The sequence below is a fragment of the Aurantimonas sp. DM33-3 genome (genome assembly GCF_014334315.1).
Classification (GTDB): Bacteria; Pseudomonadota; Alphaproteobacteria; order Rhizobiales; family Rhizobiaceae; genus Aurantimonas; species Aurantimonas coralicida.
The window spans coordinates 277,446-317,972 of record NZ_JACSGS010000004.1 but is presented as its reverse complement, the minus strand read 5'-3'; the positions used below and the strand labels follow the sequence as shown (position 1 = coordinate 317,972).

Here is a 40,527-nt window from a genome sequence, read left to right as displayed (position 1 = left end):
CAGCCGACAGGTCCTCGTTGATTCTTACGGCCATCGCTCTTTCCCTCCCTTCGCCAGACAGGGAATCACGAACGCCCAGGACAGGAAAATCACAGCTGAGTCAGATCAAGCGCAGGCGGGTATGAGGCTGACGGCCCAGGAACATGCTGCCCTCGACAAGCTGATCCGTGCCGGCGACCGCGTGACGCCGAAGCGGATGCTGGGCGAGCATCTTTATGCGCTTCACCAGGACTGGTCGGACAACGCGGTCGAGACGCTGGTTCATCGACTTCGCAGGAAGCTTTCGGAGGCCGGGGCGACTGTCGAACTCAAGGCGCTGCGCGGCCTCGGCTACATCCTGTGCGAGACCCGATCATGAGACGGGCCTATCGCCTCGACGTGAGGCTCGCGGTGGTCGTGACGGTGATATCCGTTCTGACCCTTATTGGTGCCGGTACGATCCTGTCCCTGGAATTCACGCGCGGCCAATTCGCAATAGAAGAACGCGGGCTATCCACTCAAGTCGAGGAATGGGCGGGGTTGCTTCGGCGCAATCCTGGCGGCACGGTCGTACTCGACCGCCCGGCGGAGCCATCATCAGAGGTTGATCCACCCTATACCGGGCTTCTGTCAGGTACACGGCCAGTCTACGGCTACACCGTCACCGATGAAACCGGGGCGGTACTAGATCGCTCCGATGCCAACGCTCCAGCCGGACGCCCTCAATCAGCAGACGCAGAACCGGTTCTTTCAAGTGGACCGACGCTTGACGGTACCGGACCAGTCCTGATCGCCGAACTTTACGTCCCGGAGTTTGGGGTTTGGCTCCGGCTGGCGCGATCGCGCTCGGATGTCACCGCCCTAACCAACACTTTCTTTGCCCAATCTCTCGAAGAGCTGGGTTGGGCGGCGCTGGCAATGCTTGTCGTCATGGTGATCACTGCAGTGAGCATCGTTCGCTTCAGTCTGCTGGGACTGCGGCGAGTGGCTGCGCAGGCCGAACGGATCACCTTTGACAATTTGGGGCATCAGCGGCTTGCCGGCTCATCGGCACCTGCGGAGGTGCAGCCATTGATCGCTGCCGTCAACCACGCCTTGGACAGCATAAGGGCCGGTGCAGTTGCTCAACGCGATTTCTCGATCCATGCCGCTCATGAGCTTCGGACGCCGCTAGCCGACCTCAAGCTACGGCTGGAAGGCCTAGCATCTGACCCGGACCGGGATGCGGCCATGCAGGACATCGATGCAATGGCCCGTCTAATCGAGCAGTTGCTGCAAATCGCTCGGTTAGATGGGAGTACGGCTTTCTCCCTCCAATCGCTCCGCCTCGGTGAGACAGTCGCCCAGATCCTGCAGGATGCGGCCCCGCGCCTGGTGTCCGCGGGATGGTCGCTCGAGGCGGACGGCCTGGACTTGCCCGTTCGGGTCATCGGCGATTCGACACTGATCGGTATGATCGTGCGAAATCTCTTGGATAACGTCCGTAAACACACACCAAGTGGCACGTGTGTAAAAGTTTCCATATCCAACGACGGAACGCTTCTATTTGCCGATACGGGTCCGGGATTGCCGCGGGAGTTTCCCTGTTCAGGCTTCGCACGGTTCGTCCGGGGCAATGACGATGCTCGGTCCGGAAGCGGACTGGGACTTTCGATATGTGAAACTGCCATGCGGCGCATGAGGGGAACATTCAGCCGAGAACCCGCAGTGGGCGGCGCTACCTTTCGAATGACCTTCAGCCTGGACCATGGTGCAGTTTAGGACAGCCCCAGCAACCCATCGTCCTCAAGTCCCGAACCGGGTCCGACCCTGAACGACCACAATGCGCCGGAAACGGGTTGCGTGGCAGCGGCCGTAGAACGATCGCCTTCCGCCCGCCCAATCCATTTGCAGGCGGCAACAATGGGCCGAAAGCCGACAGGCAGCTTCCCGCACTGTCGCCATGAAAGCCGTCGTACCACTCACGACCCTTCCACGACACGCGCGTCGGCATGGCGAGGCGTTCGTAGCTGCCGTTGATGTCAGGCATTGATGATGTCTTTGGCCCGCTGGGTGCCTGTACGGCCGCGCAAACGGGCGGCCGAGCTTGGGGTACGTGGCACCGACGCTTGACCTGAGATAAACAAGCGGCAAGCACTCGACGCGTCCTCGAGCCGAGATATCATAAGCGAGAACCCGATGCCCCTGCATGACCTCCTGATACCAACCTACGTGCAGATGCTGACGGCGCTTTCTGCTTGGCTCGGTAAAGCGGAGACACAGAGGCTAGGGGGCGCGGCCGAGCTTTTGCTAGCCGCGCGTCTCGCTCCAGACATGTTCCCGTTGTCCACGCAGATCCGCTTCGCCTGCGTGCAGGCGCAGGAGGGTTTGTTCCGGCTCCGAGGGGAGACCTTCCCTGTCTCCGTGGGGGTCCTTCTGGACGAGGGGCGGAACGCAGCCGAGCATCCTGGTACCATCGCGGACGCGCGTGCGCGCATCGCCGAGACCATCGCCGTGGTAGATGCCGCCATGGCAGACATCCACCCTGTAGATCCTTCCACCCAGATCGCTCATGCGCTGCCTCAGGGCATGGTGTTTGATCTCACTGCCGAGCAGTATGCCCGTGACTGGGCGCTGCCGCAGTTCTTTTTTCATGTAATGATCGCGTATTCGATCCTGCGTAGCCAAGGCGTCGAACTGGGCAAGGCCGACTATGTCGCTCACATGTTCGCCTACCTGCGTCCCGGCACCTTGCCGTCGCAGTAGGGAGCGAGGAGCGTACAGCAGCTGGGGTCAAGAGCGCTGGCTGTCGCGAGGCGACGTAACTAGGCAAGAGCACCGAATCATCTTCCTTGTTACGCAGTTCGGGCTCTGCCGAGTCCGAATTCACGCAAAGTGGCAAGCGATTGCAACCACTTAGGTAGATTTTGGTGGGCCCGGCAGGACTCGAACCTGCAACCAAGCGGTTATGAGCCGCCGGCTCTGACCAATTGAGCTACAGGCCCGCCGGGGATGGGCGTAGCGCAAAGGCTGGCGCCACTCAAGCGGGAGCGCGGCGGGCGGGTGATGTCGTGCGGGTTCTGCGGGCGCCTGCAGATGATTTCGTGTTGACGCCGCAATGCGACCATAGAAGAGCGGTCCCTGTCACCTTCCATCAACGGAGAGTCAGCGTCCATGAACCGCCGCTTCAGTCCCCTGATCGCCACCCTGATTCTCGTCGTTTCGCCGGCCGCTGCGCTGGCGCAGACCGGCGCGCCGCAGCCCGCCGCCGAAACGGCCGCGCGCACCCTCGTCGTCACCGGAACCGGCGAGGCCCGGGCGACGCCCGACGTCGCCATGACCAGCTTCACCGTGCTGCGCTCGGCCGAGACCGCACGCGCGGCCCTCGACGCGGCCAATGCCGCGATGCGGGAAGTGACGTCCGGCATGCGGGCGCTCGGCGTCGCGGACCGCGACCTGCAGACCTCCGGCTTCTCGATCAATCCGCAATATCGCTACGACAATCAGAATGACGGCACCCAGAAGCCGCCGGAGATCGTCGCCTACGAGGTGCGCAACAGCCTGACCGTGCGGGTGCGCGACATCGGCAAGCTCGGCGAGATCCTCGACCGGGCGGTCACGCTCGGGGTCAATCAGGGCGGCGAGATCAGTTTCGACGTTGCCGAGCCGCAGGAGGCGCGCAATGCGGCGCGGCAGGAGGCGGTGAGCGACGCCATGGCCACGGCGAAGGTGCTGGCCGAGGCGGCGGGCGTGACGCTCGGCCCGGTGCGCGAGATCAGCGAAAGCGGCAGCCAGATGCCGCCGCAGCCCATGGGCCGGTCGATGAAGATGATGGCGGCGGAAGCGGCGCCCAGCGTTCCGGTCGAAACCGGCGAGAACAGTTTCAATGCCAGCGTGCGCATGGTCTTTTCCATCGCCGACTGACACGCCGCGGTCCGCGCTGCGGACAGGACAGCGGCCCCCGCCCCGGCATCTTCCGGGCGCGGGGGCCGATAGGGTCAGCGACGGCGGAAGCTGATCACCGGGCAGCCGCGCTCGCGGGCAAAGCGGACCACGGCGCGGTGGCCGCGCGAGTGACCGGCGACGACGACGGCGCGACGGTTGGCCCGGCGAACATGGGCCCGGTGGACGCCCATGTTGCGTGCCTTGCGCACGGCGCGGCGCGGCGAACAGGCGACACGGCCGTGGTGGCCGCGGCGGACATGGCGCACGGGCTGGGCTGCATGGCCAGAGCCGATGGTGACGCCGAAGCGCAGGCCATCGGCGGCGGCCGGGGCGGTGGCGGTCGCGACACCGCCGGTGGCGAGCGCGGCAACGACACAGATCGAGCGGGCGAAAGACTGGAACATCGGGGCGTCTCCTCTTTGGGGTCCGGCGGGCAGACACGCCGCCCGGACCGCATTGGCCGAAGTCCGATCGCAAGGCCGCCGGACAGCGTGCGGCGGAAGGAGCGATCGCCTCCCCGCCCGTTCGGCAAGGAGTGCCCCGAGATTAGGAGAGCGGGACTGAACGCTGCCGGAACCGGCCGTTCATCGACGGTTCAGCCGGCATCCGCCGGGACGGCGCGCATCCAGAACTGCATGGTCTTGTCGGTCTCGGCCGCCTCGCCGAGATCGCGCCACGCCATGGTCGCCGTCAGGCCAGGCACCGGCCGATAGCCGCGCTTGTGCCAGAAGTCGTCCAGAGGCCGGTAGTCCGCGGGCCGCGCCGGATGGTCGACGGGCCGCTCGACGGCGCAGAAGGCAGTGACGGCAAAGCCCTGTTCGGCCGCGGCCGCCTCACGGCCGTCGAAGAAAAGGTGGCCGATGCCTCTGCCCCGCCATTGCGGATCGAGGACCGATTCGCCGAGATAGAAGACGCCGGCCGGGTCGATGCCGTGGGCGGCGAAACTCGCGGCGAGCTGCGGCTGGTGATCGCCCAGCGGCGCCGCCGTCGCGGCACCGACGAGCCGGCCGTCCCCTGCCCGTGCGGCGACGATCACCGCCCCCGGCGAGGCGGCATAGGTGGCGAGGTAGCGCCGCTCGTAGTCCCGGTCGCCCTCATAGAGATAGGGAAAGGCGCTGAAGACCGAGATCCGCAGGCCCGCCAGCTCGTCCAGCACGGCCTCGGCGGCCGCGCCTCGCAGCGTTGCGACCGACAGGCCGCCGGTGTCGTCTCGCGTCATCGCGCCGAGACAGCCGCAATCCAGGCCTTGAGATTGTAGTAGGTGGTCACCCGCGTGATCTTGCCGTCGTCGATCTCGAAGAACTGGCCGGCGGGCACCGCATAGCGCTGGCCGTTCGCTTCGGGCAGGCCCGGGGCGGTCGCCAGATATTCGCCATGGACAGTGTATTCGGCGGCCGCGCGGCCGGAGTTCGCGGCGGTCATGACGACGATGTCGCTCAGCGTCTCGCGGTAATGGCGGGCCATCATGGCAAGGAAGTCGCGGAAGGCGGCGTGGCCGATCTCGCGGCCTCCCTCGTTCAAATCATGGGCGACGTCCTCGTGCAGGCAGTCGAGCATGGCGCTCCAGTCGCTGGCATTGAAGGCCGCGAGATAGCGCTCGATCAGCGCCGCATTGTCGTTCATCGGAAGGCTCCGTCGGTTGGGCTGGGTGGGTTGCTGCCGGCTCGGGTTCAGCCGAGCAGGCGCTGCAGCTTGGTCGGCAGGGATTCGATCACCGCGTCGGGCACGAAGAAATCCGCAACCGGATCGCCGACGCCCTCAGGTCCGTAAACCGAGAAATCGGTGACGCCCGTCTCGCGCAACAGCACCTCGTCGATGAAGAAATTGCCGGTGCATTCGCGCGACGGCCGGGTGAGGATCGCATGGGCGGCATCGGCGACGATCTGGGGCGAGCGGCTCATCCGCGCCATCTGGTCGCCGCCCAGAACGTTGCGGATCGCCGCGGTGTCGATGGCGGTCAGCGGCCAGAGCGAGTTGACCGCGATGCCGTCGCGGCGGAACTCCCCGGCCATGCCGAGGGTGCACATGGACATGCCGAACTTCGCCATGGTGTAGGCGACGTTGTTGCTGAACCATTTCGGGTCCATGTCGAGCGGCGGCGACAGGTTGAGGATATGCGGGTTCGCAGCTGCCTTCAGATGCGGGATGCAGGTCTTGGAGACGAGGAAGGTGCCGCGCGCATTGACGCCGTTCATCAGGTCGTAGCGCTTCATCGGCGTGTCGAGCGTGCCGGTGAGCTGGATCGCCGAGGCGTTGTTAATGCAGATGTCGATGCCGCCGAAGCGGGCGACCGCCTGGTCGACCGCGGCCTGCACCTGGTCCTCGTCGCGGATGTCGCAGACGACGGCGAGGCCCTTGCCGCCGGCCGCCTCGATTTCCTCGACCGCGGTGTGAATGGTGCCCGGCAGCTTGGGATGCGGCGTGTCGGTCTTGGCCGCCACCACGACATTGGCACCGTCCGCCGCCGCCTTCAGCGCGATCGCGAGGCCGATGCCGCGCGAGCCGCCGGACATGAAGATGGTCTTGTTTCGAAGTGTCACGGTTTGCCTCCCCGTTCGCCTGACCGGCGGGACATCATCATACTCACCGGCACGTGTCGACCGCCGCCCCAGGGCCGCGTCGGGACTTGGCGATCGCTCCACGGCAGCGTGCAATCACCCTGCCGATGCCCGGCATCAGCCGGCGAAGATCGCCTCGCCCTGTTCGTCGATCACCTGCCGGCCCTTCATCAGCGCGAAGCGGGCAGCTTCCTCCTCGCTCTGAAACAGGTCGGCGCGCACCAGCCGGTGCGTGCGGGTCTCGCCGTCGATGGTCCGGGTGATGGTGGCGCAGAGCCGGAACTGGCCACCCTCGGCGATCGGCGTCGCGGCAATGTGGAACCCGTCATAGGTCTCTTCGGCCGCAACCCGCGCCGGCTTCGGCGCGGACGGTGCGGAACCTCCGCCGAACAGCTTCTTGAGAAAGGACATGGCTCTCCTTCGCGCGCTGGTGGCACCTGGCGCAGACGCGCCGTCGACAGGAGGAGATAGCGGCCCTGCCGGTTCGGCAAGTCCGCACGGGCGTCGGCCGTGTCATTGGGGGGATCGTGCGGGACGCGAAGGGATCGCGCGGCGGCGGCAGGGAGCGGGCGCAGGGCTGCCGGAAGCAGCAGGCGGGCGTCAGCGCCGCCAAGGAAAACGGCGCGCCGGCCCGGATGTCCGGAACCGACGCGCCGCCGATGATCGTTCAGCTGTCGAGGAAGGAGCGCAGCTTGCGCGAACGGCTCGGATGCTTGAGCTTGCGCAGCGCCTTGGCCTCGATCTGGCGAATGCGCTCGCGGGTGACCGAGAACTGCTGGCCGACCTCTTCGAGCGTGTGATCGGTGTTCATGCCGATGCCGAAGCGCATGCGCAGCACCCGCTCCTCGCGCGGAGTGAGCGAGGCGAGGACGCGCGTGGTGGTCTCGCGCAGATTGCCCTGGATCGCCGCGTCGATCGGCAGGATGGCGTTCTTGTCCTCGATGAAGTCGCCGAGATGCGAATCCTCCTCGTCGCCGACCGGCGTTTCGAGCGAGATCGGCTCCTTGGCGATCTTCAGGACCTTGCGCACCTTCTCCAGCGGCATCGCCAGCTTCTCGGCCAGCTCTTCCGGGGTCGGCTCGCGGCCGATCTCGTGCAGCATCTGGCGCGAGGTGCGGACGATCTTGTTAATCGTCTCGATCATGTGCACCGGAATACGGATGGTGCGGGCCTGATCTGCGATCGAACGGGTGATCGCCTGCCGGATCCACCAGGTGGCGTAGGTCGAGAACTTGTAGCCGCGGCGGTACTCGAACTTGTCCACCGCCTTCATCAGGCCGATGTTGCCCTCCTGGATCAGATCCAGGAACTGCAGTCCGCGATTGGTGTACTTCTTGGCGATCGAGATGACGAGCCGGAGATTGGCCTCGACCATCTCCTTCTTGGCCTGCCGGGCCTCGCGCTCGCCCTTCTGCACCATGTGGACGATGCGGCGGAACTCGGTGATCTCGAGACCGGTCTCGGTCGCCAGATTCTGGATCTCCTGGCGCAGACGCTTGATCTGCTCCTTCTCGGCCTGGACAAACTTGAGCCAGCCCTTGCCGGACAGATTGGCGATGTGCCGCGTCCAGTTGGGATCGAGCTCGGTGCCCTGGTACTCGTTCAGGAACTCGTCGCGCTTGACGCCGTGGGATTCGGCGAGCCGCAGCAGACGGCCCTCATTGCCGACCAGCCGCTTGTTGATGTCGTAGAGTTGGGCGACCAGCGCATCGATGCGGTTCTGGTTCAGCGACAGGCTCTTGACCGCCGTGATCAGCTCTTCCTTGAGCTTCTTGTAGGACCGCTCCTGGCTCGGCGACAGGGTGCCCTGCGCGGCCAGACGGTTCTCGACCTGCTGGTCCTGCAGCTTGCGCAGCCGGCGATAGGCGTCGGCGATCTGGTCGAAGGTCTCCATGACCTGCGGCCGGATCTCGGCCTCCATGGCGGCCAGCGAGAGGTTGTTCTCGAGGTCGTCGTCCTCCTCGTCCTCCTCTTCGCCGGGCGCGCGGGCACCGGTCGAATGGGGCGGGCCGTTGGGAACGCCGCTCACCGAGCCGTTGGAGCCCTCGACGGCGGGCGGCGTCGGGGTCTTGGCCTCGGGGCCGGCATATGTCGCCTCGAGATCGACGATCTCGCGCAACATGATGTTGCCTTCGTTGAGCTCGTCGCGCCAGATGATGATGGCCTGGAAGGACAGCGGGCTCTCGCAGAGGCCCGCGATCATCGTCTCGCGCCCGGCCTCGATGCGCTTGGCGATGGCGATCTCGCCCTCGCGGGACAGAAGCTCGACCGAGCCCATCTCGCGCAGATACATGCGCACGGGATCGTCCGTGCGGTCGCCGGCTTCCTTCTTGGTGGTGGTGGCGACCTGGGTGCGACCGGTCTCGGCGACCTCGGTCGATTCGGAGGACTCGGACTGCTCCTCGTTCTCGCCCTCTTCGTCGCTCTCCACGACATTGATGCCCATATCGTTGAGATTGGTCATCATGTCCTCGATCTGCTCGGAGGTGACATCCTCCGCCGACAGCATCGAGTTGAGCTTGTCCATGGTCACGAAGCCGCGCTTCTTGGCGGCCTTGATCATCTTCTTGACAGCGTCATCCGACAGGTCGAGCAAGGGTCCATCGGGAGCACCCTCGTTCCGCTCCTCGATCGGTGCCTCGCTTTCCTTGGCCTTGATCGCCATGCGTGTCATTCTCCAATTCGCGCGTACCGCGCTGTCCGCCGTCGCGGACCGCGGACGCTGCGGTCATCTCGCCCGCCACCATGCGGCACGAGCCGTAAACTTTCGCTTAACCATAAAGCGCCGTGCCACACGGCGCTGATCAAGCAGGACGACGCCCCCAAGAAGGGGCATGTAGCGGCAATTTCAAGCGCGGAGACCGGACGATTGCCCACGACCTCATCCATATGATGAGTCAAGTGCTTGAAAGCAATGGTCTACCTGCACGCAGCGGCAGTGCTCCAGGCTGCGGGCCGTCCGTCAGAATGGTTATATGGCCTTCGCAGGCCGCCCCGACAAGGTGCCGAAGCCCTCGATCAGGGCTTCCGTGCCGTCGACGCGCTCGAGTTCGCGCTTGACCTCCATCAGGTGGGCGAAGGCCGCTTCGGAGGATTCGCGGCCGAGCGCCTCCTCGGCAAGTTTCAGCTCCGAGGCCAGCGCCCGCGACCGATGATGCAGGTGCAACGCCTGGCGAACCGCCTCGCGCGCGTCCTCGGGCGCGGCGTCCGACAGGAACGGCCAGAGGCGCACCATGCGGGCCTTGTTCTCGTAGCTCTCGAAGATGTCGCGGGCGCCGCGGGCCTGCAGCTCGGCCAGAAGCGCGTCGCGATCGGCGGGCGGGCTTTCGGCATAGGCGTCGAGGACGCAGGAGCGCAGCCGGTCGAGATCGCCCGTCGGCAGGTCGAGATCGGCGAAATAATCGAACTCCTCGTGGATCAGCGCCGGATGATTGACGAAGCCGAGGACGATGGCGATTTCGCGCAGCGAGGGTTGCGGCCCCTGCTGCGGACGCATCAGGCTGGAGCGCGCGAGGCGGTCCGAGATCGCCGAGCGCCGGCCGCCGGCCGCGCCGCCGCGGCGCTGCCCGCCGCCGCGATCGTCCCTGTCCCGGCCCCCGCCCCGGTTGTCGCGGCCGTCGCGGCGATTGCCGTAGCCGGCCGTCTTGGCCGAACCGCCGAAGAAGGAGCGCAGTCGCTCCTCGACGTCCTGCAGATAGTGCCGGCGCACGCTTTCGTCGCCGACCTGGCGCAGCAGCGCCTTGACCCGGTGTTCTAGATCGGCGCGACGCTCCGGCGTGTCGAAATCGCCGCCGGCGGTCTCGCGCATCCACAGGAGATCGGCGAGCGGCCGGGCCGCGCCCTGGATCTCGCGGAACGCGTCCGGCCCGCCCTCGCGCACCAGATCGTCGGGGTCCTTGCCCGGCGGCATCAGGGCAAAGCGCAGCGACCGCCCCGGTTTGAGGGCCGGCAATGCCAGTTCGGCGGAGCGATGGGCGGCCTTCAGCCCCGCGGCGTCGCCGTCGAAACACAGGATCGGCTCGCCGGTCGAGCGCCACAGAAGGTCGAGCTGGCGCTCGGTCAGCGCCGTGCCGAGGGGCGCCACGACATTTTCGAAGCCGGCCTGCGCCAGGGCGATCACGTCCATGTAGCCCTCGACGACGACCAGCGTGCCGGCCGCCTTCGCCGCGCGCCGGGCCTGGCCGAGATTGTAGAGCACCTGCCCCTTGTGGAAGATCTCGGTCTCCGGCGAGTTCAGATATTTCGCCTGGGCCTCGGCCGACATGGCGCGGCCGCCGAAGGCGATCGGCTTGTCGTGCAGGTCGACGATGGGGAACATGATGCGGTCGCGGAAGCGGTCGTAGGAGACGGCGATCCCCTCGCCATGGACGACCAGCCCGGCCGCCTCGATCTCGCTGCGGCCGACGCCCTTGGAGGCCAGATATTCCTTCAGCCGGTTGCGCGAATTGGGCGCATAGCCGAGGCCGAATTTCTTCTGGGTGTGCGGGGTCAGGCCGCGGTCGCGCAGATAGGCGCGGGCCTTGGCGCCCTCCGGCTCCTGCAGCATGGCCTGGAAGAAGCTGCTGGCATGGCGCATGGCGTCGACGATGGTCGCCTTGGCCGCCTCGCGCTGCTCGGCCTGGGCGTCGCGCGCCGGCATCGGCACGCCGGCCTCGGCCGCCAGCCGCTCCACCGCCTCCGGAAAGGACAGGCCTTCCAGCTCGGTCAGGAAGCGGAAATGGTCGCCGGACACGCCGCAGCCGAAACAGTGATAGCGCCCCTTGGCATCCTCGCAGTGGAAGGACGGCGTCTTCTCGCCATGGAACGGGCAACAGGCCCAGTGGTCGCCGCGACCCGGCTGCGACTTGCGCCGGTCCCAGGTCACACGCCGGCCGATCACGTCCGAGATCGGGATCCGGTCGCGGATGTCGTCGAGAAAGGCGGGAGAGAAGCGCATGAGGTGCCTGATACAGCCTTTGACGACCGCTTGTCATCGACTCTTGACGCGGGGGTGGACGGATCGCCCTCGCCGGTCGTCGCGAGGGGGCGCCAAAGCCTTGCGAAGCGTGCCTGGGGCGATGATAGCTGATCCGTGTCGCGACGAAGAGGTGCCCCCTTGCTGCAAGCCCTGACCGCCATCTTCCTGTGCCAGCTCGCCGGCGAAGCGATCACGGTCGCCACCGGCCTGCCCCTGCCCGGCCCGGTCATCGGCATGGCGCTGCTGTTCGCCCTCCTTCTCATCAAGCGCAAGGTGCCGGACGATCTGGGCAAGGTCGGCGACGGCCTGCTGTCGCATCTGTCGCTGCTGTTCGTGCCGGCCGGCGCCGGGATCATGATGCATGTCGGGCGGCTGGAGGGGGAGATCCTGTCGGTCGGGGTGACGCTCGTCGTCTCGACGCTGGCGACCATCGCCGTCACCGCCTTCCTGATGAACCGTTTCGGCCCCGGCCGGAAGGCGGCGCGCCGTGGGTGAGACACTCGTCGACGTCTGGGTCTATCTGGCCGCCAGCCCGCTCCTGTTCCTGACCATGACGCTGGTCGCCTATCAGGCCGCGACCTGGCTCTATCGCAAGGCCGGTTCGACCGCGCTGCTGAACCCGGTGTTCCTGACCGTGGCGGCCATCGTCGCGGTGCTGACGCTGACCGGCACCAGCTACCCGACCTATTTCGAGGGCGCGCAGTTCATCCATTTCCTGCTGGGGCCGGCCACCGTGTCGCTGGCGATTCCGCTCTATCGCCAGTTCGACCGGGTGCGCGAGAGCGGGCTGGCGGTCGCGGCGAGCCTGTTTGCCGGATCGCTGACGGCCCTCGCCTCGGCGATCGGGCTCGGCTTTCTCCTGCGGGCGGATGCGGTGAGTCTGGTCTCGATGGCGCCCAAATCGGTCACCGCGCCGGTCGCCATGGGCATCGCGGAGAAGCTCGGCGGCCTGCCCTCGCTGACCGCGGTCTTCGTCATCGCAACGGGGATTCTCGGCGCCTCGCTGGGGCCGGTGCTGCTGGATTTGATGGGGATTCGCGATCCGGCGGCGCGGGGCTTTGCCATGGGCACCGCCTCGCATGGCATCGGCACGGCCCGGGCCCTGCAGGAGAGCGAGATCGCCGGGGCCTTCTCGGGCCTCGCCATGGGCCTCAACGCCCTGGCGACGGCGATCATCCTGCCGCTGCTGTGGACGTTTCTGTTCTAGCTTGGGGAGATCGTCGTTCGGTCGCCGCGCCTAGCGCAGCAGGCCCTTCACCACGGTGGAGGCCTTGCCCATGTCCATCTTGCCCGGATAGCGCTCCTTGAGCGCGTTCATGCAGCGCCCGACGTCGCGCAATCCGCGCGACTCGGTGTCTTCCACCACTTCGCGGCAGGCCTGTTCCATCTCGCCGGAATCGAGCTGCGGCGGCAGCAATTCGCGAATCACCGCGATTTCGCGGCGCTCCTGGTCGGCCAGCGCCGGCTGGCCGGTCTCGTCGAAGCCCTTGGCCGATTCGATCCGCTGCTTGATCATCTTCGACAGGATCTGCAGCACCTCTTCGTCGCTGACCGGATCACGCCCGGCCGTGCGATTGGCGACGTCGCGATCCTTGATGGCGGCGTGGATCAGCCGCAGCGTGGAGCAGCGGGTCTTGTCCTGGCCATTGGTCGCGGATTTGAGGGCGTCCGCAAGATGCTCGCGCATGGGATCTTTGTCTTTCAGGTTTCGTGAACAGTCTGCATGACCGACGAATGCCACCAGTCCGATACTAATCCATACCTAACGGATGAAAAGGTAAAGCCGGGTCCGGGCGGCGATTCCAGCCTCGGCACAGGAGAGCGCCGCTGGTCCATGTCTGATCGGGCCGTCAAGGCCGCCGTTTTGCAATCCTGTCATCGTGACGATCTGCGCGAATGCCGGTCCGGCACCCGCCGGCTTCCTGCCGTGCAGCGTGGCGCGCATGTAGAAAATCGCGGAAGACTCCGCAAGGTCCCTTGCAACGACCGCCGTCTCGGCAGATATCGCGGGGACTTGCCGGCGCCGATTGAAGGCCTGCCGATGCGACGCTGCGGCCGCGATGGCTGGCCCGGCACGGACCCACAGACGAAAGAGGCGCCCCATGACCGAAGGCTGGACAATCCGCAAGCCGACCGCAGTTCTGGTGCTGGCAGACGGGACGGTCATTGACGGTTTCGGGCTCGGCGCCACCGGCGCGATCGAGGGCGAGGTGTGCTTCAACACCGCCCTCACCGGCTACCAGGAGATCCTCACCGATCCCTCCTATGCGCGGCAGATCGTCACTTTCACCTTCCCGCATATCGGCAATGTCGGCGCCAATGACGAGGACCAGGAGGATCTGGTCCCGGCCAATGCGACCGGCGCGGTCGGCGCGATCTTCCGGGCCGACGTGTCCGAGCCATCGAACTATCGCTCCTCCGGCCACCTCAATGCCTGGCTCAAGGACCGCGGCGTCATTGCCCTGTCCGGCGTCGACACCCGCGCCCTCACCGCGCTGATTCGCGAAAAGGGCGCCGTGAACGCCGTGATCGCGCACGAGCCGGACGGCCAGTTCGACCTCGACGCCCTGAAGGCGCGCGCCGCCGCCTGGAGCGGCCTTGTTGGCCTCGATCTCGCCAAGGAAGCGGCGGGCTCCGAAGCGGTGATCTGGGACGAGAAGCCCTGGGTCTGGAATGCCGGCTACGCCTCCGAGGCCGAGCCGCGCTACACCATCGTCGCCATCGACTACGGCACCAAGCGCAACATCCTGCGGCGCATGGCCGGCGAAGGCGCGCGGGTGATCCTGGTGCCGCCGACGACCAGCGCCGAGGACATCCTCGCCCACAATCCGGATGGCGTGTTCCTGTCGAACGGCCCGGGCGATCCGGCGGCGACCGGCGACTACGCCGTGCCGACCATCAAGACGCTGATCGAGAAGGACGTGCCGGTCTTCGGCATCTGCCTCGGCCACCAGATGCTGGCGCTGGCGCTCGGCGCCCAGACCGAGAAGATGCATCAGGGCCACCACGGCGCCAACCATCCGGTGAAGGACTTCACCACCGGCAAGGTCGAGATCGTGTCGATGAACCACGGTTTCGCCGTGGCGGCCGATTCGCTGCCCGAGGGTGTTGAGGAGACCCATCGCTCGCTGTTCGACGGCTCCAATTGTGGCCTGCGCCTCACCGGCAAGCCGGTCTTCTCGGTCCAGCACCATCCCGAGGCATCGCCCGGCCCGCAGGACTCGCATTATCTCTTCGACCGGTTCTTCCGGATGATCGACGAGCACAAGGGCCGCAAGGCCGCCGCCTGAGCGCGGCAACGGGCGATGGCGACAAACACCGCAACCCGGCTGACCGACCGCCGTCCCAACTCGCGGACGGGATGGCGGGTCAGGCGGGCGGCGACGCACCGCCGCACCGTCGGCACGCCCGTCGGTTTTCTCGCCCTGGCCGACGCGATAGCATGGGCCCGGACCCCGTACTGCGGGCCGACCGGCAGCCGCCGGCCGCAGATGCGCCGGTCCGGTCACGGGAGGGCCCATGAACGCTGATGACTTCAGGGCCTGGCGCAAGGCGCTCGGCCTCAAACAGAAAGACGCGGCCGAGAAACTCGGCCTGAAGAAGCGGGTCATCCAGTATTACGAAAAGGGAGCTCGCGACGGAAAGAGCGTCGAGATCCCGAAGACCGTGGAGCTGTCGTGCCTGGCGCTGGCGCTCGGCATCGAGACCTATGACGGCCGCGGCCTGCCGCGCAGTGCCTCCGAACTGATTTCGGCCAAACCGCCCCGCCCGGACGCGTGAGCGCCGTGCCGGCCAGACAGGCATGGGATGCCGTCTTCCCGCCCCTGCCGACCGGCCGATCGCGTCGCGCACAAGATTCCGGACGATCCACCCTTTCGCCATCCACGCCGGTTGCCTATAAGCCGGCCTCAGCCTCGACAGAACCTGAAGCGACCGGCCGTCACATCGTGCAGCCGGGCTTTTGGCGCGCAACATAACCGGACGAAGCCTCGCCATGCCAAAGCGTACCGATATCAAGTCCATTCTCATCATCGGCGCAGGCCCGATCATCATCGGGCAGGCCTGCGAGTTCGACTATTCCGGCACGCAGGCCTGCAAGGCGCTGAAGGCGGAGGGCTACCGGATCATCCTGGTCAACTCCAATCCGGCGACGATCATGACCGACCCGGATCTGGCCCACGCGACCTATATCGAGCCGATCACCCCGGAAGTCGTCGCCAAGATCATCGCCAGGGAGCGGCCGGACGCGCTGCTGCCGACGATGGGCGGCCAGACCGCGCTCAACACGGCCCTGTCGCTGCGCCGCATGGGCGTCCTGGAGAAATACGGGGTTGAGATGATCGGCGCCGATGCCGACGCCATCGACAAGGCCGAGGACCGCGCGCTGTTCCGCGAGGCCATGGCCAAGATCGGCCTGGAGACCCCGCGCTCGCTGCTGGCCAACGCCACCGACGCCAAGTCGGCCGACCGCAAGGTCCACGACACCCGCCGCGCCGAGATCATCGCGACCATCACCGACGAGGCCGAGCAGGACGCGGCGCTCGCCGCGCTGGAGCACGAGTGGCTGATCGGCGAGCCCGACCGCAAGCAGCGCTACATGACGCGGGCGCTGGCCGCGGCGGCAGAAGCGCTCGAGGAAGTCGGCCTGCCGGCGATCATCCGGCCGTCCTTCACGCTCGGCGGTACCGGTGGCGGCATCGCCTACAACCGTTCGGAATTCTTCGAGATCGTCGAGGGCGGCCTCGACGCCTCCCCGACGACCGAGGTGCTGATCGAGGAAAGCGTCCTCGGCTGGAAGGAGTATGAGATGGAGGTCGTCCGCGACAAGGCGGACAATTGCATCATCGTCTGCTCCATCGAGAACATCGACCCGATGGGCGTCCATACGGGCGATTCGATCACCGTCGCGCCGGCGCTGACGCTGACCGACAAGGAATACCAGATCATGCGCAACGCCTCGATCGCGGTGCTGCGCGAGATCGGGGTCGAGACCGGCGGTTCGAACGTGCAGTTCGCCGTCGATCCGCAGACCGGCCGCCTCGTCGTCATCGAGATGAACCCGCGCGTGTCGCGCTCCTCCGCGCTTGCCTCCAAGGCGACCGGCTTCCCGATCGCCAAGGTCGCGGCCAAGCTCGCCGTCGGCTACACGCTCGACGAGCTGGAGAACGACATCACCGACGGCGCGACGCCGGCCTCCTTCGAGCCGTCGATCGACTATGTCGTCACCAAGATCCCGCGCTTCGCCTTCGAGAAGTTCCCCGGCTCCGAGCCGATCCTGACCACGGCGATGAAATCCGTCGGCGAGGTCATGGCGATCGGGCGGACCTTCGAGGAATCGCTGCAGAAGGCGCTGCGCGGCCTCGAGACGGGCCTCGACGGCCTCGACGAGATCGAGATTCCGGGCATCGGCGAAGGCGACGACAAGAACGCCATCCGCGCCGCGCTCGGCACGCCGACGCCGGACCGGCTGCTGATGGTCGCCCAGGCGCTGCGCATGGGCACCTCGCCGGAGCAGGTTCACCAGTCGTGCAAGATCGATCCGTGGTTCATCGCCCGGATCAAGGCGATCATCGACCTGGAAGAGAAGATCCGCACCCACGGCCTGCCCGACGACGCCGACAATCTGCGCTTCCTGAAGTCGGTGGGCTTCTCCGACGCGCGGCTGGCCAAGCTGATCGGCGGCGAGACGGCCGATATCTCGGCCCTGCGCGACCGGCTCGACGTGCACCCGGTCTACAAGCGGATCGACACCTGCGCGGCCGAGTTCGCCTCGCCGACGCCCTACATGTACTCGACCTACGAGCGGGCCTTTGCCGGCGAGATGCGCTCCGAGGCCGCGGTCACCGACGCCAAGAAGGTGGTCATCCTCGGTGGCGGCCCGAACCGGATCGGCCAGGGCATCGAGTTCGACTATTGCTGCTGCCACGCGGCCTTCGCGCTACAGGATGCCGGCTACGAAGCCATCATGATCAACTGCAACCCGGAGACCGTGTCGACCGACTACGACACGTCGGACCGGCTGTATTTCGAGCCGCTGACCGCCGAGGACGTGCTCGAGGTCCTCAAGGCCGAGCAGACCGCCGGCACGCTGCATGGCGTGATCGTGCAGTTCGGCGGCCAGACCCCGCTGAAGCTCGCCGAAGCCTTGGAGAAGGCCGGTATCCCAATCCTCGGCACCTCGCCGGACGCCATCGATCTCGCCGAGGACCGCGACCGCTTCCAGCGGCTCCTGAACGAGCTCGGCCTGCGCCAGCCGCGCAACGGCATCGCGCGCTCGGTGGACGAGGCCCGCGAGATCGTCGCCCGCATCGGCTATCCGGTCGTCGTGCGCCCGTCCTACGTGCTGGGTGGCCGGGCCATGGAGATCGTCCGCAACGAGGCGCAGTTCGAGCGCTACATGCACACGGCCGTGGTCGTCTCCGGCAAGTCGCCGGTGCTGATCGACTCCTATCTGTCGGATGCCATCGAAGTGGATGTCGATTGCCTCAGCGACGGCACCTCGACCTATGTCGCCGGCATCATGGAGCATATCGAGGAGGCCGGCATCCATTCGGGCGACTCGGCCTGTTCGCTGCCGGTCCATTCGCTGTCGACGGAGATGACCGACGAACTGGTCCGCCAGACCCGCGAGATGGCGCTGGCGCTGAAGGTCGGCGGCCTGATGAACGTCCAGTTCGCCATCAAGGACGACGTGGTCTACGTCCTCGAAGTGAACCCGCGCGCCTCGCGCACTGTGCCCTTCGTCGCCAAGACCATCGGCGCGCCGATCGCCAAAGTCGCCGCCCGGATCATGGCCGGCGAGACGCTGGACGCGGCCTTCGCGGCCTATGGCGGCGCACCGGACCCGCGCGCCCTGAGGCACATCGCCGTCAAGGAAGCGGTCTTCCCCTTCGCCCGCTTCCCGGGCGTCGACACGCTGCTCGGCCCCGAGATGCGGTCGACCGGCGAGGTCATGGGTCTCGACTACGATTACGCCGTGGCCTTCGCCAAGTCGCAGCTCGGCGCCGGCGTCGACCTGCCCCAGGAGGGCACGGTGTTCATCTCGGTGAAGGAAGCCGACAAGGAGCGCAGCCTCGCGCCGGTCCGCCGGCTCTACGAGATGGGCTTCAAGATCATCGCGACCGGCGGCACCCATCGCTTCCTCGCCGATCGCGGCATCGCGGCCGAGAAGATCAACAAGGTGCTGGAAGGCCGTCCGCATATCGAGGACGCCATCCGCAACCGGCAGGTGCAGCTCGTCCTCAACACGACGGAGGGCGCCAAGGCGCTGTCGGATTCGCGCTCGCTGCGCCGCGCCGCGCTGATCCACAAGGTGCCCTACTACACCACGCTCGCCGGCATGGTGGCGGCCGCGGAGGCCATCGCGGCCCTGCGGAAGGGCAATCTTGAAGTTCGGCCGTTGCAATCGTACTTTAATGCTGCCTGATTGAAACGGCGCCCGACGCCTTGGCGCCCGGGCGTACTTCAATCCGGATAACCAAGCTGGTTCCAGCGACCCCGGTCGTATGGGACCGGTTTGTTATTGTGCTCCGGCCTGGCGCGTTCGCCGTCCGGCAATCAAAGAATAATGCAGATGCCGCGGCAGGGCCGCGCATCGGAAAGGTGGAGGCCATGGAAAAGGTCCCGATGACGAACCACGGTTACGACGCTCTGCGCGAGGAGCTCCGTCGTCGCCAGCAGGAGGAGCGTCCGCGGATCATCGCGGCGATTTCCGAGGCGCGCGCCCATGGCGACCTGTCGGAGAACGCCGAGTACCATGCCGCCAAGGAATCTCAGAGCCTGAACGAGGGCCGGATCTCCGAACTGGAAGACCTGACGGCCCGCGCCGAGGTCATCGACGTGACCAAGATGTCCGGCGCGACGATCAAGTTCGGCGCCACGGTCAAGCTGATCGACGAGGACACCGAGGAAGAGAAGACCTACCAGATCGTCGGCGATCAGGAAGCCGACGTGAAGAAGGGCCGCATCTCGATCTCCTCGCCCATCGCCCGTGCGCTGATCGGCAAGACCGACGGCGACACGATCGAGGTCGCCGCCCCCGGCGGTGCCCGCTCCTACGAGATCATCGAGGTCCGCTGGGCCTGATCGCTTCTGTCTCCGCCCGCCTGTCGGCGCCGCGCCCAGGCGCGCACTGACACGGACGGGCGCTTCCAAGACCGGCAGGCGGACGCGTTGCGCGCCCGCCGCCCCTGCCCGGCAATCGCAGAAGAACGGCCGCCATGGACATCCGGGACGTCGAGGTCATCGCCCCGAACTTCAAGCGCCGGCTGTCGGGCGTCACCTCCACCATCGTCCAGCTGCTGCCACTGCAGGCCCGCACCCTCGGCATCGCCACAATGGGTCCGGACATGCTGCCGTCCGGCGTTCCCCGCCTGCCCTGCTCGGCGCTGCCGAAGCTGTGGACCCGGCCGCGCCATCGCCGCCACCGCATCTGGCATGCCCGCCGCAATATCGAGATGATCGCCGGCATCGTCCTGCGCGACATTCTCCGCATGCCCCTGAAGCTGGTCTTCACCTCGGCCGCCCAGCGCCATCACAAGGGCTTGACCCGCTTCCTCATCCGCCGGATGAATGCGGTGATCGCCACCAGCGCACGCAGCGCCGCCTTCCTGCAGGTGCCGGCGCGAATCGTCATGCACGGCATCGATCTCGAGCGTTTCACCCCGCACGGTCCGCTCCCAAAGGGCCCGCATGGGCAGGCGCTCGAAGGCCGCAGGATCGTCGGATGCTCCGGACGCATCCGGCACCAGAAGGGCACCGACCTCTTCGTCGAGGCGATGATCGCGCTCCTGCCCGCGCGCCCGGACTGGACCGCCGTCATCACCGGTCGCACCACCGCCGAACACGCCGCCTACGAAGCAGGTCTTCGCCAACGCATCGCCGATGCCGGGCTTGCCGACCGCATCCTCCTTCTCGGGGAAGTCGCGGATGTGACTGCGTGGTTCCGGCGGTTCGACCTCTATGTGGCCCCGCCGCGCAACGAGGGGTTCGGCCTGACGCCGCTGGAGGCGATGGCGAGTGGCACGCCGGTGGTCGCCAGCGACGCCGGCGCCTTTGCCGAGCAGATCGTGGAGGGCGTGACCGGCCGCGTGGTGCCGGTGGGCGACGCCGGCGCACTGGCGGATGCCATCGCCCCCTATCTGGACGACGCCGCGCTTCGCCAAAGCGCCGCGGAGGCGGGCCTCGTGCGGGTCAGGGACGCCTTTCCGCTGACGCGGGAAGCGGCGGAAATCCGCGAGGTCTACGAGACGCTCTGGTCGTCGTAGCGGCCAAGGCGCGCAGCCATTGCGTCGCGCGATACCGGCAGGACGGCCGTGAACGCCGCCGCGTCGAAACCTGCCGGGCGAAACTCGACATCGGCGAGACGGCGCGCCTGCACCAGCGCCAGCCGTAGCTGCGTGCCGATCCGCCGGCCGGTATAGGGCAGATTGGCCCAGCTCAGCGGCAGGCGCTGACGAGGCTGATGGATCGACGTCTGGGTCGACAGGCCGACATCGAAGCCGCGCTCTTCCAGGAGATGAACCTGCATGGTCGCCGCCGGCTCGACCTGCGCCGTCCGCAGCCGGCACACGCCGAACATGAAGGCGTCCACCGGGGCGGCCTGCGTCTCGGCCTTCGCCAGCAGCGCGCGGGCGCCGTTCTGCGAGACGAAATAGGCGCCCGCTCCCGACTTCTCGCGCACCAGTTCGGTGAAACGGACCCCGCCGACCGTCCTGCCGCCGCCCCTGCGAAAGAACTTGCGGCGACCGACCGTCTCGAAATTGACGAGGTCGAAACCGCTGGCCGCAGCGTTTGCGGCGGCCTGCGGGACATGCGTGCCGAAGACCGTGTCGTCCTCCAGGACGATCAGGCCGTCCTCGCTGTCAGCCGCCCGCTCCCACAGCCTGCGATGCGAGAGGAAAGCCGCCAGCTCCGGCCGGGTCATCGGCCGCTCCCAGCTTGTGGAGAGACGCCGATAGGTCGCGTCGTCGATATCGGCGACCGTGCAGGCCTCCTGGCGATGCACGTCCAGCCCGAGAGCTTCGGCCTGCACCTCGATGAGCGCCCGGCGCTCGCGGGCGCCGGCGAGATTGATGAACCAGATGTCGGGCATGGCGCGCACCGTTGTTGTCTCAGTCCGTCCAGACCGACGGGAAGAGCAGGATCAGCACCGTCACCAGTTCGAGGCGGCCGAGCAGCATCACGACCGACAGGGTCCACAGGGCCGGGTCCGGCAAGGTAGCGAAATTGCCGGCCGGGCCGATGATCTGCCCGAAGCCCGGACCGACATTGGCGATGGCGGTCAGCGTGCCCGAAAAGGCGGTGATCAGGTCGAGCCCGAACATGGTCAAGAGGACGGTGCCCAGCAGCAGCGTTCCGAAGAACAGGAAGAAGAAGATCGTCACCGTCTGGATCGTCTCGGACGAGATGTCGTCATTGCCGTATTTCAGCCGGATGATGGCATGCGGGCGCACCAGCCGGCGGAAGCTGGAGCGCACGAGGCGATAGAGGATGACGAGACGGTTGGCCTTGATGCCGCCCGAGGTCGAGCCGGCGCAGCCGCCGAGGAAGGTGGCGAGGAAGAACAGGCCGATCGCGGCGTTCGACCACAGCGTATAATCCTCCGAAGCAAAGCCCGTGGTGGTGATCACCGAGACGAGGTTGAAGGCCGACGAAATCAGCGCCTCGCCGAAGGGCGTGTCGTTGACCACCCGCCGGGTCACCGCGATGGCGAAGCTCAGGACGAGGCAGATCATCAGGAAGACGGCGATCTGCGGGTCGCGCCAGAGCTGGAAGCGGCGCGGCAGGAAGGCGCGGATATAGATGACGAAGGGCAGTGCGGCGAGGATCATGAAGAGCGTCGCGGCGACGAGGATACCGTTGCTCTCGAAATAGCCCATCGACGCGTCGTGGGTGGAATAGCCGCCCGTCGCCATGGTGGTCATGGCGTGGTTGACCGCATCGAAGAAGCTCATGCCGAGCGAGGTATAGGCGGCGGTGCACAGGATGGTGAGCACCGTATAGGCCGCGATCAGGCCGCCGGTCAGCTGGTTCACCCGCGGCAGCACCTTGTCCGACTTGTCGGAGCTTTCCATGTGGAACAGCGCCAGGCCGCCGGCCCGCAGCGACGGCAGGACCAGGAGCACCATGCCGATGATGCCGATGCCGCCGAGCCATTGCAGCAGCGAGCGCCACAACAGGAGGCCACGCGGCAGGGCGTCGAGGCCGGAGATCACCGTCGAGCCGGTCGTCGTCAGGCCGGACATGGATTCGAAGATCGCCCCGGCGAAGGTCACGTTGACGGAGGCGATATAGATCGGCAGCGCGCCGATCAGCGTGGCGAAGAGCCAGACGCTGGTGACAAGTTGGAAGCCCAGCCGCTGGGTGAATTTCGGCCGATCGCCGCGGGTGGCTGTGGCCAGAAGGATGCAGATCATCCCGACCAGCAGGCTGCAGCCGACGAAGACGCGCCAGTCCTCGTTCTCGTCGGCGAGGTCGACGAGTGCCGGAATGAGCATCGCGGCCGCGAGTCCCAGCCCGAAATTCGAGGTGACGTACGCGATGGTCCTGAAAATGGAAGGGCTCCGGGACGTGGCATCTTCGGGAGGCGAAGGCCTCGCGTAAAGCGGTCTCTTACCCCCTCGGCGCGCGCTCGGCAATCGAGCGGGGGATGACCGACGCTACGGCAGGCGATCATGTTGCAGCCCAGCATCCCCTCGTCTATTGAACGGGCGGGCGGCCGTCGCCATCTGCCGGACGCCAATCCAGCGAGGCCCATATGACCGAACGCCATGCGGAAATCCTGATCGTCGGCTCCGGCCCGGCAGGCTACACTGCCGCCATCTACGCTGCGCGCGCGATGATGAAACCGCTGCTCGTCGCCGGCCTCCAGGAAGGCGGCCAGCTGACGATCACGACCGATGTCGAGAACTATCCGGGCTATGCCGATCCCGTCCAGGGTCCCTGGATGATGGAGCAGATGAAGGCGCAGGCGCTCAATGTCGGTGCCGAGATGGCCAGCGACCTAATCGTGTCGGCCGATCTCGACCGGCGGCCGTTCCGCCTGACCGGCGATTCCGGCACGGTCTACACCTGCGACGCGCTGATCATCGCGACCGGGGCCCAGGCCAAATGGCTCGGCCTGCCCAGCGAGGACCTGTTCCAGGGCTTCGGCGTCTCGGCCTGCGCCACCTGCGACGGCTTCTTCTATCGCGGCAAGGACGTGGTCGTGGTCGGCGGCGGCAACACCGCCATCGAGGAAGCGCTGTATCTGTCGCACATCGCCAAGTCGGTGACGCTGGTGCATCGCCGCGACGAGTTCCGCGCCGAGCGGATCCTGCAGGAGCGCGTCTTCAAGGCCGACAATATCGAGATCGTCTGGAACAGCGAAATCGACGAGATCCTCGGCGAGACCAAGCCGATGAAGTCGGTCACCGGCGTGCGGCTGCGCGATCGCGTCACCGGCGAGACCAGCGAGCGGGCCACCCATGGCGTCTTCGTCGCCATCGGCCATGCGCCGGCGGTCGAATTGTTCACCGGCAAGCTCAAGCAGAAGCCGTCCGGCTATCTGTGGGTCGAGCCGGGCACGACGCAGACCTCGGTTCCGGGGGTCTTCGCGGCGGGCGACGTCGCCGACGACGTGTACCGTCAGGCGGTGACGGCTGCGGGTATGGGCTGCATGGCGGCGCTCGAAGCAGAGAAATGGCTGGCCGTTCAGGCCGTGGAAGACAAGCGGCAGGCTGCCGAGTAGCTGATGCGGGCAGGCATCGTGCCTGCCGGTCCTCAGGCCGTCCGGGGATAACGACCTATGGCTCTCGACTGGGATAAACTGCGGATCTTTCACGCCGCCGCCGAAGCGGGATCGTTCACCCATGCGGCGGACGTCCTGAATCTCAGCCAGTCGGCGATCAGCCGGCAGGTCGCGGCGCTGGAGCAGGAAGTCGGGACGCCCCTCTTCCACCGCCATGCCCGGGGCCTGGTCCTGTCGGAACAGGGCGAACTGCTGTTCCACACCGCCAGCGACGTCCTGAAGCGGCTCGAGCAGGTGCGCATGCAGCTCACCGAGACGCGCGAGAAGCCGACCGGCAAGCTGCGCGTGACGACCACCGTGGGCCTCGGCTCCGGCTGGCTCACCGAGCGCGCCAAGGAGTTTCTCGAGCTCTATCCCGATCTCGAGCTGCAGCTGGTCTTCGACAACGAGGAAATCGACCTCACCATGCGCAAGGCCGACGCTGCGATCCGCCTGCGCCAGCCGCAGCAGCCGGACCTGATCCAGCGCCGGCTGTTCACGGTGCATCTGCATGTCTATGCGTCGCCGGCCTATCTGAACCGCTTCGGCACGCCGGAGACGGTCGAGGATCTCGACAACCACCGGATCATCACCTTCGGCGAACCGGCCCCGAACTATCTGCGCAACCTGAACACGCTGGAGACGGTGGGCCTGCCCGACGGCAAGAGCCGCAGCCCGATCCTGCAGATCAACAATCTGATGGCGATCCGGTCGGCGATCGAAAGCGGCATCGGCCTGGCGCTTCTGCCGGACTACATGATCGACAAGCGGGTGAAGCTGGTGCAGGTGCTGCCGGAGATGGAGATGCCGACCTTCGACACCTATCTCTGCTATCCCGAGCAGATGCGGAACGCCGCCAAGCTCAAGGTGTTTCGCGACTTCCTGATTTCCAAGGCGCGTACCTGGGCCTTCTGAAGGACGGTCTGCGCTGCCTTCTCCCGCAGTAGGGAGGCGCGACGTGCGTTGCTGGAAACCCGGCGATCGGCACGGTGCGAGCGAGCGCCCCGTGCCGCGCGGCGATCACCGCCGCGAAGGGAACCGACCGGGTGGTCCCCGCCGATTGCTACATTCCGGCCTTTTCGGTGATGCCCTTCAGCCCGGCGTCGTAGATGCCGAGCATGACCTCTTCCGCCTCGGCATCGGTCGCGCCCTTGGCATCGAAGCTGCCGGTCCAGCTGATCTGCGAGCCCTCGCCCGCTTCCGTCACCGTGATGGTCGATTCGTAATTGTCGACCGGCAGCGGGCCCTCCACGGCGGTGTAGGTGTAGCTCATGGCATCTTCGTCCCAGGCCACGAGTTCCTCGACGATCATGGCGCCGTCGCCGAGCGTCAGCGTGCGGCGGGTCTTGCCGTCGGCCTCGGCCTCCTCGCATTTGGCCACCGCCGGATGCCACGCGCCGATCCCGCAGAAATCACCGATCGCAGCCCAGACCGCGGCCGGCTTGGCGTCGACCTCGACCGTCCGGCCGATATCGAGCGCGTAGGCCGGCGCCGCCAGCATCATCGTCGCCGCGGCCACTCCCAAGGTCAGTTTGCGCATATGTCGTCTCCTCCGCACGCACGGCACGGCCGCGCGTCATTGCAGTGCCCGTGATCCAAGCTAGTTCGAACCACTGGAACTGGAAGGGCGAGACAGGTGATCGCCGCGGCGGATGAGGCGCAGGCCGCCCCTCCCCGACAAGATCCGGCGAGCAGGCAAAAAAATGGGCGGCACTGAGGCCGCCCGAAATTTGGCTGGAGTATCAGGCCATGAAAACCTGATGCCGTTCAAACGTGGCCGATACCGGATGGTTGCATCCGGGCCGTCGATTCCGTGAATCATGCGGTTTCCGGCCAAAGCGAGGGCGGAACTGTTCGCACCCGCAACCAATGCAGCACGGTGGCGTTAGGGGAGCGGGGCGCGATCTTACGACCGCAGGCGGGCAGTCGCCCGCCCAGTGGCAAGACGGCGCAGTCAAATTTCGACCTCAGGAGTCACATTCATGTTTCGCGACAAGCCTACCGCCTACGATCGCCTGTCCGACGCACTCAGCGACATCGGCGAGCGTCTCGCGGAGATCGAGGAGCGTGCGGTCGAGACGGTCCGCCCGCGCCCGACGCGCACCGAGCGCCTTCGCCGTTCGTTCGATCGTGCCAACCCGTTCCATTCCGAGCCGACGGGCCTTGCCCGCTACTTGCCGGATTTCGCCACGGGCTGGAGCCTGCCGAGCACGGACGAAGCCCGTCGCCATGCGCGCTCGCTGCGCGACAGCGCCGAGCACGGCGCCCATGACGCCCGCGGCTATTTCGACGACGCGCGCAACTATCTCTCCAGCGTCCGCCTGCCGCGCTCCATCCGCCGCAGCGAGCCGGAGCGGGTTCTCGACAGCCTGCGCGCCCGGCCAGAACTGACCGGCCTCCTCGTCGTCGGCGGCGCGATCGCCGTCGTCGGTGCGGCGTATTTCGTCACCAAGAAGGTGCAGGAGCACACCGAGGAGCCCGATTACGACGTCGTGCGTGACGATGGCGAGATCCAGATCCGCGACTATGACGGCATGGTCGTCGCCGAGACGGTCAAGAGCGGCTACCACGAGAAGGCGCGCCGCAGCGGCTTCGAGACGCTGTACGACTACATCGCGGCGAAGAGCCGGTCGGGCAAGAAGATCGCCATGACCAGCCCGGTGCTGCAGCAGCTCGCCGAGGGCGACGGCCACACCAAGGGCTGGGCAGTCCGCTTCATCATGCCGAAGAAGTACACGCGGGCCAGCCTGCCGGAACCGACCAATACCGGCGTCGCGCTGAAAGAAGTGCCGGCGCGCCGCATGGTGTCGATCTCCTTCTCCGGCAATTTCAACGCCACGCTGGCCAGCAAGCAGCTGATGAAGCTCTACAATTATCTGGCAGACAACAACCTGACCCAGAAGGGCGATCCGGAATACGCCTTCTACAACCCGCCCTGGACGCCGGGCTTCATGAAGCGCAATGAGATCCTCATCGAGATCATGCGCTAACAGTCATCGCAGCAGTGACCGGAACCCTACGGAAACCCGGCCGTCGTGCCGATCCCGAACAAGACCGGAAAGCCCGCCGCGCGCGGGCTTTCTGCTGTCCCGCAGGAAATCCGTACAATTCGACACATTAACTAGGGATCGGCTTTCCGCTCAGGCCGCCACTGAACATGTTGCAATTTCTTCTGCGCTCGTCTTGACTGTTCTCATCTGAACAATCGCTGGAGTGTATGAGTATGAAGCGACTTGTTGCTTTGCTGACCGCGGGGAGCAGCCTGCTGTTCGCCGTCTCGCCATCCATGGCGGGCGGAAGCCGGGCCATCTCCTGCTACCAACCGGTGCATGAGCCGGCGGAATACGCATCGGTCGCGGAAACCGTGATGGTGCGGCCCGCCGAGACCGTCTACGAGACGGTGCCGCCGGTCTATGGCACCGAGAAGCGCCACGTCCTCGTCGAGCCGGAGCGCGTTGTGCGCAGCGTCGTGCCTGCCCGCTACGAGACCGTCGCCCGCAAGGTGCTCATCCATCCGGCCCGGACCGTCCACCGCTCTTCCCCGCCCGTCTATCGCAAGGTCGCCGAAACGGTGATGGTGCATCCGGCGACCGAGCGCTGGGAATGGCGGGTGATCAACGGCCACCGGGTCTATTGCCGCGTCGCCGTGCCGGCGCGCTATGCCACCCGGTATCGCAATGTCGTCGTGGATCCCGGCGACAGCTGGACCGAGACGATCCCGGCCGAATACGGCGTCGAGCATGTCCGGGTGGAGGTCGAGCCGGCCCGCACCCGCGAGCATGTCATTCCCGCGCGCTACGAGACGGTCCGCGAGACGGTGGTGCTGGAACCGGCGCGTTCGGTCGCACGGACCATTCCGGCCGAATACGACACCCGCCATCGCCGGGTGAAGGTGCGGGAAGGCCGCTCCGGCTGGCAACAGGTGCATCTGCGCAACTCCTGCTGAGGCAGGCCGGCCGCACGCATACCATCGACATGAGAACTGGCCGGGCGCATCGTCCGGCCAGTTTGCGTTTGCGGCAGACGCCATGCGGGGCGGCCGCGATCCACGGACATTCGCGAGTCCGGCCAAAGGGCTGGCCGGCGGTCTTCACGGATCGATTCAACGCGGGCGACGGTGCGCGCCCCTACCCCGCCGGCCGATCGGCCTGCCGGAAACCGCTCAGACCTTGATGACGTAGTGCTTCTTGGTCGGCTCCACGACCTTCCAGCGCCCCTTGAAGCCGGGGCGGATGACGAAGCTGTCGCCGGCGACGAGCTTGACCGGCTCGCACCCGTCCTCGGTCAGGACGGAGACACCTTCCAGTATGTGGAAGAACTCCCACTCGTCATAGTCGATGTCCCATTCGCCGGCGGAGGATTCCCAGATGCCGGCGTAGAGACCGTCGCCGGTCTCCTCCATGTTCCAGGTCTTGTTGCTCGGGCGGCCGCTGCGGATCTTGTCCTTGTCGGGCGCGCCGGTCTCGACGGGCACCAGCGCCTTGTCGAACCGGACGAAATGTTCGGTCATGTCGGTCTCCTTCGTCGATCAGCGACGGCCAGAAAGCGCGGCGCGCGCGAGGCGTTCCCGCCACGGCAGAGAAAAGGGCCGGCCGCACGCAGCGACCGGCCCTTTCCGGATGGTTCGAGTGCGGCGATCAGACCTTGGCGAGCGCCTGGTCGAGATCGGCGATGATGTCGTCGACATTCTCGATGCCGATCGACAGGCGCACCACGTCCGGCCCGGCGCCCGCGGCAATCCGCTGCTCGTCGGCGAGCTGCTTGTGGGTGGTCGATGCCGGGTGGATCACCAGCGAGCGGGTGTCGCCGATATTGGCGAGATGCGAAAACAGCTCCAGCGCTTCCACGAAGGTGACGCCGGCCTCGAAGCCGCCCTTCAGGCCGAAGGTGAAGACGGCGCCGGCGCCCTTGGGCGAATATTTCTGCATCATCGCGTGGTTCGGATGGTCCGGCAGCCCCGAATAGGACACCCAGCTGACCTTCTCGTGGCCCTGCAGATGCGCTGCGACGGCCTTGGCGTTGTCGCAGTGGCGCTGCATGCGCAGCGGCAGCGTCTCGATGCCGGTCAGCAGCATGAAGGCGTTGAAGGGCGAGATCGCCGGTCCGAGATCGCGCAGGCCGAGGACACGACAGGCGATGGCGAAGGCGAAATTGCCGAAGGTCTCGTGCAGCACGACGCCGTTATATTCGGGCCGCGGCTGCGACAGCATCGGGTAGCGATCGTTCGCCGACCAGTCGAAGGTGCCGGCATCGACGATCGCGCCGCCCATGGAATTGCCGTGGCCGCCCATGAACTTGGTCAGCGAATGCACGACGATGTCGGCCCCGTACTCGATCGGCCGGCACAGATACGGCGTCGCCATGGTGTTGTCGACGATCAGCGGGATGCCGTGCTTCTGGGCGATCGCCGAGATGCCGGCGATGTCCACGACGATGCCGCCGGGATTGGCGATCGACTCGATGAAGATCGCCTTGGTCTTGGGGGTGACCGCCGCCTCGAAGCTGGCGAGGTCGTCCGGGTCGGCCCAGTTGACGGTCCAGCCGAACGACTTGAAGGCGTGGCCGAACTGGTTGATCGAACCGCCATAGAGCTTGCGCGAGGCGACGAACTCGTCGCCCGGCTGCATCATCGCCTGGAAGATGATGAGCTGCGCGGCATGGCCCGAGGCCACGGCCAGCGCCGCGGTGCCGCCCTCGAGCGCGGCGACGCGCTCTTCCAGCACCGCCTGGGTCGGGTTCATGATGCGGGTGTAGATGTTGCCGAACTGCTGGAGGCCGAACAGCGAAGCGGCGTGGTCGACATCCTCGAAGACGAAGGACGTGGTCTGGTAGATCGGCGTCGCCCGGGCGCCCGTCGCCGGGTCCGGCTGCGCGCCGGCGTGGATCGCCAGGGTCTCGAAATTCGGTCCGCTCATCTGTCTCTCTCCCCTTCCATGATGGCGTTCCGGACAGCCCTTGCGGGCCCTCCGGTGCTCGGCACGCTCTAGCATGCCGCGCCCGGGGCGGCGAGTTGCCGACACGGATTTTCCAAATGTCGCAGGACCGGGGATGCAACCGCCGCGCATGCCAGCCATTCTGCGAGGATCGAACGAACCACCAGGGGACATCACGCATGCCGAATTCCAACGGACAGATCCGCTACGCCGTCGTCGGCGGCGGCTGGATCTCCCAGGGCGCCTTCATGCCGGGCGTCGGCCAGACATCGAACTCGGTCATGACGGCGATCGTCACCGGCGACCCTGAGAAGGCTGGCGCGCTCGGCGAGCGCTACGACATCAAGCCCTATGGCTATGACGAATACGACGCGCTCCTGGCCAGCGGCGACATCGACGCGGTCTATGTGGCGACGCCGAACTTCCGCCACCGGGAGTTCGCCGAGCCGGCGCTGAAGGCCGGCATTCACGTGCTCCTAGAAAAACCGATGGCCGGCAGCCTTTCCGACGCCGAGGCGATCGAAGCCGCAGCCCGCGCCTCCGGCGCCCGGCTGATGCTGGCCTATCGCCTGCATTCCGAGCCCGGCACCCAGGCGATCCTGGCGGCGATCCGCGCCGGCGAGATCGGCACGCCGCGCTTCTTCACCGCGACCTTCGCGCAGAATGTCGATGCTGCGAACCACCGGGCGCAGAACGGCTTCTGGGCCGGGCCGATCCCCGACATGGGCGCCTATCCGATCAACGCCGTGCGCAATTTCTTCGAGGCCGAGCCGATCTCGGTGACGGCCGTCGCATCGAAGGTGCCCGAGCGCGGCCTCGGCTGCGCCGACACGGTCAGCGTCATCCTCTCCTTCACCGAGGGCCGCGCGGCGAGCTTCACCGTCAGCTATTCCGGCGACAGCGTCGACCGGCTGCATGTGGTCGGCAGCGAGGGGATCATCGAGGCCAACCCGGCCTTCGGCTTCGGCGAGGGCGTCTCCATCGACTTCCGGCTGACGCGGGGTGGCAAGACCGAGGAGCGGACCCATCCGGTGGTCGACCAGTTCGCCGGCGAGACGGCCTATTTCTCCGACTGCATCTTGGAAGACCGCGAGCCCGAGCCGAACGGCGAGGAAGGCGTTCTCGACATGATCGTCATCGAGGCAATCGAGCGGGCGCTGGAGACGGGTCAGCCGCAGGCGCTGGAGCCGCGCAATCGCCAGCGCCGGATGGGCAAGGACCAGGTCCGCGACTTCCCGCTCGCCGACGTGCCAGACTTCGTCAACGCGGCGACGCCCACCGGATAAGGCCATCGGGGCATCACATCGTGTGGTGCCCCGCTTCGCCGCCGCTATACTCCCCCGATGACCTACGACATCCGCCCGGAACGACCGGACGACGCCGCCGAGATCCGGCAGGTCGTCACCGCAGCCTTTGCCGATGCGCCGCACAGCGACGGCACCGAGGGTGCCATCGTCGATGCGCTGCGCGCCGATGACGCGCTGACATTGTCGCTCGTCGCGGTCGCGGACGGGAAGATCACCGGCCATGTCGCCTTCTCGCCGGTGACGATCGAGGGCCGCGATGTCGGCTGGTTCGGGCTCGGACCGGTGGCGGTTTCGCCCGATCGCCAGCGGCAGGGGATCGGCGGCGCGCTCGTGCGGGCAGGTCTCGACCGCCTGCGCAACCAAGCCGCCAGGGGCTGCGTGGTGCTTGGCGATCCCGGCTATTATCGCCGCTTCGGTTTTGCGGCCGATCCGCAGCTTCGCTACCCGGATGCGCCGGCGCCGTATTTCATGCGCCTTGCCTTCGGTCCCGAGATCCCGGCGGGCCGCGTCGCCTATCATGCCGGCTTTGCGGCGCGATGATCGGGCCGGCGCCCAGATCGCAGGGCCGGGCGCCCCTCGCCTATTTCGTCCGGTTCAGCCCGTAGCTCTGGAAGCCCTTGCCCATGGCCGGCTTCTTCGACGACAGGACGCGGGAATTGACGCCGTTCCAGCCGATCTCGCCCGACAGGCGCGCATATTCGATCTTCGGGCAGCGATCCATGACGACGGTCAGGCCGGCAGCCTCGGCCATTCGCGCGGCGGCATCGTTGCGGATGCCGAGCTGCATCCAGATGATTGAGGGCCGCGGATCCATCGCCAGCGCCTCTTCGACGATCCCCGGCACGGCATCGGCGGAGCGGAAGATGTCGACCATGTCGACCGGCTCAGGAATGCTGGCGAGGTCGGCATGGCAGCGCTGGCCGAGAAGGTCCTGACCGGCGAGGCCCGGATTGACCGGAATGACGCGGTAGCCCTTGGCCAAGAGGTATTTCAGGACGAAATAGGACGGGCGCACCGGCTTGGCGCTGGCGCCGACGAGGGCGATGGTCTGCACCCGGTCGAGCAGGCCACGCATGGCGGCATCGTCATAGACCAGCGGCGCCGGCGCAGCGGCACCCGGGGCGCTCTCCGCCGGGCTCATTCGTGCGTCCATTCCGGCTTGCGCTTCTCCAGGAAGGCGCCGATGCCCTCTTCCGCGTCCTTCGCCAGCATGTTCTCGGTCATCACCGAGGCGGCATATTCATAGGCGTCCGAGAGCCCCATCTCGGCCTGCCGGTAGAACGCCTCCTTGCCGGTCTTCACCGTCATCGCCGACTTGGAGGCGATGGTCGTGGCGTATTTGCCGACGATGGTGCCGAGATATTCCGGCGGCACGACCCGGTTGACCAGGCCGAACTCGCGGGCCGAACGGGCATCGATGGTCTCGCCCGTCAGCAGCATCTCCATGGCGTGCTTGCGGCTGAGATTGCGCGACAACGCCACCATCGGCGTCGAGCAGAACAGGCCGATATTGACGCCCGGCGTGCAGAACTGCGCTTCCTCGGAGGCGATGGCGAGATCGCAGGAGGCGACGAGCTGGCAGCCGGCGGCCGTCGCCAGCCCGTTGACCTCGGCGATCACCGGCACGGGGTGGCGCACGATCGCCTGCATCACCTCGGAGCATTTGCGCATCGTCGCCTCGAAGAAGGCGCGGCCGCGATCGGCGTCGGCGCGATGAGCGGTCAGTTCCTTCAGGTCATGGCCGGCCGAGAAGATCTTGCCCGCCCCCGCGATGACCACCACGCGGTTGTCGGTATCGGCCGCCGCATCGGCGAGCGCGGCGAGGATCGCGTCCATCATCGCCATCGACAGGGCGTTCGCCGGCGGGCTGGACAGGACGATCCGGGTCAGGCCCGTCGCACGCTGGATTTCGACGGGATGCTGGCCCGCATCGGCGATTTCGAAGATGTCTGCCATGGATCGGTTCCGGTCGACTGAAGGAAGGCGTTACCGCCACCTTCAACAGAATCGCCCCGCCTTCCGCAAGATCGTCGCCGCGCTCCGGCAGATGCTCCCCGCCGATATCCTCAGTCCGACTGGCCATTGCAGGGCCCCGAAGCTAGGACGGTGCAGGTCGGGAGGCGGCATCTGCCCGGCCCGGACAGGAGCGGGAGGAACGCGCATGCAGCCGATCATGACGAAAGCCGAACTCGAAGCCTTTCTCGACAGCGATTTTCCGCAGATCGGCGGACGCGAGGGTGGCTATTCGATCACCGATGTCAGTCCGGGCGCGGCGACCATGCGGCTCGACGCCAGCGACCGGCATCTGCGGCCCGGCGGCACCGTTTCCGGACCCAGCCTCTTCGCGCTAGCCGATCTTGCCGCCTATGTCGCGATCCTCGCCCATATCGGGCCGGTGGCGCTCGCCGTCACCACCAATCTGTCGATCAACTTCCTGCGCAAGCCCGAGCCCGGCGGCATCCTCGGCGAAGCCCGGCTCCTGAAGCTCGGCAAGCGGCTGGCGGTCGTCGACATCGCCCTGACCAATGCGGCGGACGAGGCGCTGGTCGCCCATGCGGTGGCGACCTATTCGATCCCGCCCCGATGAGACGCGCCCGGCGTTGCGGTATCATGATACCTTGATGCCGCGATCCCCTGCATGACAGGGGCTCGCGAAGGGTGCCGATGCGCCTTTTGACGTTGACAGACGCGGTGCGGCCCCGTATGTCCCGCTCCACGAAGAGCCGGCTCGCGCCGCCTTCCCAAGATCGACGGCCACAGCGGTCGGCAACGATGCTCACGAACACCCAAGGGCAGAACATGAAAACCTTCTCGCAGAAGACCGAGACGGTGGAGAAGAAGTGGATCCTGATCGACGCCGAAGGGCTCGTCGTCGGCCGCCTCGCTTCCATCGTCGCGCTTCGCCTCCGCGGCAAGCACAAGCCGACCTTCACGCCGCATGTCGATGATGGCGACAACATCATCATCATCAATGCGGACAAGATCGTCCTGACCGGCAAGAAGTACGAGAACAAGACGTACTACTGGCACACCGGTTATGCCGGCGGCATCAAGGAGCGCAAGGCGCGCCACATCCTCGAGGGCCGCTTCCCGGAGCGCGTCGTCGAGAAGGCCATCGAGCGCATGCTGCCGCGCGGCCCGCTCGGCCGTCGCCAGCTCAAGAACCTCCGCGTCTATGCCGGTGCCGAGCACCCGCATGAGGCGCAGTCCCCCGAGACGCTCGACGTCCGGGCCATGAACTCCAAGAACTCGAGGGCCGCATAATGTCCCAGCTCTCTTCGCTCGAAGAACTCGGCACGGCCGAAGTCACCGCACAGCCGGAAGCCCCGGTGCATGTGCAGAAGCTCGACCAGTACGGTCGCGCCTATGCCACCGGCAAGCGCAAGGATGCGGTTGCCCGCGTCTGGGTGAAGCCGGGCACCGGCAAGATCACCGTCAACGACCGCGACTTCACGGCCTATTTCGCCCGTCCGGTCCTGCAGATGGTGCTGCGTCAGCCGATCGTCGCCGCGGCCCGTGACGGCCAGTTCGACGTCGTCGCCACGGTGGCCGGCGGTGGTCTGTCCGGCCAGGCCGGTGCGGTTCGCCACGGCATCTCCAAGGCGCTGACCTATTACGAGCCGGGCCTGCGCGCGGTTCTCAAGAAGGGCGGCTTCCTGACGCGCGACTCGCGTACGGTCGAGCGCAAGAAGTACGGCAAGGCGAAGGCCCGCCGGTCCTTCCAGTTCTCCAAGCGCTGATCGGCGCGGCGGCGTCTGCCGCTGCCCTTTCTCCCGCGAAGTTCAAAGCCGCCGGGTGGTCGCCCGGCGGCTTTTTGCTTATGTGGGCCCGACAGGCTGGTCTGGCGCATCGGAGCTGCGCCCGGCCCCGGCCACCTCCGGCCCGCCGCCTTCCCGACGCTCCCTGGCGGAAGTGACCATGCCCAGCACGTCCATCGACCATGCCTTCACCGCCGACAGCGCCCACGGCGCGGCGGGCGACCCGACCTATGCCGGCGCCCTCTCCTTCATGCGGCGGCGCCAGACGAAGGCGGTCGACGGCACCGACGTGACGGTCTGGGGCATTCCCTTCGACGCCTCGGTCTCCAACCGTCCGGGCACGCGCTTCGGCCCGCAGGCGCTGCGCCGCGCCTCGGCGATCTTCGACAATGATCCGCAGTTCCCCTTCGACACGGATCTCTTCGAGCCCCTGAGCGTCGTCGATTACGGCGACTGCCTGCTCGACTACCGGCTGCCCGAGACGGCGCACGAGACCATCCGCGCCGAGGCGGCGGCCCTGATCGCCAAGACTGGCTTCCTGATGACGCTGGGCGGCGACCATTCGATCACCTTCCCGCTCCTGCAGGCGCATGTGGCGCGGCACGGCAAGCTGTCGCTGGTCCAGTTCGACGCCCATCAGGACACCTGGCCCGTCGCCACCGGCGGCGACGGCCAGCCGCGCGTCGATCACGGCTCCTTCGTCAAGGCGGCCGTGGATGCGGGCCTGATCGACCCGACGACCTCGATCCAGGTCGGCATCCGCACCCATGCGCCGGAGGATTGCGGCCTGGCGATCCTCGACGGCGAGGCGGTGGAGGAGATGACCAGCGCGGCGATCGCCGAGGCGATCCTGTCGCGCACCGGCGGCGCGCCGACCTATCTCAGCTTCGACATCGACTGCCTCGACGTCGCCTTCGCGCCGGGCACCGGCACGCCGGTCGCAGGCGGCCCATCGAGCGCCAAGATGCTGGCGGTGCTGCGCCGGCTCGGCGATCTCCGGCTGGTCGGCGCGGACGTGGTCGAAGTCTCGCCGCCTTATGACCATAGCGACATGACGGCGATCGCCGGCGCAACGGTCGCCATGTATGTGCTCGGCCTGCTGGCGCAGAAGCAGCCGGGATGATGCGGCCCGGCGCGCTGACAAAGTGATTCAACACGCTGCCATCCTGAATCAGGACACGCGCCTAACCCGTTGAAACGACGCTCCGTAAGCGACTGATACGAATCTTGAGTAGCCGGACGCCGGCTTTTCGATCACCACGGCATCGCGCCTTTGCGGCGGCGATTCACCCGACCCAGACGAGCCCCATGACCCAGAACATCCCTTTCATCGACCTCGCCACCCAGCGTGACCGGATCCGCCACAAGGTGGATCATCGCATCGCGACCGTGCTGGACCATGGCGCCTTCGTCATGGGCCCGGAGATCCGCGAGCTGGAAGCGGCGCTCGGCGCCTTCGGCCAGATGCCCTACACCCTCTCCTGCGCCTCGGGCACCGACGCGCTGGCGCTGCCCTTGATGGCCTGGGGCATCAAGCCCGGCGACGTGGTGTTCTGCCCGAGCTTCACCTTCGCCTCGACCGCGGAAGTCGTCGCCTGGCTCGGCGCGACGCCGTATTTCGTCGATGTCGACGCCGATACCTTCAACATGGACCCGGCGCATCTGGAGGCGGCGATCGCCGAGGTCGCTGGCAAGGACGGGCTGACGCCGCGGGCGATCATCGCCGTCGACCTGTTCGGCCAGCCGGCGGACTACCCGGCTCTGCGCCGCATCGCCGACGCGCACGGGCTGAAGCTCATCTCCGACGCCGCCCAAGGCTATGGCGGTACCATCGACGGCGAACTGTCCAGTAAGTGGTCGCATGTCGTCTCGACGAGCTTCTTCCCGGCCAAGCCGCTCGGCTGCTACGGCGATGGCGGCGCGGTCCAGACTGACGATGCCGAACTCAACGAGATCATGGCGTCGCTGCGCGTTCACGGCCAGAATGTCGAGGACAAGTACGACAACATCCGCATCGGCATGAACGGCCGCATGGACACGCTGCAGGCCGCCATCCTAATGGAGAAGCTGGCGATCTTCCCGGACGAGATCGCCGCGCGCGGCCGCGTCGCCGCCCGCTATTCGGAGATGCTGGCCGGGATCGTCACGCCGCAGAAGCTCCTGCGCGACGCCGTCTCGACCTGGGCGCAATATACGATCCGCCTGCCCGAGGGCACCGACCGCAACGCCTTCGCGGCCAGCCTGCGCGAGGCCGGCGTGCCGACGGCGATCTATTATCCCAAGCCCCTGCACCGGCAGACCGCCTATCGCCATTTCCCGGTGACGGGCGGCGAACTGCCGGTCTCCGACGCCCTGTCCCGCGACGTCATCAGCCTGCCGATGCACGCCTATCTGGACGAGGCGACGCAGGACCGCATCGTGGCCGCCGTCAAGGCCGCACTGCAGGCCTGACATCGGCCCCGGCGCGACGCCCCGGTCTGGACGTCGCGCCAGATTTCGATAAACCCCGGCAATGACAGGGGCGCCGCGCGAGGTCGCTGCGGGCCCGAAACCCATGCGAGGAGATGGCTGATGGCCGACAAGATCAGGATTGGTGTGCTCGGAGCCAGTGGCTATACCGGCGCGGATCTCGTCCGTCTCGCCGCCCGCCACCCGAACATGAAAATCGCCGTCCTTACGGCGAACAGCCACGCCGGCAAGCCCATGCGGCAGGTCTTCCGCCACCTGTCCCATATCGACCTGCCGGATCTGGTGACCATCGAGGAAGCGCCCTGGAGCGAGGTCGACGCGGTGTTCTGCGGGCTGCCCCACGGTACGACGCAGGCGATCACCAAGGAAATCTTCGAGACCTATCCTAAGACGAAGATCATCGACATGTCGGCCGATTTCCGCCTGCGGGACCCGGCCGCCTACAAGGAATGGTACGGGCTCGACCACGTCGCCACCGAGCTGCAGGGCGAGGCGGTCTACGGCCTGACCGAGCTCAACCGCGAGGCCATCCGCGACGCGCGGCTGATCGCCTGCCCCGGCTGCTATCCGACCGCGGCGCTCCTGTCGCTGGTCCCGCTGACCAGTGCATCGCTGATCGACGCCACCGACATCATCATCGACGCCAAGTCGGGCGTGTCGGGCGCTGGGCGCGGGCTGAAGGAGAACACCCTGTTCTGCGAGGCCGGCGAAGGCCTGTCGCCCTATGCGGTCGGCAAGCACCGGCATTCGGCCGAGATCGAGCAGGAAATCGGCAAGGCCGCCGGTATCGACGATCTGAGGGTCAACTTCACCCCGCATCTCATTCCGATGAGCCGCGGCGAACTCTGCACCAGTTATGTGCGGCTGGCCACCGGCAAGACCGCCGCGGATCTGCGCCAGCACCTGATCGAGACCTATCGGGACGACCCGTTCATCACGATTCCGGACGAAGACGTCCTGCCCCAGACGCAGATGGTCCGCGGCTCGAACTATGTGGTGATCAACGTCGTGCCCGACCGCATTCCCGGTCGGGCCATCGTCATCTCGACGCTCGACAATCTGGTGAAGGGATCGGCCGGCCAGGCCATCCAGAACTTCAACGTCGCCTATGGCCTCGAGGAAACCACCGGCATCGCCCAGCTGCCGCTGTTCCCCTGAGCTGAGGCGAGCGACCGCGCGGCGTCAGGCGGCGGCGCGGTCGATGCTCTCGAGCGCCGCTTCCAGGGCTGCGAAGCAGCGCCCGTCGATCGCCGTTCCCACATCGGCCCGCATGATCGCCAGCGCCTTCGACACCGGCATTGCCGCGCGATAGGGCCGCTCTGCTGTCAGCGCATCGAAGATGTCGGCCGTAGTGATGATGCGGGTGTCGAGGCAGATCTCGTCACCCGCCAGACCGTTCGGATAGCCGCGACCATCCAGCCGCTCGTGATGGGCGCCGGCGATCCGCGCCAGGTCGGCGAAGATGCTGATGCGCGACAGGATCGCCTCGCTGAAGCCGGGATGTCCCTTGATCACCGCCCATTCGTCGGAATCCAGCTTGCCCGGCTTGTCGAGGATCTGGTTGGAGACGCTGAGCTTGCCGATGTCGTGGAGCAGCGCGACGCGCTTCAGGAAACGGCGGCGCTGGTCGCCCAGGCCCAGATTCTCGGCGATCAGGTCGGTGAACAGCGCCACCCGCTCGCTGTGGCCGCCCGTATAGGGGCTCTTGGAATCGACGACCTGCGCGAAGGCCTCGGCGAGGCTGTCGAGGAATTCCTCGTCGGCGAGCTCGGCATTGTTGTCGGGGGCAAGGCCGATCACTGTCGCGGCCAGGGTGGGTGCCCTGAGCGTCGTCCAGAAGGCCGGGTCGACGGCCACCGTCTTGAAGGCGTCGATCAGGGCCGGGTCGAACCAGTTGCCGCTGCGCGCCGTCACTTCGCGCAGGGCGAAGTCCGCGTCGGCGCTCGTGTGGAAGACATCGACCACCTGGGCGAGCAGCGCGATGCGGCCGAACAGGGCGATCGCCTCCCCCTTCAGACCCTGGGGCTGGCCCTTGCCGTTCCAGTGCTCGTCGAGATCGAGAATGCCGGCGGCCACGGTTTCGGGAAAGCGCATCTGGCGGACGATGTCGGCGCCGCGATGGCAGCGCGTCTCGATCAGCTCGCGGGAGATCGTGTCGCCCTTGGCCAGCGCCACCACCATGGCGCGGAAGCGCTCGGCGAGGCTGGCCTTCAGGCCGGTATGCTTGAGGACGAAATGCAGAACGTGCGGAAGGCTGTCGCTGACGATCTTGATGTCGCGCTTGAAGGCGATGTCGTCGGTCAGTAAGAGCTGGCAGATGCGCGCCGCGTTGGAGCTGCAGCCGATATCCTTGAGGAGCAGCGTGTAATAGAGGTCGGCCATCTCCGGCTCGGACAGGCCGATGGCCCGCCCGACATTCATGCCGATCCAGCAACAGCGCAGGCCGTGGCCGTCGGGCTGGCCTTCGGTGAGGTCCAGCGCGTAGCTCAGGGCGCTGACGAGTTCGGCCTTGGAGACCGCCTGCCGTCCTCCCTCACCCGTGATCACACTCATCCCGCGTCCTGGCCCTTGCCCCGATGGCGGAGATCATCGCAGCCCCGGGTTAACGGAACGACGAAGGCGGCGCGCGGCGAAACGGCTCAGGCGACAGGCGCCGGCTCGGGATATTCGCCCTTCAGCGCGCGGGCATGGGCGACGGCCAATCCAAGGACGATGACGCCGCCGGCCTGATGGGCCAGCGCCCAGTCGATGGGCACGGCCAGGAGCAGGGTCGTGATGCCGATCAGCGCCTGCACGAAGACGGCGGCGAAGAGCCAGATGGCGCGCTTGGTATGAACGCTGCCCGCCGCCTGCAGCAGGGACGCGACCGCGTG

At 66.9% G+C, this 40,527-nt stretch carries 40 protein-coding genes and 1 tRNA gene (1 of these 41 cut by a window edge); 23 read left to right on the top strand and 18 right to left on the bottom strand.

Annotation, left to right across the window (positions count from 1 at the left end):
* From H9Q09_RS08510 to H9Q09_RS08500, 3 genes are all read left to right on the top strand, one after another.
* Window positions 1-358, top strand: a 358-nt coding sequence (locus tag H9Q09_RS08510) for a helix-turn-helix domain-containing protein (RefSeq protein WP_210315265.1), incomplete at its 5' end; no start/stop codon positions are given.
* Window positions 355-1,740: a HAMP domain-containing sensor histidine kinase gene (locus tag H9Q09_RS08505; protein ID WP_187390659.1), complete on the top strand. Its 1,386-nt coding sequence runs from the start codon at window positions 355-357 to the stop codon at window positions 1,738-1,740. The genes H9Q09_RS08510 and H9Q09_RS08505, both read left to right, overlap by 4 nt.
* A gap of 417 nt (window positions 1,741-2,157) precedes the next feature.
* A complete protein-coding gene (locus H9Q09_RS08500; RefSeq protein ID WP_187390658.1) occupies window positions 2,158-2,724 on the top strand; it encodes a DUF1993 domain-containing protein in 567 nt (188 codons plus the stop codon).
* A 162-nt stretch (window positions 2,725-2,886) separates the two neighbouring features.
* Here H9Q09_RS08500 and H9Q09_RS08495 read toward each other — a convergent pair.
* A tRNA-Ile gene (locus H9Q09_RS08495) sits at window positions 2,887-2,963 on the bottom strand.
* Between the two features lie 169 nt (window positions 2,964-3,132).
* Here H9Q09_RS08495 and H9Q09_RS08490 point away from each other — a divergent pair.
* The gene (locus tag H9Q09_RS08490; RefSeq protein WP_187390657.1) at window positions 3,133-3,882 is read left to right on the top strand and encodes an SIMPL domain-containing protein; all 750 of its coding nucleotides are present in this window, start codon (window positions 3,133-3,135) and stop codon (window positions 3,880-3,882) included.
* A 74-nt stretch (window positions 3,883-3,956) separates the two neighbouring features.
* Here H9Q09_RS08490 and H9Q09_RS08485 read toward each other — a convergent pair whose 3' ends face one another.
* From H9Q09_RS08485 to dnaG, 7 genes are all read right to left on the bottom strand, one after another.
* Complete coding sequence (locus tag H9Q09_RS08485) at window positions 3,957-4,307, bottom strand: hypothetical protein (RefSeq protein WP_024351276.1); 351 nt, start codon at window positions 4,305-4,307, stop codon at window positions 3,957-3,959.
* Window positions 4,308-4,498: 191 nt separating this feature from the next.
* Complete coding sequence (locus H9Q09_RS08480) at window positions 4,499-5,122, bottom strand: GNAT family N-acetyltransferase (RefSeq protein ID WP_187390656.1); 624 nt, start codon at window positions 5,120-5,122, stop codon at window positions 4,499-4,501.
* On the bottom strand, window positions 5,119-5,526 hold the full coding sequence (locus tag H9Q09_RS08475) for a ketosteroid isomerase-related protein (protein WP_024351278.1): 408 nt from the start codon (window positions 5,524-5,526) through the stop codon (window positions 5,119-5,121). The genes H9Q09_RS08480 and H9Q09_RS08475 overlap by 4 nt, the downstream gene beginning before the upstream one ends.
* A 47-nt stretch (window positions 5,527-5,573) precedes the next feature.
* A complete protein-coding gene (locus tag H9Q09_RS08470) occupies window positions 5,574-6,443 on the bottom strand; it encodes an NAD(P)-dependent oxidoreductase (RefSeq protein WP_187390655.1) in 870 nt (289 codons plus the stop codon).
* Between the two features lie 135 nt (window positions 6,444-6,578).
* Window positions 6,579-6,872 (bottom strand): HlyU family transcriptional regulator, encoded by a 294-nt coding sequence (locus tag H9Q09_RS08465; protein WP_187390654.1) that lies wholly within the window; start codon window positions 6,870-6,872, stop codon window positions 6,579-6,581.
* A gap of 256 nt (window positions 6,873-7,128) precedes the next feature.
* On the bottom strand, window positions 7,129-9,126 hold the full coding sequence (rpoD, locus tag H9Q09_RS08460) for an RNA polymerase sigma factor RpoD (protein WP_024351281.1): 1,998 nt from the start codon (window positions 9,124-9,126) through the stop codon (window positions 7,129-7,131).
* Between the two features lie 306 nt (window positions 9,127-9,432).
* On the bottom strand, window positions 9,433-11,397 hold the full coding sequence (dnaG, locus tag H9Q09_RS08455; protein WP_187390653.1) for a DNA primase: 1,965 nt from the start codon (window positions 11,395-11,397) through the stop codon (window positions 9,433-9,435).
* Window positions 11,398-11,556: 159 nt separating this feature from the next.
* Between dnaG and H9Q09_RS08450 the strand changes: the two genes are divergently transcribed.
* Both H9Q09_RS08450 and H9Q09_RS08445 read left to right on the top strand, forming a co-directional pair.
* On the top strand, window positions 11,557-11,913 hold the full coding sequence (locus tag H9Q09_RS08450; RefSeq protein ID WP_187390652.1) for a CidA/LrgA family protein: 357 nt from the start codon (window positions 11,557-11,559) through the stop codon (window positions 11,911-11,913).
* Complete coding sequence (locus tag H9Q09_RS08445) at window positions 11,906-12,625, top strand: LrgB family protein (RefSeq protein WP_187390651.1); 720 nt, start codon at window positions 11,906-11,908, stop codon at window positions 12,623-12,625. The genes H9Q09_RS08450 and H9Q09_RS08445 overlap by 8 nt, the downstream gene beginning before the upstream one ends.
* A gap of 30 nt (window positions 12,626-12,655) precedes the next feature.
* Here the strand turns inward: H9Q09_RS08445 and H9Q09_RS08440 are convergent, their stop codons facing one another.
* A complete protein-coding gene (locus H9Q09_RS08440; RefSeq protein ID WP_024351285.1) occupies window positions 12,656-13,105 on the bottom strand; it encodes a GatB/YqeY domain-containing protein in 450 nt (149 codons plus the stop codon).
* A 415-nt stretch (window positions 13,106-13,520) separates the two neighbouring features.
* Between H9Q09_RS08440 and carA the strand changes: the two genes are divergently transcribed.
* The 5 genes from carA to H9Q09_RS08415 all read left to right on the top strand — a co-directional run bounded on the left by carA (window position 13,521) and on the right by H9Q09_RS08415 (window position 20,684).
* Window positions 13,521-14,708: a glutamine-hydrolyzing carbamoyl-phosphate synthase small subunit gene (gene carA, locus H9Q09_RS08435; protein WP_187390650.1), complete on the top strand. Its 1,188-nt coding sequence runs from the start codon at window positions 13,521-13,523 to the stop codon at window positions 14,706-14,708.
* Window positions 14,709-14,937: 229 nt separating this feature from the next.
* Complete coding sequence (locus H9Q09_RS08430) at window positions 14,938-15,198, top strand: helix-turn-helix transcriptional regulator (RefSeq protein WP_187390649.1); 261 nt, start codon at window positions 14,938-14,940, stop codon at window positions 15,196-15,198.
* Window positions 15,199-15,412: 214 nt separating this feature from the next.
* Window positions 15,413-18,844: a carbamoyl-phosphate synthase large subunit gene (gene carB / locus H9Q09_RS08425; protein ID WP_187390648.1), complete on the top strand. Its 3,432-nt coding sequence runs from the start codon at window positions 15,413-15,415 to the stop codon at window positions 18,842-18,844.
* Between the two features lie 185 nt (window positions 18,845-19,029).
* The gene (gene greA / locus H9Q09_RS08420; protein WP_024351290.1) at window positions 19,030-19,503 is read left to right on the top strand and encodes a transcription elongation factor GreA; all 474 of its coding nucleotides are present in this window, start codon (window positions 19,030-19,032) and stop codon (window positions 19,501-19,503) included.
* 134 nt (window positions 19,504-19,637) lie between these two features.
* Window positions 19,638-20,684, top strand: a complete 1,047-nt coding sequence (locus H9Q09_RS08415) for a glycosyltransferase family 4 protein (RefSeq protein WP_187390647.1) — start codon at window positions 19,638-19,640, stop codon at window positions 20,682-20,684.
* Here H9Q09_RS08415 and H9Q09_RS08410 read toward each other — a convergent pair.
* Window positions 20,660-21,511, bottom strand: coding sequence for a glycosyltransferase family 25 protein (locus H9Q09_RS08410; RefSeq protein ID WP_187390646.1), 852 nt, complete (start codon window positions 21,509-21,511; stop codon window positions 20,660-20,662). The two genes, H9Q09_RS08415 and H9Q09_RS08410, sit on opposite strands and share 25 nt — an antisense overlap.
* 19 nt (window positions 21,512-21,530) lie before the next feature.
* On the bottom strand, window positions 21,531-22,916 hold the full coding sequence (locus H9Q09_RS08405) for a TrkH family potassium uptake protein (RefSeq protein ID WP_187390645.1): 1,386 nt from the start codon (window positions 22,914-22,916) through the stop codon (window positions 21,531-21,533).
* Between the two features lie 260 nt (window positions 22,917-23,176).
* Between H9Q09_RS08405 and trxB the strand changes: the two genes are divergently transcribed.
* Window positions 23,177-24,148, top strand: a complete 972-nt coding sequence (gene trxB / locus H9Q09_RS08400) for a thioredoxin-disulfide reductase (RefSeq protein ID WP_187390644.1) — start codon at window positions 23,177-23,179, stop codon at window positions 24,146-24,148.
* A gap of 57 nt (window positions 24,149-24,205) precedes the next feature.
* Window positions 24,206-25,102 carry a LysR family transcriptional regulator gene (locus H9Q09_RS08395; protein WP_024351295.1) on the top strand — a complete coding sequence of 299 codons (897 nt, stop codon included), beginning with the start codon at window positions 24,206-24,208 and terminating at the stop codon, window positions 25,100-25,102.
* A gap of 148 nt (window positions 25,103-25,250) precedes the next feature.
* On the opposite strand, the gene H9Q09_RS08390 is transcribed toward H9Q09_RS08395, so the two are convergent.
* On the bottom strand, window positions 25,251-25,727 hold the full coding sequence (locus H9Q09_RS08390; protein WP_187390643.1) for an SRPBCC family protein: 477 nt from the start codon (window positions 25,725-25,727) through the stop codon (window positions 25,251-25,253).
* A gap of 442 nt (window positions 25,728-26,169) precedes the next feature.
* On the opposite strand from H9Q09_RS08390, the gene H9Q09_RS08385 reads away from it, so the two are divergent.
* Both H9Q09_RS08385 and H9Q09_RS08380 read left to right on the top strand, forming a co-directional pair.
* On the top strand, window positions 26,170-27,177 hold the full coding sequence (locus tag H9Q09_RS08385; protein WP_210315264.1) for a heme-binding protein: 1,008 nt from the start codon (window positions 26,170-26,172) through the stop codon (window positions 27,175-27,177).
* A 233-nt stretch (window positions 27,178-27,410) separates the two neighbouring features.
* On the top strand, window positions 27,411-28,133 hold the full coding sequence (locus H9Q09_RS08380; RefSeq protein ID WP_246716057.1) for a hypothetical protein: 723 nt from the start codon (window positions 27,411-27,413) through the stop codon (window positions 28,131-28,133).
* Between the two features lie 216 nt (window positions 28,134-28,349).
* Here H9Q09_RS08380 and H9Q09_RS08375 read toward each other — a convergent pair whose 3' ends face one another.
* Together H9Q09_RS08375 and H9Q09_RS08370 are read right to left on the bottom strand one after the other, a co-directional pair.
* Window positions 28,350-28,697 carry a cupin domain-containing protein gene (locus H9Q09_RS08375; protein ID WP_009210007.1) on the bottom strand — a complete coding sequence of 116 codons (348 nt, stop codon included), beginning with the start codon at window positions 28,695-28,697 and terminating at the stop codon, window positions 28,350-28,352.
* A gap of 127 nt (window positions 28,698-28,824) precedes the next feature.
* The gene (locus H9Q09_RS08370) at window positions 28,825-30,102 is read right to left on the bottom strand and encodes an O-acetylhomoserine aminocarboxypropyltransferase (RefSeq protein ID WP_187390640.1); all 1,278 of its coding nucleotides are present in this window, start codon (window positions 30,100-30,102) and stop codon (window positions 28,825-28,827) included.
* Window positions 30,103-30,299: 197 nt separating this feature from the next.
* Between H9Q09_RS08370 and H9Q09_RS08365 the strand changes: the two genes are divergently transcribed.
* Together H9Q09_RS08365 and H9Q09_RS08360 are read left to right on the top strand one after the other, a co-directional pair.
* Complete coding sequence (locus H9Q09_RS08365) at window positions 30,300-31,406, top strand: Gfo/Idh/MocA family oxidoreductase (RefSeq protein WP_187390639.1); 1,107 nt, start codon at window positions 30,300-30,302, stop codon at window positions 31,404-31,406.
* Window positions 31,407-31,463: 57 nt separating this feature from the next.
* The gene (locus H9Q09_RS08360) at window positions 31,464-31,967 is read left to right on the top strand and encodes an N-acetyltransferase (protein ID WP_187390638.1); all 504 of its coding nucleotides are present in this window, start codon (window positions 31,464-31,466) and stop codon (window positions 31,965-31,967) included.
* A gap of 40 nt (window positions 31,968-32,007) precedes the next feature.
* On the opposite strand, the gene H9Q09_RS08355 is transcribed toward H9Q09_RS08360, so the two are convergent.
* Window positions 32,008-32,568: a CoA-binding protein gene (locus H9Q09_RS08355; RefSeq protein WP_246716056.1), complete on the bottom strand. Its 561-nt coding sequence runs from the start codon at window positions 32,566-32,568 to the stop codon at window positions 32,008-32,010.
* A complete protein-coding gene (locus tag H9Q09_RS08350; protein ID WP_187390637.1) occupies window positions 32,565-33,383 on the bottom strand; it encodes an enoyl-CoA hydratase in 819 nt (272 codons plus the stop codon). The genes H9Q09_RS08355 and H9Q09_RS08350 overlap by 4 nt, the downstream gene beginning before the upstream one ends.
* Window positions 33,384-33,588: 205 nt before the next feature.
* Here H9Q09_RS08350 and H9Q09_RS08345 point away from each other — a divergent pair, with 205 nt between their 5' ends.
* The 6 genes from H9Q09_RS08345 (at window position 33,589) to argC (ending at window position 38,812) form a co-directional block, all read left to right on the top strand.
* On the top strand, window positions 33,589-34,014 hold the full coding sequence (locus H9Q09_RS08345; RefSeq protein WP_024351305.1) for a PaaI family thioesterase: 426 nt from the start codon (window positions 33,589-33,591) through the stop codon (window positions 34,012-34,014).
* 212 nt (window positions 34,015-34,226) lie between these two features.
* Window positions 34,227-34,691 (top strand): 50S ribosomal protein L13, encoded by a 465-nt coding sequence (gene rplM / locus H9Q09_RS08340; RefSeq protein ID WP_024351306.1) that lies wholly within the window; start codon window positions 34,227-34,229, stop codon window positions 34,689-34,691.
* Entirely contained in the window at window positions 34,691-35,167 is a 477-nt protein-coding gene (gene rpsI / locus H9Q09_RS08335) for a 30S ribosomal protein S9 (RefSeq protein WP_024351307.1), read from the top strand. The genes rplM and rpsI overlap by 1 nt, the downstream gene beginning before the upstream one ends.
* A gap of 178 nt (window positions 35,168-35,345) precedes the next feature.
* A complete protein-coding gene (gene speB, locus H9Q09_RS08330) occupies window positions 35,346-36,308 on the top strand; it encodes an agmatinase (protein ID WP_024351308.1) in 963 nt (320 codons plus the stop codon).
* A gap of 185 nt (window positions 36,309-36,493) precedes the next feature.
* A complete protein-coding gene (locus H9Q09_RS08325) occupies window positions 36,494-37,636 on the top strand; it encodes a DegT/DnrJ/EryC1/StrS aminotransferase family protein (RefSeq protein WP_187390636.1) in 1,143 nt (380 codons plus the stop codon).
* A 120-nt stretch (window positions 37,637-37,756) separates the two neighbouring features.
* A complete protein-coding gene (argC, locus tag H9Q09_RS08320) occupies window positions 37,757-38,812 on the top strand; it encodes an N-acetyl-gamma-glutamyl-phosphate reductase (protein ID WP_187390635.1) in 1,056 nt (351 codons plus the stop codon).
* A 24-nt stretch (window positions 38,813-38,836) separates the two neighbouring features.
* Here argC and H9Q09_RS08315 read toward each other — a convergent pair whose 3' ends face one another.
* The gene (locus H9Q09_RS08315; protein WP_187390634.1) at window positions 38,837-40,207 is read right to left on the bottom strand and encodes an HD domain-containing protein; all 1,371 of its coding nucleotides are present in this window, start codon (window positions 40,205-40,207) and stop codon (window positions 38,837-38,839) included.
* An 86-nt stretch (window positions 40,208-40,293) separates the two neighbouring features.
* Window positions 40,294-40,527: the 3' portion of a COX15/CtaA family protein gene (locus H9Q09_RS08310; protein WP_187390633.1), read on the bottom strand. It continues 855 nt past the right edge of the window; the window shows 234 of its 1,089 coding nt (coding positions 856-1,089); its start codon lies beyond the right edge, outside the window; it ends in the stop codon at window positions 40,294-40,296.

Coding starts and splice junctions, on each gene's coding strand:
- H9Q09_RS08505 (WP_187390659.1), top strand. CDS start 355: ATGAGACGGGCCTATCGCCTCGACGTGAGGCTCGCGGTGGTCGTGACG.
- H9Q09_RS08500 (WP_187390658.1), top strand. CDS start 2,158: ATGCCCCTGCATGACCTCCTGATACCAACCTACGTGCAGATGCTGACG.
- H9Q09_RS08490 (WP_187390657.1), top strand. CDS start 3,133: ATGAACCGCCGCTTCAGTCCCCTGATCGCCACCCTGATTCTCGTCGTT.
- H9Q09_RS08485 (WP_024351276.1), bottom strand. CDS start 4,307: ATGTTCCAGTCTTTCGCCCGCTCGATCTGTGTCGTTGCCGCGCTCGCC.
- H9Q09_RS08480 (WP_187390656.1), bottom strand. CDS start 5,122: ATGACGCGAGACGACACCGGCGGCCTGTCGGTCGCAACGCTGCGAGGC.
- H9Q09_RS08475 (WP_024351278.1), bottom strand. CDS start 5,526: ATGAACGACAATGCGGCGCTGATCGAGCGCTATCTCGCGGCCTTCAAT.
- H9Q09_RS08465 (WP_187390654.1), bottom strand. CDS start 6,872: ATGTCCTTTCTCAAGAAGCTGTTCGGCGGAGGTTCCGCACCGTCCGCG.
- rpoD (WP_024351281.1), bottom strand. CDS start 9,126: ATGGCGATCAAGGCCAAGGAAAGCGAGGCACCGATCGAGGAGCGGAAC.
- dnaG (WP_187390653.1), bottom strand. CDS start 11,397: ATGCGCTTCTCTCCCGCCTTTCTCGACGACATCCGCGACCGGATCCCG.
- H9Q09_RS08440 (WP_024351285.1), bottom strand. CDS start 13,105: ATGCGCGAGCATCTTGCGGACGCCCTCAAATCCGCGACCAATGGCCAG.
- carA (WP_187390650.1), top strand. CDS start 13,521: ATGACCGAAGGCTGGACAATCCGCAAGCCGACCGCAGTTCTGGTGCTG.
- H9Q09_RS08430 (WP_187390649.1), top strand. CDS start 14,938: ATGAACGCTGATGACTTCAGGGCCTGGCGCAAGGCGCTCGGCCTCAAA.
- carB (WP_187390648.1), top strand. CDS start 15,413: ATGCCAAAGCGTACCGATATCAAGTCCATTCTCATCATCGGCGCAGGC.
- greA (WP_024351290.1), top strand. CDS start 19,030: ATGGAAAAGGTCCCGATGACGAACCACGGTTACGACGCTCTGCGCGAG.
- H9Q09_RS08415 (WP_187390647.1), top strand. CDS start 19,638: ATGGACATCCGGGACGTCGAGGTCATCGCCCCGAACTTCAAGCGCCGG.
- H9Q09_RS08410 (WP_187390646.1), bottom strand. CDS start 21,511: ATGCCCGACATCTGGTTCATCAATCTCGCCGGCGCCCGCGAGCGCCGG.
- H9Q09_RS08405 (WP_187390645.1), bottom strand. CDS start 22,916: ATGCTCATTCCGGCACTCGTCGACCTCGCCGACGAGAACGAGGACTGG.
- trxB (WP_187390644.1), top strand. CDS start 23,177: ATGACCGAACGCCATGCGGAAATCCTGATCGTCGGCTCCGGCCCGGCA.
- H9Q09_RS08395 (WP_024351295.1), top strand. CDS start 24,206: ATGGCTCTCGACTGGGATAAACTGCGGATCTTTCACGCCGCCGCCGAA.
- H9Q09_RS08390 (WP_187390643.1), bottom strand. CDS start 25,727: ATGCGCAAACTGACCTTGGGAGTGGCCGCGGCGACGATGATGCTGGCG.
- H9Q09_RS08385 (WP_210315264.1), top strand. CDS start 26,170: ATGTTTCGCGACAAGCCTACCGCCTACGATCGCCTGTCCGACGCACTC.
- H9Q09_RS08380 (WP_246716057.1), top strand. CDS start 27,411: ATGAAGCGACTTGTTGCTTTGCTGACCGCGGGGAGCAGCCTGCTGTTC.
- H9Q09_RS08375 (WP_009210007.1), bottom strand. CDS start 28,697: ATGACCGAACATTTCGTCCGGTTCGACAAGGCGCTGGTGCCCGTCGAG.
- H9Q09_RS08370 (WP_187390640.1), bottom strand. CDS start 30,102: ATGAGCGGACCGAATTTCGAGACCCTGGCGATCCACGCCGGCGCGCAG.
- H9Q09_RS08365 (WP_187390639.1), top strand. CDS start 30,300: ATGCCGAATTCCAACGGACAGATCCGCTACGCCGTCGTCGGCGGCGGC.
- H9Q09_RS08360 (WP_187390638.1), top strand. CDS start 31,464: ATGACCTACGACATCCGCCCGGAACGACCGGACGACGCCGCCGAGATC.
- H9Q09_RS08355 (WP_246716056.1), bottom strand. CDS start 32,568: ATGAGCCCGGCGGAGAGCGCCCCGGGTGCCGCTGCGCCGGCGCCGCTG.
- H9Q09_RS08350 (WP_187390637.1), bottom strand. CDS start 33,383: ATGGCAGACATCTTCGAAATCGCCGATGCGGGCCAGCATCCCGTCGAA.
- H9Q09_RS08345 (WP_024351305.1), top strand. CDS start 33,589: ATGCAGCCGATCATGACGAAAGCCGAACTCGAAGCCTTTCTCGACAGC.
- rplM (WP_024351306.1), top strand. CDS start 34,227: ATGAAAACCTTCTCGCAGAAGACCGAGACGGTGGAGAAGAAGTGGATC.
- rpsI (WP_024351307.1), top strand. CDS start 34,691: ATGTCCCAGCTCTCTTCGCTCGAAGAACTCGGCACGGCCGAAGTCACC.
- speB (WP_024351308.1), top strand. CDS start 35,346: ATGCCCAGCACGTCCATCGACCATGCCTTCACCGCCGACAGCGCCCAC.
- H9Q09_RS08325 (WP_187390636.1), top strand. CDS start 36,494: ATGACCCAGAACATCCCTTTCATCGACCTCGCCACCCAGCGTGACCGG.
- argC (WP_187390635.1), top strand. CDS start 37,757: ATGGCCGACAAGATCAGGATTGGTGTGCTCGGAGCCAGTGGCTATACC.
- H9Q09_RS08315 (WP_187390634.1), bottom strand. CDS start 40,207: ATGAGTGTGATCACGGGTGAGGGAGGACGGCAGGCGGTCTCCAAGGCC.